This window comes from Paenibacillus sp. 2TAB26 (assembly GCF_052115145.1).
Lineage (GTDB): Bacteria > Bacillota > Bacilli > Paenibacillales > Paenibacillaceae > Pristimantibacillus.
The window spans coordinates 173015-229372 of sequence record NZ_JBFRGC010000004.1; the positions used below are offsets into that span (position 1 = coordinate 173015).

The 56358-nt window shown below is 44.3% G+C and carries 61 protein-coding genes and 1 other annotated feature (2 of these 62 only partly in view); of the genes, 46 read left to right on the forward strand and 15 right to left on the reverse strand.

From position 1 onward, the window contains the following. Together AB4Z50_RS05255 and AB4Z50_RS05260 are read right to left on the reverse strand one after the other, a co-directional pair. Positions 1–196, reverse strand: the 5' portion of a protein-coding gene (locus AB4Z50_RS05255) for a hypothetical protein (RefSeq protein ID WP_053372108.1). It extends 32 nt beyond the left edge of the window; the window shows 196 of its 228 coding nt (coding positions 1–196); it begins with the start codon at positions 194–196; its stop codon lies beyond the left edge, outside the window. A gap of 140 nt (positions 197–336) precedes the next feature. After that, positions 337–1248 (reverse strand): AraC family transcriptional regulator, encoded by a 912-nt coding sequence (locus tag AB4Z50_RS05260; protein WP_441876547.1) that lies wholly within the window; start codon positions 1246–1248, stop codon positions 337–339. 171 nt (positions 1249–1419) lie between these two features. Between AB4Z50_RS05260 and yicI the strand changes: the two genes are divergently transcribed. From yicI to AB4Z50_RS05305, 9 genes are all read left to right on the forward strand, one after another. Further along, on the forward strand, positions 1420–3741 hold the full coding sequence (gene yicI / locus AB4Z50_RS05265) for an alpha-xylosidase (RefSeq protein WP_441876550.1): 2322 nt from the start codon (positions 1420–1422) through the stop codon (positions 3739–3741). 205 nt (positions 3742–3946) lie between these two features. Further along, complete coding sequence (locus AB4Z50_RS05270; protein ID WP_339204504.1) at positions 3947–4717, forward strand: sugar phosphate isomerase/epimerase family protein; 771 nt, start codon at positions 3947–3949, stop codon at positions 4715–4717. Positions 4718–4751: 34 nt separating this feature from the next. Beyond that, positions 4752–5771: a Gfo/Idh/MocA family protein gene (locus AB4Z50_RS05275; RefSeq protein ID WP_076267483.1), complete on the forward strand. Its 1020-nt coding sequence runs from the start codon at positions 4752–4754 to the stop codon at positions 5769–5771. Between the two features lie 220 nt (positions 5772–5991). Continuing rightward, positions 5992–6312: a PadR family transcriptional regulator gene (locus tag AB4Z50_RS05280; RefSeq protein ID WP_076267484.1), complete on the forward strand. Its 321-nt coding sequence runs from the start codon at positions 5992–5994 to the stop codon at positions 6310–6312. Then, entirely contained in the window at positions 6309–6866 is a 558-nt protein-coding gene (locus AB4Z50_RS05285; protein ID WP_441876559.1) for an HAAS signaling domain-containing protein, read from the forward strand. Before AB4Z50_RS05280 ends, AB4Z50_RS05285 begins: the two co-directional genes overlap by 4 nt. Next, on the forward strand, positions 6863–7702 hold the full coding sequence (locus AB4Z50_RS05290; RefSeq protein ID WP_441876562.1) for a DUF4097 family beta strand repeat-containing protein: 840 nt from the start codon (positions 6863–6865) through the stop codon (positions 7700–7702). Before AB4Z50_RS05285 ends, AB4Z50_RS05290 begins: the two co-directional genes overlap by 4 nt. Positions 7703–7840: 138 nt before the next feature. Further along, positions 7841–8527, forward strand: coding sequence for a peptidoglycan recognition protein family protein (locus tag AB4Z50_RS05295; RefSeq protein ID WP_339204501.1), 687 nt, complete (start codon positions 7841–7843; stop codon positions 8525–8527). 230 nt (positions 8528–8757) lie between these two features. Beyond that, positions 8758–9630 carry a CAP domain-containing protein gene (locus tag AB4Z50_RS05300; RefSeq protein ID WP_441876565.1) on the forward strand — a complete coding sequence of 291 codons (873 nt, stop codon included), beginning with the start codon at positions 8758–8760 and terminating at the stop codon, positions 9628–9630. 119 nt (positions 9631–9749) lie between these two features. After that, on the forward strand, positions 9750–10388 hold the full coding sequence (locus AB4Z50_RS05305) for a 3D domain-containing protein (protein WP_441876568.1): 639 nt from the start codon (positions 9750–9752) through the stop codon (positions 10386–10388). A gap of 63 nt (positions 10389–10451) precedes the next feature. On the opposite strand, the gene AB4Z50_RS05310 is transcribed toward AB4Z50_RS05305, so the two are convergent. After that, on the reverse strand, positions 10452–11255 hold the full coding sequence (locus AB4Z50_RS05310) for a polysaccharide deacetylase family protein (RefSeq protein WP_441876571.1): 804 nt from the start codon (positions 11253–11255) through the stop codon (positions 10452–10454). A 163-nt stretch (positions 11256–11418) separates the two neighbouring features. Here AB4Z50_RS05310 and AB4Z50_RS05315 point away from each other — a divergent pair, with 163 nt between their 5' ends. Next, positions 11419–12303, forward strand: coding sequence for a fumarylacetoacetate hydrolase family protein (locus tag AB4Z50_RS05315; protein ID WP_441876574.1), 885 nt, complete (start codon positions 11419–11421; stop codon positions 12301–12303). Between the two features lie 92 nt (positions 12304–12395). Next, the gene (locus AB4Z50_RS05320; protein ID WP_441876577.1) at positions 12396–13205 is read left to right on the forward strand and encodes a (2Fe-2S)-binding protein; all 810 of its coding nucleotides are present in this window, start codon (positions 12396–12398) and stop codon (positions 13203–13205) included. Positions 13206–13287: 82 nt separating this feature from the next. Here the strand turns inward: AB4Z50_RS05320 and AB4Z50_RS05325 are convergent, their stop codons facing one another. Next, on the reverse strand, positions 13288–14550 hold the full coding sequence (locus AB4Z50_RS05325; RefSeq protein ID WP_430060426.1) for a methyl-accepting chemotaxis protein: 1263 nt from the start codon (positions 14548–14550) through the stop codon (positions 13288–13290). Between the two features lie 510 nt (positions 14551–15060). On the opposite strand from AB4Z50_RS05325, the gene AB4Z50_RS05330 reads away from it, so the two are divergent. After that, entirely contained in the window at positions 15061–15465 is a 405-nt protein-coding gene (locus AB4Z50_RS05330) for an O-methyltransferase (RefSeq protein WP_076267494.1), read from the forward strand. Between the two features lie 53 nt (positions 15466–15518). Here the strand turns inward: AB4Z50_RS05330 and AB4Z50_RS05335 are convergent, their stop codons facing one another. Together AB4Z50_RS05335 and AB4Z50_RS05340 are read right to left on the reverse strand one after the other, a co-directional pair. Continuing rightward, positions 15519–16349 carry a TIGR03943 family putative permease subunit gene (locus AB4Z50_RS05335; RefSeq protein ID WP_441876580.1) on the reverse strand — a complete coding sequence of 277 codons (831 nt, stop codon included), beginning with the start codon at positions 16347–16349 and terminating at the stop codon, positions 15519–15521. Then, positions 16346–17383: a permease gene (locus AB4Z50_RS05340; protein WP_441876583.1), complete on the reverse strand. Its 1038-nt coding sequence runs from the start codon at positions 17381–17383 to the stop codon at positions 16346–16348. The genes AB4Z50_RS05335 and AB4Z50_RS05340 overlap by 4 nt, the downstream gene beginning before the upstream one ends. Positions 17384–17503: 120 nt before the next feature. Continuing rightward, positions 17504–17766, forward strand: a binding site (T-box leader). A gap of 61 nt (positions 17767–17827) precedes the next feature. Here AB4Z50_RS05340 and trpS point away from each other — a divergent pair. After that, a complete protein-coding gene (gene trpS, locus AB4Z50_RS05345; protein ID WP_339204492.1) occupies positions 17828–18817 on the forward strand; it encodes a tryptophan--tRNA ligase in 990 nt (329 codons plus the stop codon). A 34-nt stretch (positions 18818–18851) separates the two neighbouring features. On the opposite strand, the gene AB4Z50_RS05350 is transcribed toward trpS, so the two are convergent. Then, positions 18852–19028, reverse strand: coding sequence for a DUF5325 family protein (locus AB4Z50_RS05350; protein WP_179089778.1), 177 nt, complete (start codon positions 19026–19028; stop codon positions 18852–18854). Positions 19029–19160: 132 nt separating this feature from the next. Here AB4Z50_RS05350 and AB4Z50_RS05355 point away from each other — a divergent pair, with 132 nt between their 5' ends. Beyond that, complete coding sequence (locus tag AB4Z50_RS05355; RefSeq protein ID WP_054023438.1) at positions 19161–19373, forward strand: alpha/beta-type small acid-soluble spore protein; 213 nt, start codon at positions 19161–19163, stop codon at positions 19371–19373. Between the two features lie 166 nt (positions 19374–19539). On the opposite strand, the gene AB4Z50_RS05360 is transcribed toward AB4Z50_RS05355, so the two are convergent. After that, entirely contained in the window at positions 19540–20526 is a 987-nt protein-coding gene (locus AB4Z50_RS05360; RefSeq protein WP_441876588.1) for a metal-dependent hydrolase, read from the reverse strand. Positions 20527–20613: 87 nt separating this feature from the next. Here AB4Z50_RS05360 and AB4Z50_RS05365 point away from each other — a divergent pair, with 87 nt between their 5' ends. After that, the gene (locus AB4Z50_RS05365) at positions 20614–20922 is read left to right on the forward strand and encodes a hypothetical protein (protein ID WP_441876591.1); all 309 of its coding nucleotides are present in this window, start codon (positions 20614–20616) and stop codon (positions 20920–20922) included. Here the strand turns inward: AB4Z50_RS05365 and gerQ are convergent. Together gerQ and AB4Z50_RS05375 are read right to left on the reverse strand one after the other, a co-directional pair. Beyond that, positions 20912–21475, reverse strand: coding sequence for a spore coat protein GerQ (gene gerQ / locus AB4Z50_RS05370; RefSeq protein WP_430059983.1), 564 nt, complete (start codon positions 21473–21475; stop codon positions 20912–20914). The genes AB4Z50_RS05365 and gerQ overlap by 11 nt on opposite strands. A gap of 36 nt (positions 21476–21511) precedes the next feature. After that, positions 21512–21934, reverse strand: coding sequence for a cell wall hydrolase (locus AB4Z50_RS05375; protein WP_076267501.1), 423 nt, complete (start codon positions 21932–21934; stop codon positions 21512–21514). Positions 21935–22195: 261 nt separating this feature from the next. Between AB4Z50_RS05375 and cyoE the strand changes: the two genes are divergently transcribed. Beyond that, positions 22196–23053: a heme o synthase gene (gene cyoE, locus AB4Z50_RS05380; RefSeq protein WP_339204488.1), complete on the forward strand. Its 858-nt coding sequence runs from the start codon at positions 22196–22198 to the stop codon at positions 23051–23053. A gap of 24 nt (positions 23054–23077) precedes the next feature. Next, on the forward strand, positions 23078–23683 hold the full coding sequence (locus AB4Z50_RS05385; RefSeq protein WP_441876596.1) for an SCO family protein: 606 nt from the start codon (positions 23078–23080) through the stop codon (positions 23681–23683). Here AB4Z50_RS05385 and AB4Z50_RS05390 read toward each other — a convergent pair. Further along, positions 23680–24051 carry a toprim domain-containing protein gene (locus AB4Z50_RS05390; protein ID WP_430059985.1) on the reverse strand — a complete coding sequence of 124 codons (372 nt, stop codon included), beginning with the start codon at positions 24049–24051 and terminating at the stop codon, positions 23680–23682. The genes AB4Z50_RS05385 and AB4Z50_RS05390 overlap by 4 nt on opposite strands. Positions 24052–24096: 45 nt before the next feature. Here AB4Z50_RS05390 and AB4Z50_RS05395 point away from each other — a divergent pair, with 45 nt between their 5' ends. Beyond that, positions 24097–24273 carry a hypothetical protein gene (locus AB4Z50_RS05395; RefSeq protein WP_441876599.1) on the forward strand — a complete coding sequence of 59 codons (177 nt, stop codon included), beginning with the start codon at positions 24097–24099 and terminating at the stop codon, positions 24271–24273. Positions 24274–24457: 184 nt separating this feature from the next. Here AB4Z50_RS05395 and AB4Z50_RS05400 read toward each other — a convergent pair whose 3' ends face one another. Beyond that, entirely contained in the window at positions 24458–25621 is a 1164-nt protein-coding gene (locus tag AB4Z50_RS05400; protein ID WP_441876602.1) for an MFS transporter, read from the reverse strand. Positions 25622–25783: 162 nt separating this feature from the next. On the opposite strand from AB4Z50_RS05400, the gene AB4Z50_RS05405 reads away from it, so the two are divergent. The 21 genes from AB4Z50_RS05405 (at position 25784) to AB4Z50_RS05505 (ending at position 48788) form a co-directional block, all read left to right on the forward strand. After that, on the forward strand, positions 25784–26233 hold the full coding sequence (locus AB4Z50_RS05405; protein ID WP_339204484.1) for a hypothetical protein: 450 nt from the start codon (positions 25784–25786) through the stop codon (positions 26231–26233). Next, entirely contained in the window at positions 26233–27396 is a 1164-nt protein-coding gene (locus tag AB4Z50_RS05410) for a transglutaminase domain-containing protein (RefSeq protein ID WP_441876605.1), read from the forward strand. Before AB4Z50_RS05405 ends, AB4Z50_RS05410 begins: the two co-directional genes overlap by 1 nt. Positions 27397–27428: 32 nt before the next feature. Further along, entirely contained in the window at positions 27429–29525 is a 2097-nt protein-coding gene (locus AB4Z50_RS05415; RefSeq protein ID WP_441876608.1) for a peptidoglycan D,D-transpeptidase FtsI family protein, read from the forward strand. 203 nt (positions 29526–29728) lie between these two features. Further along, the gene (locus AB4Z50_RS05420; protein WP_441876611.1) at positions 29729–30682 is read left to right on the forward strand and encodes a metal ABC transporter solute-binding protein, Zn/Mn family; all 954 of its coding nucleotides are present in this window, start codon (positions 29729–29731) and stop codon (positions 30680–30682) included. Between the two features lie 33 nt (positions 30683–30715). Beyond that, a complete protein-coding gene (locus AB4Z50_RS05425) occupies positions 30716–31522 on the forward strand; it encodes a metal ABC transporter ATP-binding protein (protein WP_339204480.1) in 807 nt (268 codons plus the stop codon). A gap of 3 nt (positions 31523–31525) precedes the next feature. Continuing rightward, complete coding sequence (locus tag AB4Z50_RS05430) at positions 31526–32467, forward strand: metal ABC transporter permease (protein ID WP_441876616.1); 942 nt, start codon at positions 31526–31528, stop codon at positions 32465–32467. Beyond that, a complete protein-coding gene (locus AB4Z50_RS05435) occupies positions 32464–33333 on the forward strand; it encodes a metal ABC transporter permease (RefSeq protein WP_441876619.1) in 870 nt (289 codons plus the stop codon). Before AB4Z50_RS05430 ends, AB4Z50_RS05435 begins: the two co-directional genes overlap by 4 nt. A 141-nt stretch (positions 33334–33474) precedes the next feature. Further along, positions 33475–34929 (forward strand): ABC transporter substrate-binding protein, encoded by a 1455-nt coding sequence (locus AB4Z50_RS05440; protein ID WP_441876622.1) that lies wholly within the window; start codon positions 33475–33477, stop codon positions 34927–34929. Between the two features lie 177 nt (positions 34930–35106). Beyond that, positions 35107–35859 (forward strand): Cof-type HAD-IIB family hydrolase, encoded by a 753-nt coding sequence (locus AB4Z50_RS05445; RefSeq protein ID WP_441876625.1) that lies wholly within the window; start codon positions 35107–35109, stop codon positions 35857–35859. A gap of 7 nt (positions 35860–35866) precedes the next feature. After that, on the forward strand, positions 35867–36349 hold the full coding sequence (locus AB4Z50_RS05450; RefSeq protein WP_441876628.1) for a DUF456 domain-containing protein: 483 nt from the start codon (positions 35867–35869) through the stop codon (positions 36347–36349). Positions 36350–36376: 27 nt separating this feature from the next. Next, the gene (locus AB4Z50_RS05455) at positions 36377–37102 is read left to right on the forward strand and encodes a ThuA domain-containing protein (protein WP_441876631.1); all 726 of its coding nucleotides are present in this window, start codon (positions 36377–36379) and stop codon (positions 37100–37102) included. 20 nt (positions 37103–37122) lie between these two features. Beyond that, positions 37123–38766 (forward strand): putative polysaccharide biosynthesis protein, encoded by a 1644-nt coding sequence (locus AB4Z50_RS05460; protein WP_441876634.1) that lies wholly within the window; start codon positions 37123–37125, stop codon positions 38764–38766. A gap of 222 nt (positions 38767–38988) precedes the next feature. Then, a complete protein-coding gene (locus AB4Z50_RS05465) occupies positions 38989–40422 on the forward strand; it encodes an ABC transporter substrate-binding protein (protein WP_441876637.1) in 1434 nt (477 codons plus the stop codon). A 156-nt stretch (positions 40423–40578) separates the two neighbouring features. Then, complete coding sequence (locus AB4Z50_RS05470; RefSeq protein ID WP_339204471.1) at positions 40579–41277, forward strand: response regulator transcription factor; 699 nt, start codon at positions 40579–40581, stop codon at positions 41275–41277. A 66-nt stretch (positions 41278–41343) separates the two neighbouring features. After that, positions 41344–42687, forward strand: coding sequence for a sensor histidine kinase (locus tag AB4Z50_RS05475; protein ID WP_441876642.1), 1344 nt, complete (start codon positions 41344–41346; stop codon positions 42685–42687). 96 nt (positions 42688–42783) lie between these two features. Continuing rightward, positions 42784–43965 (forward strand): polysaccharide deacetylase family protein, encoded by a 1182-nt coding sequence (locus AB4Z50_RS05480; RefSeq protein WP_441876645.1) that lies wholly within the window; start codon positions 42784–42786, stop codon positions 43963–43965. Positions 43966–44109: 144 nt separating this feature from the next. Beyond that, the gene (locus AB4Z50_RS05485) at positions 44110–45729 is read left to right on the forward strand and encodes a copper amine oxidase N-terminal domain-containing protein (RefSeq protein ID WP_441876648.1); all 1620 of its coding nucleotides are present in this window, start codon (positions 44110–44112) and stop codon (positions 45727–45729) included. Between the two features lie 45 nt (positions 45730–45774). Beyond that, positions 45775–46122 (forward strand): thioredoxin family protein, encoded by a 348-nt coding sequence (locus AB4Z50_RS05490; RefSeq protein ID WP_441876651.1) that lies wholly within the window; start codon positions 45775–45777, stop codon positions 46120–46122. A 156-nt stretch (positions 46123–46278) separates the two neighbouring features. Continuing rightward, entirely contained in the window at positions 46279–47208 is a 930-nt protein-coding gene (locus tag AB4Z50_RS05495; RefSeq protein ID WP_441876654.1) for a COX15/CtaA family protein, read from the forward strand. Positions 47209–47269: 61 nt separating this feature from the next. Beyond that, the gene (locus tag AB4Z50_RS05500) at positions 47270–47986 is read left to right on the forward strand and encodes a Cthe_2314 family HEPN domain-containing protein (protein ID WP_339204464.1); all 717 of its coding nucleotides are present in this window, start codon (positions 47270–47272) and stop codon (positions 47984–47986) included. Positions 47987–48005: 19 nt separating this feature from the next. Further along, positions 48006–48788: an SDR family oxidoreductase gene (locus tag AB4Z50_RS05505; protein ID WP_076267524.1), complete on the forward strand. Its 783-nt coding sequence runs from the start codon at positions 48006–48008 to the stop codon at positions 48786–48788. A 120-nt stretch (positions 48789–48908) separates the two neighbouring features. Here AB4Z50_RS05505 and AB4Z50_RS05510 read toward each other — a convergent pair whose 3' ends face one another. Continuing rightward, the gene (locus AB4Z50_RS05510) at positions 48909–49154 is read right to left on the reverse strand and encodes a NifU family protein (protein WP_054026871.1); all 246 of its coding nucleotides are present in this window, start codon (positions 49152–49154) and stop codon (positions 48909–48911) included. 86 nt (positions 49155–49240) lie between these two features. On the opposite strand from AB4Z50_RS05510, the gene AB4Z50_RS05515 reads away from it, so the two are divergent. Then, positions 49241–49513, forward strand: a complete 273-nt coding sequence (locus AB4Z50_RS05515) for a YuzB family protein (protein WP_339204462.1) — start codon at positions 49241–49243, stop codon at positions 49511–49513. Positions 49514–49522: 9 nt separating this feature from the next. On the opposite strand, the gene AB4Z50_RS05520 is transcribed toward AB4Z50_RS05515, so the two are convergent. Together AB4Z50_RS05520 and mqnE are read right to left on the reverse strand one after the other, a co-directional pair. Next, positions 49523–50590 carry an NAD(P)/FAD-dependent oxidoreductase gene (locus AB4Z50_RS05520; protein ID WP_076267526.1) on the reverse strand — a complete coding sequence of 356 codons (1068 nt, stop codon included), beginning with the start codon at positions 50588–50590 and terminating at the stop codon, positions 49523–49525. A gap of 62 nt (positions 50591–50652) precedes the next feature. After that, positions 50653–51756, reverse strand: a complete 1104-nt coding sequence (gene mqnE, locus AB4Z50_RS05525) for an aminofutalosine synthase MqnE (RefSeq protein WP_076267527.1) — start codon at positions 51754–51756, stop codon at positions 50653–50655. A gap of 250 nt (positions 51757–52006) precedes the next feature. Here mqnE and erpA point away from each other — a divergent pair, with 250 nt between their 5' ends. From erpA to AB4Z50_RS05555, 6 genes are all read left to right on the forward strand, one after another. Then, positions 52007–52369, forward strand: coding sequence for an iron-sulfur cluster insertion protein ErpA (gene erpA, locus AB4Z50_RS05530; RefSeq protein WP_339204459.1), 363 nt, complete (start codon positions 52007–52009; stop codon positions 52367–52369). 121 nt (positions 52370–52490) lie between these two features. Beyond that, entirely contained in the window at positions 52491–52883 is a 393-nt protein-coding gene (locus tag AB4Z50_RS05535; RefSeq protein ID WP_441876661.1) for a hypothetical protein, read from the forward strand. Positions 52884–53362: 479 nt separating this feature from the next. Beyond that, complete coding sequence (locus AB4Z50_RS05540) at positions 53363–53794, forward strand: GAF domain-containing protein (RefSeq protein ID WP_076267530.1); 432 nt, start codon at positions 53363–53365, stop codon at positions 53792–53794. Between the two features lie 119 nt (positions 53795–53913). Further along, positions 53914–54570, forward strand: coding sequence for a response regulator transcription factor (locus AB4Z50_RS05545; protein ID WP_076267531.1), 657 nt, complete (start codon positions 53914–53916; stop codon positions 54568–54570). A 25-nt stretch (positions 54571–54595) separates the two neighbouring features. After that, positions 54596–55702: a PAS domain-containing sensor histidine kinase gene (locus tag AB4Z50_RS05550; protein WP_441876885.1), complete on the forward strand. Its 1107-nt coding sequence runs from the start codon at positions 54596–54598 to the stop codon at positions 55700–55702. A 10-nt stretch (positions 55703–55712) separates the two neighbouring features. After that, positions 55713–56358 carry the 5' portion of a response regulator transcription factor gene (locus AB4Z50_RS05555; RefSeq protein WP_441876665.1) on the forward strand. The gene runs 95 nt beyond the window's last position, so only the first 646 of its 741 coding nucleotides appear in the window; the start codon lies at positions 55713–55715; the stop codon falls past the right edge of the window.

Sequence of the window (56358 nt, forward strand, 5' to 3'; positions counted from 1 at the left end):
CGAAATAAGAATGAAGCGTTGCCTCACTGCCTACAATTTCTACGCTAATTAGCGATTTGATACATGTTTTAAGTGCGTTTTTGCCTGTTGTCAGTTTACGATTAAGTACTGCGGTCAATTTCTCAATGGCTTGCTTATTTGTATCTGTTAAATAGACAGGTATCGTTTTATTTTGGAACATCAGCATCGTTTTCATAGTATGGACCTCCATCCCGCGAAGGATTTTTTTTTATAGTGTAACGTACAATTATTAAATAATTCTTAAAATTCGGTGAGTATTTGGTTACAAAGCTGTAACTTTTGAGTAAATGACCAAATCATACACGTTTTTTCTTATTATGGACGACGATCTGACGATTCAAGCTGTTTTTTGCGGAACTGGGAAGGCGTGCATTTCATCATTTTGCGAAAAACTTTGACGAAATAACTAATATGATCGAATCCGACATCAAGCGCTACAGCTGCTATTTTGAGCTCTGGCTTCAGAAGCAGCTCCGTTGCTTGTCTAATTCGATAAGCATTCAAATACTCAATTGGCGTTTGTCTGGTCATCGTCTTGAAGAAGCGGCAAAACTGACCTTCGCTCATCGGAATTTGATCAGCAATCTCTGCGATCCGTATAGGGCGCTGGAAATGATTTTGCATATAAACAATAGCGGTCTTTAGTCTGTCAATTTTTGTAGAGTCGGCATTGCTTGTTTCACTTCTGTTGCAAAATTTGCTTTGCGCGGCAATTTCATGAAGCATTAAATAAAAGTGACCCTTCACCGCGGTCTCATGACCAGGCTTCTGACTTTGACAAACGTTCATAATGCATTGCAAATGCTGAAGCAGCGCGAGTTCCCATTCTGTTTTTGGCTGAATATGTCTAGGAAACGTCTTTTTCTTGTCTTGAAGCGGTGAAATAAATCGTTCCTGTACGGCATCATAGCTGGCACTGGCGAGCAAATGAGTGTCGAACACGATGGCGCAAAAAGAACAGGCAGTATCACCTTGTGCATGACCAGCATGAATGTCGCCACCATCTATAAAAACAGCTTCTCCTGCTTTTACAATGAAATAATCGGTATCAACCTGGAACAGCACATCACCTTCAAGCACATAAAAAAACTCTGCTTCAGCATGCCAATGACAATCCAGAACGGGGACGCCAGCCTCTTCATGTTCAATCCAGTAGGCGGCAAGCGGGAACATATTATCGCCATGCAGCCGGTCTTCTTTTAAGGCGTGCCTAGTTGTTTGATCCATTTTGAGAGGCCTCCTGTGCTTGTTGCGAGTTAGTTGCCATTCCATAGAGGCATATCGTCAAAATAGTGCTATAGATGAGCAGTATTCTGTTAGAATTATTCGATTAATTATCAGTATAATGCAATTATATAGGATTGCAAATAAAACTAAACAGGAAGGTTGGTTCAGTCGATGAAATTTACAGACGGCAACTGGCTCATTCGTGATGAATACAAAGTATTAGGGGCTGTACAAGTCCATGATTTCGAGCAAAAGGATGGCAAGCTAACAGCTTATGCTTCACCACAACCTATCTATAATCGCTCTAATATGCTGGATACGATGTTATTAACGGTCCATTTTCATTCTCCGTTGCCAGGAATTATTGGCGTTAAGCTTGTGCATCATGCAGGTGTTCGGGAGCGTGGCCCAGTATTCGAGTTGTCCTCGCAAACTGGCGACCATGTTGTAATCGAAGAAAACGATGAGCGGGCTGTTCTAACAAGCGGCAGCCTCAGCGTTCATATCCATAAAGGAGACGTATGGGCGGTGGATTTCTATCGCGCGGGTGAGCGGATTACGGGAAGTACGCAAAAATCGATGGCCTATATTAAAGAAGACAACGGCAATACGTTTATGCGCGAAGAATTGGATGTTGGTGTTGGCGAGTGGGTATATGGCCTTGGCGAGCGCTTCACGCCTTTCGTAAGAAACGGACAAGTAGTCGATCTCTGGAACAAAGACGGGGGCACAAGCTCGGAGCAATCGTACAAAAATATTCCTTTCTACATGACCAATAAGGGATATGGTGTATTCGTCAATCATCCAGAGCTGGTATCATTCGAGATCGCTTCGGAAAAAGTGAAAAAAGTGCAATTCAGTGTGTCAGGAGAATCACTCGAATATTTCATTATCGATGGTCCGAGCATGAAGGATGTTCTTCATAAATATACAGATTTGACTGGCAAGCCAGCGCTGCCGCCGGCATGGACATTTGGATTATGGCTTACCACTTCATTTACGACTAACTATGATGAAGCAACAGTTAATTCATTCGTCGATGGCATGGCAGAACGTGGTCTTCCATTGCATGTGTTCCACTTCGACTGTTTCTGGATGCGTGAGTTTCATTGGACCGATTTCAAATGGGATGAGCGGGTATTTCCAGACCCTGTCGGCATGCTGTCGCGGCTCAAAGAAAAAGGGCTTAAAATTTGCGTGTGGATCAATCCTTACATTGCTCAGCGCTCGCGCTTGTTCGAGGAAGGCAAACAAAATGGCTATTTGGTGAAAAAGCCAAACGGCGATGTATGGCAATGGGATTTGTGGCAGCCAGGCATGGCGCTCGTTGATTTCACAAACCCAGCAGCATGCGAGTGGTACGCAAGTTATCTGCGTGATCTTGTCGATATGGGTGTGGACAGCTTTAAAACCGACTTCGGTGAGCGTATTCCGACCGATGTCGCTTATTTTGACGGCTCCGATCCGATGAAAATGCACAATTACTATACTCAGCTTTATAACAAAGTCGTATTTGAAGTGCTTGAAGAGAAGCTTGGCCGAAACGAAGCTGCTTTGTTTGCCCGTTCAGCTACGGCAGGCGGCCAGAAATTCCCCGTACATTGGGGCGGCGACTGTTATGCGGACTATGAGTCCATGGCAGAGAGCTTGCGCGGCGGCTTGTCGCTTGGGATGTCGGGCTTTGGCTTCTGGAGCCACGATATTGGCGGATTTGAGAATACTGCGCCAGAGCATGTATTCAAGCGTTGGTTAGCTTTTGGTTTACTGTCCAGCCATAGCCGCCTGCATGGAAGCAAATCGTATAGAGTGCCTTGGGCATACGATACGGAAGCGGTAGATGTTACTCGCTTCTTCACGAAGCTGAAATGCCGGATCATGCCTTACTTATTTAATACAGCTGTTCAAGCAACTGAGCAGGGCTTGCCTTCGATGCGTGCCATGGTGCTTGAGTTCCCTGAAGATCCGACCAGCGAAATGCTGGACCGCCAATACATGTTGGGCGACTCTATACTGGTAGCTCCTATTTTCAACGAGCAGGGCCATGTAACTTATTATTTGCCAGCTGGAAAATGGACGCATTTGTTATCCGGAGAAATTGTAGAAGGCGGCTCATGGCGCAAAGAGAAATATGACTTCTTTAGCCTTCCACTATTCGTTCGTCCTAATTCCATTATTGCGCTTGGAGCGAATGAGGTTAAACCAGATTATGATTATGCGGATGGCGTCCAGTTTGAGCTTCATAATCTGGAAGACGGAAAAACAGCTGCAACGGCTGTGCCCAATACCAAAGGCGATACAGAATTGACGATCTCGGCAACACGCCAAGGCGAAGCGATCACTGTTCAATTAGAGGGCAGCGGCAAAGCATTCTCGTTGGAACTGAAGGGGCTAGGTCCAATTCGTTCAGTTGAAGGGGTAAAAGCTGATGTGAAGGATACAGTTCTGCACATTGCCGCAGGCTCGAAGCAGCTGGCGTTTACGATTCATATCTAAACAAATAAGAGGCAGCTTCGTCCCAGCCGTATGCAGGCTAGGCCGAAGCTGCCCCTTTTATAGTGCCATTGTACGAGCATTGACCAAAATCGCATAAGAAAAGACTAATAATACAACTGGTTTTCGCATAGGACTGTCGATATAATAAAGATCAGAAAACAAAATCAAATACATCAAATAATAAATATAAGGGAGTGCAGCTCACATGTCACGAATGAATATTGGTTTGCAATTGTACACGTTAAGAGACGCTACCGCACAAGATTTTGAAGGCACGCTTCGCAAGGTTGCAGCAATGGGTTATGAGGGCGTAGAATTTGCAGGTTACGGTGATATCAAAGCTGAAGACATGCGCGACCTGCTTCAAGAATTGAATTTGAAAGCAATCGGCAGCCACGTCGGCTTGCATCTGCTTGAAGGCAATCTTGATGAGGAAATTGCTTATCTTCAAACCATTGGAGCTAAATATGCTATATGTCCTTGGTTGCCGGTAGATGCTCGTGATACAGAAGCATGGCGCGGACATCTCGTGAAATTTGAAGAGTATGGTAAGCGTTTCCGTGAAGCAGGCATTTCTTTTGCTTACCACAACCATGAATTTGAATTTGAAGTTGAAATCGACGGCCAAATCGTATTTGACGCTTTGTATGAGCGGATTGATCCGCAATATCTACAAGTTGAAATGGATATCGGCTGGGTACAATACTCCGGTGTAGATCCGCTTGCTTACATTGCAAAATATGCAGGACGTCTGCCACTTCTTCATTTGAAGGACTTCCGCGCTGGTGAGAAGGGTCAACAAATCGATACAGTAGAGCTTGGCCGTGGCGATTTGCCGCTTCTTCCTATTATTGATGCTGCCTCGAAAGCATCTGTAGAATGGATTATTGTTGAGCAGGACACTTGTGCGAATCCTCCGATTGAAGCTGTTGCAGAAAGCATGGAATGGTTGAAAACTAATTTTTTGAACAAATAATAATCTAATTAATAATAGATAGGGGAAAATATTCATGTCTAAAGTACGTGTAGCAGTTATAGGTTGTGGATCGATTTCGAAATACCGTCATATCCCGGAATATGCAGCTCATGAGAATGTTGAGCTTGTTGCATTCGTAGATCCAATTATCGAGCGCGCAGAACACTATGCGAATTTGCATGGCGGCAAAGCGTTTGCTGATTTCGAAACGATGCTTGCAGAAATCAAACCTGATGCAGTAAGCGTATGTACGCCAAATGCATTGCATGCTTCAATGTCAATTACTGCAGCTAATGCGGGCGCTCATGTTCTTGTTGAGAAACCAATGGCTGTAACAGATGAAGAAGCGGAAGCGATGATTGAAGCAGCTAAGAAAAACGGCGTTCACTTGATGGTTGGTCATAACCAACGCTTCATGCCGCCGCATGTTAAAGCGAAGCAAGTATTGCAGTCCGGCATTCTAGGCAAAGTACTTACATTCCGCACATCGTTTGGTCACCCTGGTCCAGATGGCTGGAGCATCGATGGCGCAGAAAGCTGGTTCTTCCGTAAGCCAGAAGCTATTATGGGCGCAATGGGCGATCTTGGCGTTCATAAATCCGATCTTATTCGCTGGATGCTTGACGACGAAGTTTCAGAAGTAGCTGGATTTGTTGGCACGCTTGATAAAGATACCGATGTTGATGATAACGCATCATGTTTGCTTCGTATGAAGAGCGGTGCAATCGGCACGCTTGTAGCAAGCTGGACTTACTATAAGGGTGAGGACAACAGCACTATTTTGTGGTGCGAGAACGGCGTTATGAAAATCGGTACGCATCCTGACGATCAAGTAATCGTGGAGCTGCGCAACGGCACAGTTGAGAAGCATAAAGTAGGCGCAATCTCGACTAACGATAAGCAAGAGACAAGCGGCGTAGTCAATGCTTTCTTGGAAAGCATTCTTACGAACACAACACCTGCTGTAAGCGGTGAAGATGGCCGTGCTTCTTTGAAAGTTATCTTGTGTGCATTTGAGTCACAAGCAACAGGCAAATTCATTAGCGTAAACTAAGTAATGTACAGGAATGCCTTCAACCGACGTGCGCAAGCCGTGAGGTTGGAGGTATTCTTTTTTGCACACTATCTTGCATTGTAGAATAGCATGTGGTAAATTATACAAAAGAAGGAATTGCTGTACAGTGCTATACTGTATTGATTAATAGTAAGTTATGCTTAGTATCTTTCCACATACAGTACCGAAGAATTAGAACTTCAATGATGGAGGACACGAAATGAACATTCAATTTAAAAAGGGCGTGCTTGAAATATGCGTTCTTGTGCTTGCGACAAGGGGAGATCGATACGGCTATGAGCTGGCTGTTAAAATTTCCGAAAAGTTTGAAGTTGCAGTCGGAAGCGTCTATCCATTACTAAGCAGATTGACACAGGACGGCTATTTCTCAACCTATTTGAAGGAATCAACTGAAGGCCCGCCTCGGAAATATTATCAATTAACAGCAGAGGGCTGGAGTCATATGCGCAAATTAATTGCAGAATGGGAAAGTTTCACGCAATCCGTAAATGAAATTGTAGAGGAAGGTTTAAGACCATGACGACAAGAGATCGATATATGTTGGAGCTTGAGAGCATGCTCAAAGTCATTCCAGAGCCGCAGCGGAAGGAATGGCTGTACGATTATTATCTTCATTTTCAGCAAGCGGTAGAGAATGGTCAAACCGAGGAGCAAGCAGCAAGCGAGCTGGGAGATCCAAGAATGATTGCGAACGAGATGCTGCTTGGATACCGAGTTAATCAGGCAGAGACGAACAAGGGCTTCGGAAAGCTCTCTAAGGCTGTATTTGCAACAGCAAGCCTTGGTTTATTCAATGTTATATTCGTTCTAGGCCCCTATCTGGCTCTGGCGTCGGTCATTGTTGCTTTATGGGCGTCAGCTTTGGGAATAGGCGTAGGCGGTATCGGAATCATGGTAGAGAGCTTATGGAACGGCACATTTACTATGCCACAGGCATTGACGATAGGCTTGATTACAAGCTCAATTACGATTTTACTCATCATCGGCTTAAAGGCACTTACAACTTCCTTCTATAAGATGACCTTAAAATATTTGAAATTCAACACAAGAATTGTAAAGGGGAATAACAAATGAAAAAACTAGCCGCATTCGCTTTAATTTTGCTTGGTATAGGAGTACTTTGCGCGTTTTTTGTATTCGATAAAGATGAACTTGTAACGAAATTTCAGGGCGAACCTTTTTTGCAGGAAAAAACGATTGATGCATCGTCCATTCGCTCGATCCATGCGGAGACGGATACGTTTAATATCACTTTCGTTCCCGGCACAGCAGATGATATTAAAGTGAGACTTGAAGGAGATGTAAGTGAAAAACTTGCTGGAGACGTCATCCTAACGGCAGCTCCTAAAGGGGATACGCTTAATATTGAGGCAAATACGAAGGATCGTTTTACATTCGGTATTTCTATCGTTAACTTGAAGCTGACGATTGAGGTGCCTGCTAAGCTATGGAGCTCAGTTGATATCGAAACCGATACAGGAAACATTGTAGTGAATCAGATGGAAGCTGACAAAATGAAATTAAAATCAGAAACCGGCAATATAAAATTAACGAATTACACGGCTCAGGAGCTTGAATTAAAAACAGATACTGGAAACATTACTATTGCGGACGGAAAAGGCATCCTAAAAGCGGAATCTGAGACGGGAAATGTACGAGTTGAAACAGATGAATTGCGCAGCGATCTTACAATTAAGACGGATACCGGGAATATCGTCGTTAATGCAGATAAACAGCCTGCTTCGGCTTCTATTCGTATCAAGAAGGATACCGGAAACAGCAAGGTGGATTGGGAWGGTTTCTCGGTTAACAAGGAAACAGAAAATAATATTGAAGGTGTAATCGGCAGCGGTGATATCAAAATAAGCATGGAGTCGGAGACGGGAAACATCAAACTCGGCACTCGATAAGCAAAAATTGATTTATAAAAACAAGAAGCAAGTCGTGGAATATATCCATGGCTTGCTTTTTTTATGTGTTTGCCGTCTCGATTCATTCATGTATCGCATAAAATATAGCAATTGTTTATCGAGAGGATGCGTTGCGAAATGGTCGTAGAGCGCAAATATTTTCAAAGGTTTACTTTTGCGGAGTATGTTGAGTATTTGAAACCATTCGTATCAAAAGTGAAGTTTTCGCAGATTCATGTGCATGGAACATGGAAGCCGACTATTGTGGATTATCGCAGAGCTGCGGATAAAATGAAAATCATTCAAGGGATGTGGCGGTTTCATGCGATTACACAAAATTGGGGTGATATCGCCCAGCACGCAACGATCGACCCTGACGGCTATATATGGGAGGGGCGTTCTCTTCTGGAGGCGCCGGCCTCTGCTGTTGGCTACAACGACCCTGATCCAGACCGCATACATCCGTTTATGTTCGAGATGATCGGTAATTTTGATGTTGGAGCGGAGAAGCTGGAAGGTGCTCAGCTTGCTTCAGCCGTTAAGCTGACAAGTCAAATTGCTGCCATGTGGAAGCTGCCAGACAGTCAAATTTTATTTCATCGCGAAATGAATCCAGCGAAAACATGTCCAGGAAGTTCAGTTAACAAAGCGGCTTTCTTAGAGCTTGTTCGCGACTGGAGGGATGTTGATATGAACGCAGCAGATGCTAACAAAATTATTTCGACTTGGCTCTCTCCAGCATGGTTTGCAGCAACCACAAAAGCGGAGAAGGATGAAATTCATCGGCTCGCAAATGAGCTTCGAAAAGCTAGCGGACAGCTCTAAAAGCAGCAAAAAACGGTGATGAGCATATTCTCATAAAGCAGTAATGGTGCTGTTTTGCTAGCTATTTTCACGTGATTACCAGTTTTTGTGTCATGAAACACCAAAAACCCCATGGTAAGATAAGTGGCGTCAGGAAGAACGATGCGCAAACAAAACGAATGCGCAGCTGAAAAAGCTTCAGTCGTCAGACGCTTTTTTACAAAAACTTATCTTATTAGGAGGATTCATTCATGAAGATGCAACCAATACGTGTAGGTGTCGCTGGCATAATCGCAGCAACGGTGATCGGCGCAGGTTTTACGGCTCCAACGGCAGGTGCAGCACCGGCTGTGAAAACTTTCTCCACGATTCAACAACCATGCCTCATTAGCCAAGATACGATCAAACAGATCGGTGATAAATATGGAATAGATATTAGCAAGCTCTTGAATGGCAGCTTCATTCAATGGCCTACGACAGGCGGTAACACAGGAACAGTAACAAAACCAGGAACAGGTACTGGAACAGTAACTAATCCGGGAACAGGTACTGGAACAGTAACTAAGCCAGGAACAGGCACTGGAACAGTAACTAAGCCAGGAACAGGTACTGGAACAGTAACTAAGCCGGGAACAGGCACAGGAACAGTAACAAAACCGGGAACAGGCACTGGAACTGGCACTGGAACTGGCACTGGAACTGGTACAGGAACTGAAACAAAACCTGGAACAGGTACCGACACAGGGGCTTCCAATTTGAGTGCTTATCAATCACAAGTTGTCGACTTAGTTAACAAGGAACGTGCTAAAGTTGGCTTGTCCGCTTTGAAGAGCGATACGCTTCTTACGAAAGTAGCGTCAGAGAAAGCAAGAGATATGGACGTTAACAACTACTTCAGCCACACATCGCCGACATACGGATCTCCATTTGATATGATGCGCTCTTTCGGAGTGACTTATTCTTATGCTGGTGAGAACATTGCTTCTGGTCAAAAAACACCACAAGATGTTATGACTGCTTGGATGAACAGCCCAGGTCACAAAGCAAACATTCTTAGCGGCAACTTTACAAAAATCGGCGTTGGTTATGTAAACGGCGAATGGGTTCAAATGTTTATCGGCTAGTCTTTCCATAAACCTTAGATAACAGCAATACGTTAAGGGCGGACAACCGCCCTTAACAAGATTTATAATCACGTGATCGAAGTTGTGAAACTTCGGGAACGCACAGGAGGATTTACCCCATGTTTAAAAAACGTACATTAGCAGCAGCAGTAGTAGGATTATCGGTTATGATGGCAGCAGGAACAGTAAGTGCAGCTTCGAAAACACATACAGCGAATGACAATGATACATTCTGGAAGCTATCCAAGCAGTACAGTGTACCTTTGGATACACTAATGGAGGCTAATCCAAAAATCGAACCGCTTAACCTATATAAAGGTTTAAAGCTTACTATACCTTCCACAGAAGCTTCTGTAGAGAAGAAACCGGCAACGATGAATTCAGCAGCTGACGACTCCTCAAAAACAGTTAAAGCCATGAATGGTAAAGAATACGCTTACTCGAAAGCGCTTCTCGTACAAGCTACGGCTTATACAGCAGCAGCATCTGAGAATGGCAAGTGGGGAGCAGTCGACTACTTTGGAGACAAGCTCCAGGTTGGTACGATTGCCGTAGATCCGAAAATGATACCTCTTGGCACAAAGCTTTATGTGACAGGGTATTCCTATAATGGTTTGCCGCAAGGCGGAATGATTGCAACAGCAACAGATATTGGCGGTTCGATTAAAGGCAATCGCGTTGATATTTTTGTACCAGGCTCAACAAGCCAAGCCATGTCTTTTGGTATCCAAAACGTGAAAGTATTCGTTCTTGAATAAAAATATAGATGTAAAAGGCAATCCACTCTTCATGAGGGATTGCCTTTTTTTTGTACAGAAAACTCAACGGGCTGCGGATTGTCCGACGAGTTCAGGCAATGTAACGAGCTCATACCCTTTGCTTTCCAGCAATTGGATGAGTTTCGGAAGTGCAGCAACCGTGCCGGATAAATTTTGTCCGACTCCTCCGCCTGCGTGCTGTAAAATAATCGATCCAGGTTGAAGTGTTCTTTTTATATTTTGCAGCACCAATGCGCTGCTAGGATTGTTTTTCCAATCTATGGAATCCACATCCCAGTTGACGATAGCAAAACCAGCCTGCTTGCTCCATCTTACTTGCTGAGGCAGCAGTTCACCGTATGGCGGTCGTATAAAATGAGGGGAATATCCAACTATATTTTTAATTATGGTGTCCGTTCTCCAAATTTGCTTCTGATACTTCGTTAAAGTAAGCTTTGAAAAAATGGCATGGTCATAAGAGTGATTTCCAATGACATGCCCTTCGTTATGTATCCGCTTTACTAATGCAGGGTATTTGGCAGCACGGTTCCCTACAATAAAAAAAGTAGCGCAAACATCATGCTCCGCTAATATATCCAAAATAGCTGGTGTATATCTGGAATCGGGAACATCATCAAACGTTAGCGCGACTCTTTTCTTATTACGAGGCCCATTAAGGAGAAAGGCATTGGGAAATTGCCTATGAAGCTTATCCCAAGACACGACAGCCGTTTTTCGTTTTTTTGATTCTTTTGCAGGTTTGAACTGAGCTATTTGCTGCTTATCGGCAGCTAAAGCATAGGAATCGGTTGATAGGTTAAGCAGCATACAACCAATTAAAGCAATGCCCGCCACAGTCTTCCCCATTTTATGTGGTGTTTTCCACATTTGCATCAGTCCCTATGATTGATTGTAAACAAGCCGTGCCGCTATTTTACCCATGCTGCATACTTTCATGCGCTTTACTTTAAAAAAAGAGAGGCTTAAACTAAACATAGTTCACCAATTCATGGCAGGGAGGTTATCTTTTATGAAGTTATTGCAGTTTAAGCAATCCGATCAACTAAGACTCGGCGTACAGGTTGACTTAGGAATTATTGATATTAAAATGGCCTCTCAAGCTCTGGATATTCCAGCTCCGCTTTCTATAGAAGAAGTTATAAGAGGCGGTAAAACAGCATTAGCGGAACTTCAAGCGGTTATTGAGGCTGTCGTTGCAACTAACAACCACATGTATGTGCTTGAGGACACAAATTTCGCTTACGCACCGGTCGTTTCGAACCCGCAAAAAATGATTTGCGTCGGTTTAAATTACCGCAAGCATGCAGAGGAGACGAAAGCTGAAATTCCGACCTCCCCTATTTTGTTTAATAAATTTGCCAATGCCCTGAGTGCACATGGTGATGAGGTGGAGCTGCCGCTTACGAGCAACGAAGTGGATTATGAAGCTGAGCTTGCGATCATTATAGGAAAAACGGCAAAAAACATCGAAGAAGCGGATGCGCTTGATTATGTTTTTGGCTATAGCTGCGCTAACGATTTGTCAGCGAGGAACCTGCAGCGGCGTACATCCCAGTGGATGCTTGGCAAAAGCTGCGACGGATTTGCACCAATTGGTCCTTATATCGTAACGGCAGATGTAGTAAATGATCCGGATAAGCTCACTATTTCTTGCCGCGTAAACGGTGTTCAAAAGCAGCATTCGAATACGGAAGATATGATTTTTTCTTGCCGATCTATCATTAGTTATATTTCTAAGCATATGACACTCGTACCTGGCGATATCATATTAACAGGGACTCCGGAAGGGGTAGTAATCGGATACCCGAGAGATCAAAGGGTTTATTTAAAATCAGGTGATGTGGTAACCGTGGAAATCGAGCAGCTTGGTGAGTTAACTGTCACAATGAGATAACGAAATGCAATTGATAATCATTTTCGTCCGTTGTATAATAAATCGTATCGTTTATTATTGTACATTCATGTTATGGAAGGACGAGAACATCAATGAATGAAGCGTTGTTTGCGATGTTGGAGGACAGCTATGATTTAACGGTAAATAAACGAGAAAATCTTCTGTTTACCTGCCCTGCAATAGATCTGTTGGATGAGAACAAATTGAAGCAATTATTAGCTTTCTATACACCGCTAGTAAAAGGCATGGATCCTTCCGTAGGGGAAGTGTACATGGCAGGTTGGTTTCGCGGGCCTATGCTGGGCTTGCTTTATACGTTGTCTGTTTTGAAACAAGCGCCGGATTTATCACTTAACAATTTAACGGTTCAAATATACAAGGCTGAATATAACAATCATGAATATATTGCTGTCAGCTTTTACTTACATAACTCTGAATTTGTAGCGGCTCCACTACCTTTAGATGAACAAGACATGTGGATTAAGGATAAAATCAGCTCTTTTTTTAAGCATACGATACGTCCTGTATTTGACATGATTGCAAAGGTAGGAACGTTGAAAGTAGGCATGCTTTGGAGCCAGCTTCCTACCTCGCTTGAATATGGGTATGACAGAATGCTGAGTGCCGAAGTAGATGAACAGGCAAAGCAAAGCATTGTGACCTATTCCAATATGGTCAAATCGCTTGATGGCGATGTTTTCGGCAGAAGCAAAAATCCGCTTGATGTGAAATTCCGTATGACAGAGTCATTGGGAGACAAAGATAAGCAGGTTCGGCTGAAAGCAGCATGCTGCTTGTATTACTTAGTTGATGGCGGCTATTATTGTTATACTTGCCCAAGGGTAAAAGAAAGTGTTCGTGCAGAACAGCGTGAAGAATATCGCTGCAAGCAGCAGGCGTAAAATAAGAAAGACCATAATCATCCATTTTGAATGGAAAGATTATGGTCTTTTTTTGTTGCGCGATAAGCAATCAAAAACTTGATTATTTCATTTTGAAAACATTAATGGTTCTGAGCAGCTGAGCCGCCATTGTACGCATACGTTCCGTTTCTTCTACCACCGCTTGTACAGATGCGATCTGCTCATTCATCGAAGCGGATACTTGCTCCGTGCCAGCAGCCGATTGCTGCGTAATCGCGGATATATTTTGGATGGCTCCGGAAATTTTGCGGGCACTCTCAAGCATAGCGTCGCTTTCTTGGGAGAAAACATAAATTTTATCCGTAATAAATTGAACACTTTGAACAATTTCTGAAAATACGACTTCGGATTCCTTAATATGCTCCGTTTGCAGCTTAACGACTTCTTCGTTTGTTTTCATATTGCTGATCGTTTGCTTGATACCCTCGTCAATACTTTTCACTAGGTTGAATACTTGTTTAGTTGAAGCGCTGGATTCCTCAGCAAGCTTGCGGACTTCCTGTGCAACTACGGCAAAGCCTCGTCCGTGCTCGCCTGCTCTTGCGGCCTCGATAGAGGCATTCAATGAAAGCAGGTTAGTTTGCTCAGCCAAATCGGAAATAGTCGTCGTAATTGCACTAATGCCTCTTGCTTTGCGGGCTAGATCTTCAATTGTAGCAGACACCTTCTCGGTTGCCTCAACGTTGCGGCGCATGCCGTCGGCTTGAATATCAAGAGCCTTCATGCCTTTATCTACGAGCTGAAGCGTTTGCTCAGAGCGTGTGTTCATTTCCTTAGTTGAGGTAGCGTAATCGGAAACTTTCTCTTCGATCTCAGTAATGGATTCGCTCATCTCGGAAACGTCCTCGGAAATTTCGTTTGCGCCAGTAGCAAGCTCGTTTGCGGAAGCAGCAACCTGCTGCATCGCGATTTGAATATTATTATTTTTGTCAAAAATGCTGTGGCTTGTATCGGACACATGACGGATGATGTTCGTCGTTTCCGTTAGAATGTCGCGAAGTTTATCAATCATACTGTTAAACGAATGTCCAAGCTCGCCTAAAGCTGATGAAGACGTTGTGTCGATTTTTTGAGTGAAATCACCTTTGGAAATACGAAGCGCAGTTCCTTTAATTTCATCAAATGAATTATTGATGGATCTCTCGATGAAGGAAACGAGTGGAAGCGTAGCGATTGCCATAATGATTGTGAAAATAATTCCAGCGATAAGCGAGCCGCCTGATACTGATAATATGACAAGCATAATGAGGGCAAACACTGCTAAATTTAGGTAAGAAGTAATCAGCAGCTTATTGCGCACGGAAAGCGAATAGTACCATTGGATCATTATGTAAGCGCTCCTTTTAATAGAATATCCATATTATAGCACCAGCTGCGAAATTGGTCTATAATTGTCGATTCATAAAAAATAGATAAATAATGACCGCATGCGGCGCTTCGGAAAATACTAAATACGTTTTCGGTGTAACAATAAATAGAAAATGATACCATTATCGGTAATTAGAAATCATTTTTATTATTAATTGATGGTTTAGATTGCATGGTACATAACTCCTAAGTAAGAAAGAAAAGCATCTTGAAATTAGAATTGAAAAATTAAATAAAAAATATTATTTTAGTTCGCAAGGTTCATTTTATTTAGATGTAATGAAATGATCTTTCTTTAATTATGTAAAAATAAGTTATATAATCATTAAATGAGAGTCGAATAATATCAAATAAACAAAAATAATGTTGTTTAGTATATTGATAATGATAGAAATGGACTATATAATATGCGTTGAGACCTAAGTGGAAACTCGTGCCTAATAAATCATAAAGGAGGATAATAAGTATGCAAACGGAATCTGCAGCTCTCGCTCGTCAAGTTGAATTTGTGTTTCGTCAGCTTGAAAGTGAACTGACAAACGCTACGGCTGGTACAGTATTAATACATATTCGAAACAATGCGGTGGGTAAATTTGGGGTTAGGCACCATCCAATCGAATGCAAAAATGGAAAGTTCGAGAGTGTTGATAAAGGACTGACAGCTGTTCAGGTACAGGCATTTAAACAAATGGCCATTGAATCGCTTAAGTTTAGGAAAGACTGGTCGCATGGCGAAATTTTATATGATTTTTCCGTTCGTTCAAGCGCTAATTCTTGGTCGGCAAGCATACTTTTTGAATCTAATTACAATATGGCCAATTGGAATTCTCGCTATTATCCGAAAAGAAATGATTTATGGGATTCACAATAAACAAAATTACGTAAAGAAAAAAAAGAGCTGACGGCATCCGTCAGCTCCTCATTTTATTGTCCGAAATCAAGATCAGGATACACATAAGGCGATTCCGGCACCTTGATTCGTTCAAGCCGCTGGGCTTCTAAAGTCATGACAACATGATTCATATAAGTTGATGTCGTTAACCTTCCTGTCACCGTCACCCATCCATCGTCGGCGTAATCCATCGCTTTTGGCCAAGATACCATAAGCCCATAAGGCATAGCGTCGGCTGAACAACAATTCATTGCAAATCTACTGACCGCAAATCGCTCCTTGCCCATCTCGTCCTCGTGGTAAATAAACCCCGAAATTTCAACTTCTTTACCGATTAGTTTCTCTCGAAAGAGATCAAATGTCRTCAACGTCTCAATAAATTGAGTATCAGGTACACGGATAAGTGGTTGGCTGTACAGTTTCTTCGCGTATGCTGTATGTGCTTCCATATAGCCATCGAAAGGATAAAAGGCATCGACTCCGGCACCATTCTCTTCAGCTGTTGAAATTCCAGATAAGCTGATCCCTTTTTTTGAAGCAATATCGCTCCCAAGCGTCCCGGCAGGGACGAGAAAACCGAGCAGCAGCGGAAAAATAAACAACCCATAAATGATGATGTTTTTGAACACGGATGGAGATGGCTCGTGCTCGCAATCACAGCTTGGCGTTTGATTTCCGATACGTTTCTGTAAAGCGGCATAGACTTGATAAATAGCTGCTGCATAGAGGCCTAACGCTGACAGTTTTACGTATACCTCCATTTTTGGAGCGATATAAAGGGCCAGTTCACCCGTTCGATCCAAGTAGAGAATAAACAGAGCAAAACCTGTAAGAATTGCGGCACGCAAAAGATGATGAATCATAGCAGCGCCTCCATTATCCAAGCGCCGATGAAGGTTAGCGCCGCGGTTAGTACAATGAGAATAAATACGAATTTAATACGGAATGTCGTTAGCAGCATTAACGTATTTTTAAGATCGATCATTGGGCCGAATACAAGAAAAGCAAGCAGCGGTCCAAAATCAAACATGCCGCTGAACGATGAAGCAATGAAAGCATCTGAAGTGGAGCAGATTGATAAAATAAAAGCAAAGCCCATCATGAAAAGGTATGAAAATAAAGGCTGATCAGCAAATGCCTCAAAGGTGCTGCGATCAATAACCGTTTGAATAATGGCGGTCAACATTGCTCCAAAAATAAAATATTTGCCCATTTCAAAAAACTCGTTTGAAGCATGCGATAGGGTTGAGGCGGCTCTTCCACGGAATCCAGTACCGCTTGTCCCATGCTCATGATTATGAGTGTGATTGTGGCTGTGTGTATGACCCTGCTTGATTAAATGAAACGGTTGAGCTAATTTGAGCGGACTGCTTCGCATAAATTTATAAAGGAGCAGGCCGATAATAACGGCTATGACAAAGGCCAATATCATTCGTGCATAAGCCATTTCTGGCGTCGTTCGAAAAGCAGCAAAGGTTGATGTAAAAACGATTGGATTAACGATGGGGCCTGCCAATAAATAAACGATTCCGATATAAGCAGGCATGCCTTTACGAATAAGCCGCCTGACAACCGGTATCATTCCGCATTCACATAATGGGAATAAAATGCCCAGCAGCGCCCCAAAAAGAACGCCTAATACCGGGTTTTTGGGCATGAATTTTTGAATGAGCTCGTCCGAAACGAAGACTTGCAGAAGTGCAGAAAAGATCACCCCGAGCAAGATAAATGGAAATGCTTCTAAAATAATGCTTATAAATAATATTTTGAAGGATTGCAAATTAGTGATACTAAAAAGATGTGTGGGAAGCTCTCGATTGGTTACGATAAGGGCGAGCATGATCAAGCAGCCTACTCCGAGCAATGGGGTGCAGATGCGGTAAAGAAATTTTGCCATAGTACAATATCCTTTCTTTATGTAAGGATTACGATTATGACTATAGCTTATGCGGTATCAATGCGGGATAGGACAACTTTCGTATCGCTTGACATTAACGATTACAGATGTATAATCGTTTTAAATGCAATGATGGGAATAAGTAAGCTCGATTGGATTGCGTACAGAGAGCCGGTGGTTGCTGCGAACCGGTGCAAACAACGATGCTGAATGGGCCCCGGAGCCTATGAACGGAAACTGGCTGCACGAGCAGCCGAAGATGTTTGTACGGACGCTCACCGTTACGGAGCAACAAGGCTTATGGGATTTTTAATACGCTTCGATTGTATGACAAAGCGTACCATAAGCGAATTAGGGTGGCACCACGGTCCCTCGTCCCTTGCGGCGGGGGATTTTTTGCGTTTTTTTTTAGACTAAAATTGACAAGAAAGAGGTCGAAGCATTATGAAAAAAGTACTCTCGGGTATTCAGCCAAGCGGTCAGCTTACACTTGGAAACTACATTGGCGCCATGCAAAACTTCGTAAAGCTGCAGCATACAGAAGAATGCTTTTTTATGATTGTTGATTTGCATGCGATTTCGGTTCCACAGGAGCCGGCTGCCTTAAGAGAACAAACGGAAGCGGTAGCCGCATTATTTATTGCTGCAGGCATAGATCCGCTCAAAGCGAATGTATTTGTACAATCGCATGTTCGCGCGCATGCTGAGCTTGGATGGTTGTTTACAACGCTTGCTAATATGGGCGAGCTGGAAAGAATGACGCAGTTCAAAGATAAATCTGCAGGCAAAGATTCTGTTGGGGCGGGGCTATTCGTCTATCCGACGCTGATGGCTGCCGATATATTGGTTTATAATGCGGATCTTGTTCCTGTTGGCGACGATCAGAAGCAGCATTTGGAGCTTACTCGTGATTTGGCGCATCGCTTCAATACAAGGTTTGGCAAATACTTTACGATACCGGAGCCTTATATTCCGAAAGTAGGCGCACGGGTAATGTCGCTTGATGATGCCAGCAAAAAAATGAGCAAAAGCAATCCAAACGTAGGAAGCTTCATTGCGCTGCTTGATTCTCCAGATGTGATTCGCAAAAAAATTAGCAGAGCGACAACAGATTCAGGCCGCGAAGTGAAATACGATCCAGCAAATAAACCTGAGATTAGCAATCTAATGAGTATTTATGCTCATTGTGCAAATATGAGCATTGAAGATATCGAGGCACGTTATGAGGGTCAAGGTTATGGACCTTTCAAGAAGGATCTTGCGGAGCAGGTGGTTGCGGTTATAGAACCGCTGCAAGCTAGATATAATGAAATTCGCAGTTCAGGCGAGATTCATCAAATCTTGAAGCAAGGCGCAGAAAAGGCTTCCTTGGTCGCAGATCGTACACTTGCAGACGTGAAAGAGCTTATGGGTTTTCTGCCGCCTCGCGGCTAATCTTTTAGGTACTTACAAGGCTGACGCCATAGCGTCAGCCTTGTTTTTTTCTGCGCAAGCGAGCTTTTGTAATAAAGCCGGCTCCTATAGTGAAAAGGCTCAACAAACCAAACAATAATACAAACCAGCCATTATAGCTGATGGAGATAGCCATAGCGCTCATAAATACGATAGCTAGTACGGAAAAGAACAAAGAAAGCGGTTTGGACATCTTGTTTTCTCTCCTTAATAAATCGTCAATATATTTTAATGGTTTAAGAATAGATTCTTTGATGGTGCGCATAATAAGCTTGCAAGCTTGCAACACACATCAAAGTGCAGAGGACGAAAGGAGAAATACATTATGGCAGGAAGCAGAAATCAACTTGTTGTTCCACAAGCAACTGCAGCATTACAACAAATGAAACTTGAGGCAGCGCAAGAACTGGGCGTACAAATTCCTCAAGATGGCTACTACGGTAATGTTTCAACTCGTGATGCAGGCTCCCTAGGTGGTTATATTACGAAAAAGCTTGTTCAAATTGCTGAACAACAATTGTCAGGCGGCTCCCGTTAATCGCTTCTAATACACAGTGATGAAATGAAGCCCAAGGGTAATCCTTGGGCTTTTTATTATGGTAACCATCATTTTAGCACAGGGCTGATCGACTTTCTTCTATAATATAAAACAAAAAAAAGAAAGCCCCCTTTATTTTGAAGCAAAGGGCTTTCGAACGTCAATACTAAAAAGTATCCATGCGCAATCTTTTCAATAAACGTTCATCGCTAAGCCAGCCGACATAAGAGCCAATGGTCTCATCCTTTTTATTCATAAGCAGAACGCCAACGAATGGGTATTGCTTGCGATGGCGATAACGTACGTCGGACCATCTGACCTCATAGCCCCATGTATGCTCTCGCACGTCTGCGCAGGCAAAGCTGGTGAAATATAAAAAGGATCGAATGGCGGGATCGTTTTTGGATTTGGCGACTGCCGGGTGATCAGAGCATTCCACATAATCAATCCATACTAAATTGTTATTGCGTAAATTTCCAATCGCGAATCCGCCATTTTTAACTTGCTTGACTACATTCCATATCGTTAAAGAAATCGTTGGAATGACGATATAAGCATCGCCTTCATGATATTCTGTGTCCAGCGTCTTCATCCGTTGCAGCGTGCTTCTCGAGGTAACTGTTCGCCATACAAAATAAATGGCAAGAAACAAGTACATAAGCGGGAATATTGAAGCTGGATTTACGAATCCGCCAGCCCAAAGTAAAATAGCTATGACATGCGTTGTGAAAATGATGGGATCAAATATGTGTATAATGTTCCAAGAGATCCATTTGTCCGTGAAGGGCCGCATCGCTTGAGTGCCGTAAGTATTAAATAAATCGGTGAATACATGTACGCACACGGCGAGCAGCACCCAGCCCCCAATATGCAGCCAAGGCAGCGAGCCGCGGTAAAACAATTGGAGGAGGCCGGTAATTAGCGCAGTCCAAATGGCGATAGCGGGCAAGGAGTGAGAAATGCCGCGATGATTGCGAATATAAATCGCATTGCCTTTTAAACGAAGTAGGCCATCTAAATCGGGCGCTTGCGATCCGATAACTGTGCCAAGCAATACTGCGGTGTGAATGGCTGGGTTTGCTGCTACCACGGGATCAATTGCGGCAAGTCCCCCTAAACCGATGCCCATGATAAGATGTGTGCCTGTGTCCATGACAAGTCCTCCCCAATCGATAATTAGATGTAGTATCGGCGGAAGGGAGCAACTTTATCAATATAATCTAAAGGAGACTGAAGGCAAATGTACATTTGTTTTGCAGAATATCGAGTTTCACCAGAATTTCGGGCACAATATCTTGACTACACAGCTTCGCTGCTACAGGAAGGACACGATGTGCAATTATATGAAGGAACAGATCAGCCGGGTTTATTTGTAGAGGTATGGAACGCAGCTACCTGCGAGCAAGCAGAGCAAATCAAAAAAGAACGCTGCAGTGAGCGTTCCTCTTGGATGCATATTTCGAGCTTTATTGTTGGGGGAGCTGCGAAAATGCACATTTGGACGTTTAAGCCAGCACATCTAAAGGGCGAAGCAGCGATTAACGGCTAGAATTTGCTGTGCCGAGAGTAGCCATGCCAAGTGGAGTGGAAGAGCTTACTACTCCGCCTTGGAATGGATATTCATAAGCAATCGGCTCATCGAATGTTACATAATCAAGATTAAGCGTCAAAAGTAAGTAGCGCATACCAGTCGTTGGATCGCTAATAACGATGTGATCACGTCCAGCAGCTTCGATGATTCCTTTAAAAATTTTGGCGTTCCACTCGCGATTGTTTTCGTAAGTCATATAAAAAGTTGCCATTTTGCCGCGGTTCAGACGCAAAATGTTTTCTACATAGGATTCTTCAACGGAAGGCATCGAAACGATGGTGCCGCCTTGTGGCGTAATAAACGATCCGCTTGGCACGTTTGGCGGAATGACTTGTGCTTGTTGGGTTTGAAAGTTAGCTGGAAGCGTGGTTGGCTGCTGCATGCCCATTGGCTGCTGCATCCCCATGCCCATTGGATATTGATATTGACCATATCCGCCGTAGCCGAATCCTTGAACAGGACCTGTATTTGCGGGGCTTACTTGATTTTTGTAACCATAACCATTAGACATTTAGAATTTCCTCACTTTCATACTTTAGAAATAGTTTTAATAAACGGCCGGACAATCCTCTGGCGTTGGAACGAAGAAGCAATGTTTCTTATACCTTCCGCTGTTGGCCTGATCCCACCACGTATCAGGGCAGCTGCCTGCTGGGCGGAAAAACCATAATGCATTAGAAGCCGGGTGCTGACGCTCGCCGTTAATGACCCGCTTTGCTAATCGAATATCTTTATCACGAGCGCTTTGATAAAAGTAGCTTTTGGTGATTGCTTCGAAACCGCCAGGACTTTGATAGACCATGTCTGGGATAGACCGAAGATTTCTAAAGTCGATACAATTTCCTAGTACACGGTTTACGCCAACGTTGCCTACCATAAGCATGCCGAGCTCGCCCTCGCCCTCTGCTTCCGCTCGCATGAGCCTAGCGAGCATCTTCGTATCTTCGGAATTGGTTTTGATGACAGCCATGGAATTGACAGATCACTTCCTTTCGTAGACTTTAGGACGGTTTGATGTGCTGTTCGGCATAGGCATCAAACTACATAGTTATTGTATTGTGCACCCGCCCATTTGGTTACTAAATGATTTGTCACAATTTACGTGGCAAAATGATGAACAAAACCGTCGAACGTTGTCATCGTGTTCTTTTTTCGGTATGATTAAAAACGATTCATCAATGGATGATAGACGCCATCAGCGTCTTGTCGCATAACTTGGGAGGCTAGCTTCGTGCTTAAAGACTGGATTGCATTGACAAAACCGCGGCTACTTCGACTTAATGTATTTGCTGCGATAGGTGGTTTCATGGTTGCTTCCAAATGGGACATTAACGTTCTATTGCTTATATGGGCGATTATCGGCTCAACGTTGACGATAGCGTCAGCAACCGTGATTAATAATTATTGGGATCGGGAACTTGATTTGAAAATGGAACGTACGAAGGATCGCGCGCTTCCTACCGGTCGTATGACGCCAGGCTCTGTTCTGGCTTATGGTATTATTTTGGGGGTTGTTGGACTAGCTGTTCTCTTCCTGCTCGTTAATCCTTTATCAGGCTGGCTTGGACTGCTAGGCTGGGGTGTTTACATTGTGGTTTACACGATGTGGCTCAAGCGTACATCAACTTGGAGTACATCGGTTGGAGGCATCTCTGGCGCGATGCCGCCGGTTATCGGTTATTGCGCGGTAACAGGTGAAATCGATGCGGGTGCTTGGATATTGTTTGCTCTGATGTTCCTATGGCAGCCGGCTCATTTCTGGTCGCTTGCCATTAGAAGGGTAGAAGAATATCGCGCGGCAGGTTTTCCATTGCTGCCTGTCGTGAAAGGAATCAAACGTACGAAGTTTCAAATGATTCCTTACATCGTATTGCTTTTGCCAACGGGCATATTGTTTTATTCCTACGGTTACGTTGGTATTTTCTTCTTGGTCATATCCGTTGCAGGCGGCTTAATCTGGCTGATCCATACGTTGCGCGGGCCAAAAGCCAAGGATACTGACAAATGGGCAAAAACCAATTTTCTTATCTCGGTCAATTATTTAATGGTTATATTTATCGTTATGATTCTTAATACGACGGGATCATAATTATCGTCTTAAGGAGTGACTGGCGTGGATTTTTTCAAAAAGCATAGCTTCAAAATTGCAGTACTTGCGCTTTGCGCAGCAATGGGAATTTATTTATTTATTACGTACGGCATGCCGGAGAAGCAGACTCTTCCAATCGAGAAGGCTGCGCCAGCGTTTGAACTGACGGATCTGGATGATCAGAAGGTAACACTCGCTTCAACAAATGGTAAGGCGCGAATTGTATATTTCTATTTCGCTAATTGTCCAGATGTTTGTCCGCCTACTACCTTCTTGCTGTCGCAAGTACAGGAGCAGCTTAAAGAGGAAGGCAAGCTCGGCACTAAAGCAGAGCTCATCTCGATTACGTTTGATCCAGTACGGGATACACCTGAAGTCATTCGTGATTTTGCAAAGCGGAATTTTGCTGATCTTAATGGCTGGCGYTTCCTGCGGGGCGATGAGTCAAACACGATGCAAATTGCTAGAGATTTTGGCATTGGCGTCATTAAAAATGAGGATGGCTCCTTCTCTCACTCCAATGTCATTACGATTGTGGATAAGGACGGTCAAATTCGCAAATGGATTGATGGCAGCAAAGAAGATTTGACGGCTGAGGAAATCGTAAATCAATTAAACAAGGTTCTTTAAAATTCATCTTTGCTCCAAATAGAAGCGGGACTCTGCGCAGGGTACAGGATATGCGCATCGAGGCCCGCTTTTTCTAATTGCTCAATTAAATATTCCTCTGGCGTATGCTCTACGCCTGAATAACCTCTGCGGGTATAAATATGCTCTGCATCTGGAAATACGTCGCGCAATAAGAAGCGAATCCGTTTTCCAGAGGAATCATTGTCGGTGAAAATATAAGCTTGGCTTTTGCCAATTTGTTTTCTAAGCTTGTCCAATTGCTCAGAACCGGGCGTGCCGAAGGTGCAGAAAATCGGTACATCTTGATGAAGGACGCGCTTTAGTCTTGCCTTGTCATTTTTTCCTTCTACGATAATGGCTATATCCATGGAACTCACCTCGCGTAGTGAATGTAGAGCAGGGTCATGAAGCATATGTATAGTTTACCACCAAAAATCGATTTTACCGAGATCGGGAATGATTGGTTCTTTCGTTTGAAAATGAATAAACGGTCTGCAGTTTGCAGACCGTTTATTATTTTACTAGTAGAGGCAAGTGCATGCTATGATTACGAGCAGGATAAACAGTACAAGGATAATGCCAAGGTTTGAGAAACCGCCGTGGCCATAACCACGATTTTCTGAACTTACATTTGCAGACATATATGGGGTCACCTCGTTTCCGTAGTGTTAGAAGGATGAATGCAAACAGCTGAGCTTAGCTGTTCTAACTAGTCACCTGTCATAATACAGCATATGACATGATGGGGAATTAGCCCTGTGCATTTACCTATGCCTACGAAAAATGGGTGCGGGAAGAAAGTGAACGGGAAATTCGCAGCGGAAGCAGAGCAACTGCTATCATCAATGCAATAAACGCTATGTAGTAAGGCGATATATAGTTGCGAAGCTGTCCTGCCGCCATCGGTCCGATAAACGCACCGATGGAGAAGGCGATGGATAATACGGAAAAAGTACGGCCGTAACGTGCTCCGCCGCTAAGCTCAATTAATAAGGTGGACAGCGCGGGCAAAATGACTCCTTTCGCCATACCGACAAAGAGCAGCATCAATGTTAGAGGTGCCGGTATATCGGATGCAATGCCAAAGTAAATAATGGCAAGAATGAGCGAGCCCCACAACGTTCGCAGATACGCGGATACGCGGTTCAGAAACAGCATGCTTAATGTGACGATTGCGCCGATACTGATAACGGAAAATAAAAGGCCGGTCGTCATCATCGCTTCCTGCGTTTTGGCAAGCAGCGGCAGCTCGAACGATAGGATACCCTGCGCGCAGCTTATTGCAACAGGCAGCAGGTAGACGAGCCAAGGAATAGGCACTGCAGGTTCAAGCGGCAGCTTCGTTTTCTTTTTGCCGTCGTTGCCCTCAGCTGGCGTTTGCTCTACCTTCTGGCGAACTTCTTTAATAAAGAACAGAGCGCAGACAGATGTTACGATCAGAACCCATCCAAGCAGCGTAAAAGCGGTTGAAAATCCAATTTTTGCAACGAGATACGCTCCTGCTGCTGGAGATACGACTGATGCTAGTGTATGAACTAGTCCATTGCCAGCCATAAGTTTTCCTTGCTCCGTTCGATCGCTCGTTATTCTTGCAAGCAGGGACAAGCAAGCCGGAGACAGAAATGCAAGCACAAAACCGCTGATGGAGCGGAGCGTGAGGAGCTGCCAAGGATTAGTTACATGCGATTGAAACAGGAGAACAATGCCGGCTGCCATAAGACTGAACACGATAAACAATCTGCTGCCATAACGGTCAACGCCAAAGCCTGCAATGAGATTTCCAGGCAAATGCGTAATGGAGTACATGCCCATCATGAGTCCGATGAAGGAAGGCGCTGCACCTAAAGAGATGGCAAAAGGTGTTAAAATGGGGTATTGCGCATGCAAATCAAAAAAGGCGATAAACAAAAATAAGTACAGCCAAACCGCGGTTTTCACAGAGCTGACCCTCCTTGCCAATTACATTCTTATATACTTGTACGTCTAATTGGGACAGGATATGTCTGCATAAAAAGGAAACGAGCGTTTACGCCCTATATTCCGTAGGTTATAATATTTTGTAATGGGATTTTGTACGAGGTATAATGGAGGGGATCGCAATTGGATTTTTTGAATTTTTCGACCTATGATTGGGACACTTGGACAGCTTTTTTTAAAGAACATTGGCTTGTGCTTGTTATTGCGCTTATCTTACTATTAATTATTATCCGCATCGTGAAAACTGTAGTTAAATGGGCACTCGTGGTGGCAATCGTGCTTGGTATTGTCGTATATAGCGGCTACACTATGGATGATTTGAAAGAGATTGGCACTAAGGTTGCAGATACAGTGAAACAGGAAGCCGTTAATGCAATGGTAGGCGAAGCAAAGGATGCTACTTTCGTGAACAACGGGGATGGAACCTTTACAGTGAAAACTAAAAATGTAGAGCTTACCGGAGAGCCGGGTGCGAATGAGGTTGCCATTTCATTCCGCGGAACGGCGCTTGGCAAGTGGGAGCTCGATAATACGATACAAACCTTCATCGACCAAGCGAAGCAGAACGGGTAATGCCGATGACAAGCTGGGATCAATTATTTAGAGAGCCGGAGCCAATTGCTATCATTGTGCTTCTATTGCTAATTGGCTCTCTTATACAGGGGATGAGGAGAGGCGCATCGGGATCTGCGAGGCGTCTTTTCTTTTTTGTTTGGGAAGGTTTAGCAGTTATCGTATGTTTGGTACTGGCAGCACAGCTTACGAATACATTGTCACCAGCTGTAGCGAAGTGGTTAACTAGCAAGGTGAAGGTTCCTCTTCATGACCTCAGCGGGGTGGAGCAAGCATGGTACACGCTGCTTACGAGTTTGAGGGATTTTGCATTGCTGCGCTATGGCGTCTTGTTCCTGCTCAGTTATTTACTGCTGCGGGCATTGGCAGCTTCTATTGAGCCATTGCTGGAAAGAGCAGTAGAAGGCGTTCTGAGGAGCGGCAAGGAAGAGCCTATGGCTCACTTGCAAGGCAGGCGAAGTGCTAGCCGTGCCATAGGGGCTTTAATTGGTGCTGCTCACGGAGCGGGTCGTTCATTTGTATTCGTCGTTCTTTTATTCGTTTATGTGTCCCTTGTGCCAAATGGCTGGTATGTCGACAAAATTTCCGAATCGACGGTTTATACCAAAGCGGCTTCGTGGCTGAGTCCAGTTGCCGGAGACGTTCTAGCAGGGCAAGGACCCGTGCTCGCCCAAGCGGTTGAAGCGCAGTTCAAACAAATTTTACAACGAAAATATGAGATTATTGATTACGCCATCCCAGCTGAGATTGAGAAAGCTGCTCTTTATGTGACCAAGGATGCGCAAACGAATGAGGATAAGGCGAGAAAGCTATATGACTTTCTTGGAACAAGAATTGCTTACGATTGGGACAAAGCTCGGAATTATGAAGAGCAGGGAATTTGGAAGGAACAGACACCTCCCGAAACATTTGATACGCGCAAAGGCGTATGTATAGATATAGCTCGTTTATATGCTGTAATGGCTAGGTCAGTTGGTCTAGAGGTACGGGTTGTAACTGGAATGGGAGCTAACGGTAAGGGAGGCTTCGGTCCACATGCTTGGAATGAGGTGCGAATCARTGAAGGGGATAATGGCTGGATTCCACTGGATGCTACTTGGGCAAATACCGGGAATTGGTTTAATCCGCCGGCATTTGACGATACTCACATACGTGATGCATAGCTTAAAATGAGAAGGTTATGAGGTGATTAGACATGCAAGATGATCCGCAGAAACGGGAAATTATAAATCGACGTCATTTTTCGTTTCGATTGAACTTATTTTTCTTTATTACGTTCGCATTATTTAGTGTTTTGATTGTAAGGCTAGCCATTTTACAGTTTGTTGAAGGGCCGACTCTAAGTGCTGAAGGGATCGGCAAAAGTACACGCAGCGTGAAGATTCCGCCGATAAGGGGCAATATTTACGACGCTACGGGTCATGCAATTGCGTATTCGACTTCGACCCAGTCTATTTATTTCACGATTCAGCCTGAGCTTAAGCTGGAGAAAGCGACTGCAAGTGCAAAAGAGATGGCGCAGAAGCTTTATGACATATTTACAGAGCTTGGCGATCCTGCCAAGGCGATGACGGTTGACGATATTATTCGCCAGATGGATCTTGATTTTAAACGGAATAATATCTCGACTCCGCGGCGGATTAAATCCGGCCTCACGAATAAAGAAGTGGCTTATTTCATGGAAAATCGCACGTCGTTCAAAGGTGTAGATATCATGGAGGAAAGCGTTCGGAACTATGATAAAGATTCGATTTCGGTGCAGCTTGTCGGGTATTTGAAGAAGTTTAATACCGTTCGCGAAAACGTAGACTTCTACAAGGAAAAGACGACAGAGGAAGATCCTACGCTGAGATATTTGGATGAAGAGGACGTTGGCTTCGACGGTCTTGAGCGGATGTATCAGGACGTGCTGCGCGGCAAAAATGGTTTGAAAACCTATCCCGTTAACAATGCGGAGCGTATTATCGGGCCTATGGAAATAACGAACCCTACGAAGGGGTCGGATCTTTATTTAACCATTAACAAAAACGTGCAGTTAACGACGGAAACAGCAATTATGGATCAGCTCAAAAAAATATCAACGTCTACAAACAAATATGAGCGTGCCAAATATGCACAAACCGGATTTGCAGTAGCGATGGAAGTTGATACAGGTAAAATCGTGGCGATGGCGAGTATGCCGGATTATGATCCAAATATTTGGTCAGGCGGCCGTATTAGCAAAGAGGATTACGAGAACTTCCAGAATATCTTATCGAACGGTACGATTCGAACAGTCTATGGCAAGTATTCCGAAGAAGAGCGCAATCAACATCCATCTTCCATCCTGCCGCTCGGCTCGACAATGAAGCCGTTATCCGTATTAGTCGGTCTGAATGAGAAATTGTTTAAGACGACAGATACCTACCCGGACACTGGGAGGTTCTCATATGGTAGAAAAGGATATGAGACTTATATCGGCAACTCCCAAGGCAAAAAGTTCGGCTACATTGATGGCGCCCAAGCCATTCAACATTCTTCCAATACGTTTATGGGAGCTATGATTGGGGATAGGCTTTATAGAAGAGACCTGAAAAATGGTAAGAGCGGCGTGGAAATTTGGGACGAATACATGAAGCAATTTGGTCTTGGCGTCCTGACGGAAAGCGGCTTGCCTAACGAAACGAAGGGCGTTATAGAGTACTTTAACGAGGCGAAAAATGCCAGTTCGCAATCAGCGCTTGTTCAAGCCTCCTTCGGTCAGCAAGGGCGTTATACAACCTTGCAGCTCGCGCAATATACTGCAATGCTTGCCAATCGCGGCAAACGAATGAAGCCGCAATTTGTAAACGAAATTAAGGATGCAGACGGAAATATTATTCAAGGCTATACGCCTGTTATTTTGAATGAAGTAAATTATCCGATTGAATATTGGAAAGAAATTGAGCTAGGTATGTCGAAGGTTAGCTCACAAGGCTTTGAAGGTGTGGATTACACCTATAACCGTAAGACAGGTACGTCAGAGCAACAAGTAAAAGGCCGGACTGCAGAAAATGCGGTATTTATCGCCTATGCGCCTGCTGATAAGCCGAAGCTTGCTGTAGCCGTTGTAGTACCTGATGGCGGATTCGGGGGTTACGGCGCCTCTCCAATCGCTCGTAAGATTTTTGATGCTTATGACGAGGAAATTGGTTTGTACGGTGTGCCGAAAAAGAAGGCGCCAGCTACAAATGATGCTGCTGGCAACACGGCTAATCATACAGCGGATGATGCTAATGCAGGAACTGATACAGGAACAGGAACAAACGAATAGTGGTCTAAAAACATCAAAAAGGCAGGTCGGAGCATCAACTCCGATCTGCCTTTTTTGCTGTGCAAATCGCCCATTTCAAAATAAATGTTGCACGAGTGAAACATTTTTGTGTATTATTAAAAAAAAGGCATTAGGTAAACTAAGATTCATAAGGGCAAACTTTAGAGCATATAAAAAATGACAGGGATGGAGGAGGTAGCACAATGCGTAAAACGTACAAAACAAATTCTGCTCTTCGGAGATTTATTATGGTTATCGCTTTTTTGGCGATGACGGCAATGGTAACCTCAGCTTGCGGGCAGCAAGGAACGAGCGATGGGAAATTGAAAATTACGACAACAACAGGAATGATCACGGACGTAGTGCAGCAGGTAGGCGGCGAGTATGTCGATGTTAGCGGATTGATGGGGGCAGGGATTGACCCCCATCTATACAAGGCATCTCAAGGAGACGTGCGGAAGCTGGATAATGCGGACATTATTTTTTATAACGGCTTGCACTTAGAGGGCAAGATGGCCGAGATGTTCGAGAAATTGGAGAAGCGCAAGCCGACGGTAGCCGTCTCCAAATATTTGACGGAAGATCAGCTGCACTCTGCCCCAGGGCAAGGGGCTGGCATGCATGATCCGCATATTTGGTTCAATGTGAAGCTTTGGATTTCAACAACGGAGGTGATCCGCGACACGCTGATGGAGAAGGATGCGGTCCATGCGGAGTACTACAAAGAGCATGCAGCAGCCTACATCAAGCAGCTGGAGGAGCTGGACAATTATGCGAGAGAGCAAATTGCACTTATTCCAGAGGCAGATCGCATTTTAGTAACAGCACACGATGCATTTGGATATTTTGGGGAAGCGTATGGTCTAACTGTCACGGGTTTGCAAGGGATGAATACGATGTCGGAGTACGGCTCAAAGGATGTTAGCAAGCTGCGCGACTACTTAGTTGAGAAAAAAATAAAAGCTGTTTTTATCGAATCCAGCGTTCCGAAAAAATCAATTGAATCGGTCATAGAAGGGGCAAGAAGCTTAGGCCATGAGGTGAAAATTGGCGGCGAGCTTTACTCCGACGCAATGGGAGATGCCGGTACGTTTGAAGGCACTTATATCGGAATGGTGAAGCATAACGTGGATACGATTGTAGCCGCTTTGAAATAGCACATAAAAAGGCAAGGAAAGTGAGTGATAAAAATGAACCAATCTACAACAGCAGCCAAACAAAATACGAAACAAATTGCACCGCTTACGATTAAGGGACTAAGCGTTGCTTATCAGAAGAAGCCAGTGCTTCGGAACGTATCGTTTGAAGTAAGCGAGGGTGAGCTCGTCGGGGTAATCGGACCCAATGGTGCAGGTAAGTCGACGCTGATGAAAGCGGCTCTTGGCCTCATACCGAGTATTGGCGGAGAAGTGTTAGTATACGGCAAATCTTATAAGCAGCAGCGGAAAATGATCGGTTATGTCCCGCAGCGAGAATCGGTGGATTGGGATTTTCCAACGAATGCGCTTGATGTTGTACTTATGGGCCGTTATGGTCATTTAGGCTGGTTCCGCCGCCCAAGCGCGAAGGATAAGGCGATTGCGCTGGAGTGCCTGAACAAGGTTGGCATGGCCGATTATGCGGGCAGGCAAATCAGTCAGCTCTCTGGCGGACAGCAGCAGCGCGTGTTTCTAGCGCGTGCACTGGCGCAGGACGCGAAGCTGTACTTTATGGATGAACCATTTGCAGGCGTGGATGCGGCGACAGAGAAAGCCATTATCACATTGCTGCAGGAGCTGAAGCTGCAAGGGAAAACGGTCATCGTTGTCCATCATGATCTAGCGACTGTGCAAGATTATTTTGACTCGGTACTGCTTCTGAATGTAGAGCTTCAAGCATTCGGCAAAACAGAGCAAACCTTTACGCAGGAGAAATTACAGCGTACTTACGGCGGCAGACTGGCGTTTCTTGATCGCAGCATGCAGTCTCCGTCACGTTTTGACGGAAAGGGTGAGTAATTCATGGATAGAATATGGTTGATGCTGACCGATCCGAATATGCAATGGATTTTTCTAGGCTGTACACTGCTTGGTTTAAGCAGTGGAGTGATCGGCTGCTTCTCGTATCTTCGGAAACAAAGCTTAATGGGCGATACGTTAGCCCATGCGGCATTGCCAGGCATATGCATTGCATTCATGCTCACTGGCGTTAAATCGATTGGACTGTTTCTCATAGGAGCAGGCATATCTGGTCTTATCGCAACATTCGGTATTGGATATATTACTCGAAACTCTAAGCTTAAACAGGATGCAGCGATGGGGATCGTCTTGTCAGGATTTTTTGGCCTAGGTATCGTATTGCTTACACTTATCCAGCATGGCAGCTATGGCAATCAAGCCGGATTGGATAAATTCTTGTTTGGGCAGGCGGCTTCCATGATTGCATCTGACGTTATTACGATGACAGTCGTGTGTGTGTCTCTTATTACGGTTTGCACGCTGCTCTTTAAACAGTTTAAAATTATTTCTTTTGACCCCGGGTTTGCTAGAGGTATCGGTTATCCCGTAGCCTTTCTTGAGCAGCTGCTCATGCTTCTAATCGTCGTTGCTGTAGTAGCGGGCATTCAAGCGGTAGGTGTCGTACTCGTAGCTGCGCTGCTTATTACACCGGCCGTATCGGCTAGATACTGGACGGATCGCCTTGGGCTCATGGTTGTATTGTCAGGCATATTCGGTGCAGTTAGCGGTGCGGCAGGCACTTGGATTAGCGCATCGGTGTCTAACTTGCCAACGGGACCTGTTACGGTGCTGGCAGCAACATTGCTCTTCTGCATTTCCATTCTATTTGGTCCACAGCGCGGATTGCTTGCCAAAAGACTGGTGCGCCAAAGAGTGAAGCAAAGCTATAATCGTGACACCGATATGCTGCTTGAGGGCAAAGTGAAGAAGGAGGCGGCATTATGAGCGACTTCTGGATCTTGCTTACAGGTGCTCTAGTAGCAAGCTGCTGCGGTATTCTAGGTGTATTTCTTGTTTTGCGCAAAATGGCGATGATCGGCGATGCCATTAGCCACTCCGTCATGCCCGGTATCGTTATCGCGTTTCTGCTCAGCGGCTCGCGCGATTCGCTGCTAATGATGTTCGCAGCACTATTATGCGGATTGCTGACGACCTTTCTTATTCAAATGTTTCAGCAAAGCGGCATTCAATCCGATGCTTCGATCGGCGTTGTCTTTACAGCATTATTCGCCATTGGTGTCGTTCTCGTAAGCTTGTACGCTCGTCAGGTGCATTTGGACCAGGATGCGATTTTGTACGGTGAGATTGCGTATGTGCACTGGAATATTTGGGAGCTTGGCGGCGTGAATATGGGCCCGAAAGCCGTTTGGCTGCTCGGCACAACGCTGCTGATTATAACGTCAGTTATCGTTTTGTTCTATAAACAATTCAAGTTATGCGCGTTTGATCCTGCCCTTGCGGCTGCAATCGGCATACCTGTAGCTATCTTTCATTATTTATTAATGGGTCTCGTCTCGATGGCTACTGTAAGCTCCTTTGAAAGTGTAGGAGCGATACTCGTTGTAGGACTGCTGATTATCCCGGCATCTACCGCTTATTTACTGACAGATCGGCTCGGCCTGATGATCGTTTTGAGTGTAGCAGCCGGCGTAGCTAGTACATTCATCGGCTATGGTGCAGCTGTTTTATTGGATGCTTCAATTGCTGGCTGTATGGTGTGCGCAGCTGCAATATTGTTCGTTATCGCATTTTTGTTCTCGCCCTCGCATGGCATTGTAATCAAGAAACTGCGTCTAAGAAAGTTAGCATAATAATTGCGAAAAGCATCCTAAATGGATGCTTTTTTCATATTTATTTCAAAAAAAGGTGTATAACTGCAACTTTTATCCAAAAAGAAACGTAATGTAATTGGTACATATTAGGAGGAAACTGAAGAGGAGAGAAAATTGAACATGAAAGTGTTGTCAAAATTCGTCATACCGCTAGTTGTTTTTACATTATTGGTAACCGGTTGCAGCTTTGGGGGCAAAAACGAACAAAAAGAAAATGAACAGTCAACGCTGAAAATTATGTATTACGATGAAGGTTCTTTCTTTCAGGAGTATGGCATGGTGTTCTCGGCATTATATCCAAATATCGAAATTCAAGTCGTAGAAAATAGGAAAATGTATCAAAGCGAAAACAAGGATATGGATGCTGCACTCGACAAGTTTATTACGGAGGAGCAGCCAGATATATTGATGCTTGATACCGATCAATACAAAAAGATGGCACTTGACGGCAAGCTTTATGATCTTGATCCGGTTATGGAGAAGGAAAAGTATAATACAGAGGGCTTGATTCCCGGCATGCTTGATTATTTGAGAGAAAATGGCGGCGGACAGGTTTTTGGCATGACGCCAAGCTTTTATAGTCAAGTTATGTTCTACAACAAGGATTTGTTTGAGAAATACCAAATCGAGCCGCCGACCAATCGCATGAGCTGGGACCAGACGATACAATTGGCACGCCGCTTCCCTACGGATGGTGACAAAAAGGAACGCGTATACGGGCTGAAAATGGGCTACAGCGAAGATTTATTTGAAATGGCAAGCATTCTTGCTAATTCAGAGAACGTTAATTATGTGAATGCTTCGCAAAAACAAATGACGATAAACACAGATTCATGGAAAAATGCATTTAAGCAAGCGATTGACGCATTGGATTCGAACGCGCTTTATTTTGATAGCATGCGTAATCAAGGTGGCGACGAACCGATGTCGCAAACCTATGAGGACTATTTGTTAAGCGATCCCTTCATAGCGGGCCGATTGGCGATGACGATGGGCGATATTAATTTCATCAATCAAATCAAGCAAGCGGCTGAGAATGAGAAAGTAAAAGATAAGATCGTGAAAAACTGGGATATTGTAACGGTTCCGGTTGGACAACAAAATCCGGATCAATCAAGCATGATGTCTTTCAACAACATTTTCTCCATTCGCTCGGAATCACCAAGTAAGGACGCTGCGTGGAAATTCCTTAGCTATGTAACGAGTGAGGACTTTGCAAGAGTCAAGTCGAAGTCGAACAATTATAATGGCTTGCCCGTCCGCACTAAATATATTACGGATACAGAAGGGCATAATTTTGCGGCATTTTATGATTTGAAGCCAAGTACATTTAATAGCTATAAGGATTTTGACAAGCTGCCACAAAGCTTCTGGGGAGAATTTAGAGGGGCAGCCAGCCAAGAGCTTGAAAAAGTGAAGAAAAAGGAACAGGAACTCGATGCGGCGCTTGATATTTTGCAGGTGAAAGGCCAAGAAATGCTGTTGAAGGAAGATCCTGTACCTACTGAAGGTGCTGAAGGAGCTGGAACTACGGAAAGCAGTGGATCTGTTACTACCATTGAAACAACGGAGTAAGTTAAAAGATGGGGAGCATGCTTACGCAAATTAGCGGAGGCTGCTCCTTTTTTCTGAGCAAGTATGATGAATTCGTGTTTTTTAGAGTGACTTTCATTTGGAATCTGTCGTAAATGTGCTAAAATAATTTACTAGTTAGGTACAACAACGATACGGCATTTACGAGGAGGCACAATATTGGGAGATTATAAATTGCTTGCGCTTGATATGGACGGAACATTGCTAAATGAACAGAGTGAAATTAGTACAGAAAATGCAGAATGGATTCAAAAAGCACTTGATGCTGGAGTTATTGTCAGCTTCTCAACGGGCAGAGGTTTTCGCAGTGCATTGCCTTACGCTGAGCAATTAAAGCTGGAAACACCTATGATCACAGTAAACGGCAGTGAGATTTGGCATCGTCCGCATGTGCTTCATAAACGTACTCATCTAAGTCACGTTTACGTGCAAAGGCTGCATGAGCTTGCTCTCGCACATGGCGAGCCGTGGTTCTGGGCGTATACAGCTGATGAAATTTACAATAAAGAGAAATGGATTACGCCTGCTGATGATTATGCATCACATCACTGGTTGAAATTCGGCTATTACACAGAGGATGACAACACTCGAGAGAAGCTGCTGGCTGAAGTACAAAGCTGGGGAGCGCTTGAGATTACGAATTCATCTCCATTTAATTTGGAGCTTAATCCGCTCGGCGTTTCAAAGGCAAGCGCACTTCAAGAGCTTTGCGGCTTGCTTAACATCGAGATGTCGCAAGTCATTGCTGTTGGCGATAGCTTGAACGATATTGCGGCGATTCGCGAAGCCGGCTTAGGCGTAGCGATGGGCAATGCGCAGGAATCGGTCAAGGAAGCTGCAGACTTCATTACTTTTACGAATACTGAGCATGGAGTTGCAGAAGTGATTAGACGTTACCTTCTGAAGGGATGAGAAACGTATGGATATTTTAGGCTGGACATTAGTTATTCTATTATTTGTAGTAGGGATGGCAGGAGCTATTTATCCGATTCTTCCGGGAGCTCTTGCCATTTATGGCGCATTTTTTGTTTATGGCTTATTTTTCTCGTTTAGTGAATTTGGTTTTTGGTTCTGGTTCATTCAGACGGTAACTTTAATCGTGCTGTTTGTCGCCGATTATGCGGTTAGCGCCTGGGGCGTCAAACGATTTGGAGGCTCGCGAGCCTCAGTGATCGGCAGTACAATTGGTCTTATCTTTGGTCCTTTCGTTATCCCAGCACTTGGCCTTATTATCGGTCCTTTTGTGGGTGCCGTCATTGGTGAGATGATTATCGGAACACGTTTTGACAAATCGCTCAAGGTTGGTTTAGGTTCAGTTGTAGGATTGTTTTCAAGCGTAGTCGTGAAGGTAATTTTGCAGCTGGCGATGATCTTGGTGTTTGTCCTATGGCTCGTCTTTTAATGAAATGAATAAAAGGTGGATAGCTCAATGATTAAAGTAACCGTATGGAATGAGTTTTTGCATGAGAAGATTCATGAGGAAGTCAAAAAAATATATCCAGATGGCATTCATCAAGCTTTAGCCAAAGGGATCGCAAGTGGAGATATCGAAGTAGCGACATCAACGCTTGAGGAGCCGGAGCATGGCCTTACAGAAGAGCGTCTAGCCAATACGGATGTTCTAGTATGGTGGGGACATATGGGGCATGACCAGGTGGATGACGCCATTGTAGATCGTGTTCAACAGCGCGTACTCGCAGGTATGGGCTTAATCGTGCTGCACTCGGGTCACTTCTCAAAAATTTTCAAAAAGCTGATGGGCACAGGCTGTGATCTCAAATGGCGTGAAGTGGGCGAGAAGGAAAGAATTTGGGTCGTAAATCCAGCGCATCCGATAGCAGCCGGCTTGCCGGAATACATTACGCTGGAGCATGAGGAAATGTATGGTGAGCATTTTGATATCCCAGCGCCGGATGAGCTTGTTTTTGTGAGCTGGTTTGAAGGCGGCGAGGTGTTCCGCAGCGGCTGTACCTTTAACCGCGGCCAAGGTAAAATCTTTTACTTCCGTCCGGGGCATGAGACTTATCCAACTTACTATAACCCGCAAGTGCTGCAAGTGATTCAAAATGGTGTGCGTTGGGCTTCTCCATCTCATGCAGCAGTGCCCGTACGCGGCAATCATCAGCCGCTGGAGCCCATTGGAAATAAAGGATAGGGAGACTTTGACAGACCATTATGCTAAAAAAAGACTCATTAATTAAAGGCACAATTATACTGGCAGCCGCAGCGCTGGTCGTCCGGTTTCTCGGCTTGTTCCAGCGGATTCCGCTCGAATATATGCTGGGAGCTGCCGGACAGGCGGCATTCAACTCAGCGAATACGATTTACTTATTACTGCTAACGATTGCGACGGGCGGCATACCGCTATCGATTAGTAAAATGATTTCTCAGCGCTATGCGCTTGGCCGCCCCGATGAAGCCAAGCGAATTTATCGAGCGGCATTAATGTTTGGAGCAGTGACAGGGATATTGCTTGCCACTGCGATGTTTGTTTTTGCACCAGCTTATGAACGGTTCTCGAAGGTGCCGGATGCAGCTTTATCGCTGCAAGCTATAGCGCCTGCGCTGCTGCTATTTCCTATTATTGCGATGATGCGAGGTTACTTCCAAGGACGGCAGATCATGTCCGCAGGCGGTATTTCTCAAATCATGGAACAAATTTTGCGGCTCATCGGTGGAATTGGACTAGCCCTGATCGTACTCGGCTGGGGCTGGGGAGATAAGTACGGCGCTGCAGCTATTGCGTTTGGTTCTGTACTCGGAAGTATTGGTGCATTTTCGGTTATGATGTGGTTTTGGCGGAAGCTGAAAAAACAAGATCAATCGGAGCATGCCAAATCCGCTATAAGTGTGAAGGATAAGTCGGTAAAGACAAGCTCCAACCTGCCTTATCGGACTATTTATAAAGAAATATTCGGCACTTCCATTCCTGCTGTCGTAACGGCTATGACGGTACAGCTATTGTACTTTTTTGATATAACGATATTTATGCGATTGACGGAATCCTTTTATAATGAAAATTCTGCAACAAAAGCGTTGGCGGATTACTCCACGAAGGCGATGGGGATAGCGGGCATACCTCCGATTCTTGCGATTGCGCTTGGCGCTTCGATTATTCCAATCATTTCCTCGGCATTTGCCTTGAATAATATGAAGGAAGTGCAGCGTCAATCCTCGCTCGTCATGCGGATTGTGTTGTTTACAGGCGTACCGGTTGCGCTGCTGCTGGCAGTAGCCTCTTATTCCGTAACTGGACTGTTATTTACGACTCCAAGCGGAAGCGGGACGGTAGCGATGCTTACAGCCGGAGCGATCTTCCAAATTACAATGATGATTTCTAATTCGATCCTATACGGACTCAACAAGCCTAAGCTGCCGATGAACCATACGTTTATTGGTTTGGCGCTTAAAGTGGTGTTCAGTCTGGCGCTTGCTCCTTTGCTTGGCGTATACGGATTTATTATTGGATCTACGATTTGTTTCGTTGTCATTACGTATTTGAATTTAAGAAGCATTAACAAGGACGTTAACTTGAACGTGCTAGGCGGCAAATGGATTGCCTATTTGATCGCAATTGCTGTACCTGCCCTCGCAGGCTGGGGAGCTGAGTACGGGGTGCTGGCTATTACGGGAGCATGGGCAGATAAGCTTTCCTATTTCTTGGCAGCAGCTGTTGCATCTATTGTTGTAGGCTCACTTTATCTCATATTGCTCGCTGCGCTTCGCGTTATTACACCAGAGGATGTGCGCTCGTTCCCAGGGCCGCTCCGCAAAATACTCGGGATTGTTTTAAAGCCATTTTACAAAAAAGCGGTATAATCATAAGTTATCATGGAAGAAAGGACACAGCCCTTATAGGGGGATGTGTCCTTTTTTTCGTTAGAGCTCCCGCACTGCTTCGAAAACTTTGAAAAACTTAAGCATTCATTAAGCTAATGTTAAGAAATAGCAGAGAGAATTAGTAAGTTTTTTCCTCTAGACTATATATCAGTAGGATATGGATACATATTAGGGATATGTGGAGAGGGAGAGAAACGAGAGATGAAAGTAAGGTCAAGGTTTGTTTTATCAGTCGTTGTTTTGGCATTAGTGGCAACTGGCTGCAGCTTTGGAGGGGACAATAAGGATAGTAATAAAATGAAGCAGTCGTCACTGAAGGTCATGTATTACGATGAAGGCATGTTCTTTCAAGATTATGGTATGGTGTTCTCGGCATTATATCCGAATGTTGAAATTGAAGTCGTCAGCAATCAGTCGATGTATAGTGAAGAAAATACAGACTACGATACTGCGTTTAACAAATTTATAGAAGAAAAACAGCCTGATATTTTAATGCTGGATGCAGAGAGGTACCAAAAGCTGTCACAAGAAGGCAAGCTTTATGATCTCGATGCTGTTATGGAAAAGGAAAAGTACGAAACCGAGGGATTGATTCCCGGTATGCTTGACTATTTAAAAGAGCAGGGCGGCGGAAAAGTATACGGTTTAGCGCCTAGCTTCTACAGCCAGGTTATTTACTACAACAAGGATTTATTTGAAAAATACAAAATTGAGCTTCCGCGAAGTCGAATGAGCTGGAATGAAACGATACAATTGGCGAGGCGTTTCCCTACGGGCGGTGATAGGAAGGAGCGGGTATACGGTTTGAAGATGGGATATCGCGAGGAGCTGTTTGATTTGGCCATTATGCTGGCAGAGTCTGAAAAAGTTAGCTATGTGAATGCTGGGCAAAAGCAAATGACCATACATACGGATTCGTGGAAAAATGCATTTCAGCAGGCGCTGGATGCAATAGAATCAAACGCGCTTTATTTTGAAAGTATGAGCAGCCAAGCGGGAGCGATGTCACAGTCCTATGAGGATTACCTGTTATCAGATCCTTTCCTGTCCGGCCGTTTGGCGATGACGATTCAAGACGTTGGTTACACGAACCAAATCAAGCAGGCAAGCGACTATCCAAGCCTAAAAGATAAGATCGTAAAAAACTGGGACATTGTGACAGCACCAATCGGACAGCAAAGTCCAGATGAATCAAATCTGATGTCATTTAATAATCTGTTTGCAATTCGAGCAGACTCTCCAAACAAGGACGTCGCATGGGATTTTCTCAAGTATGTGACAAGCGATGATTATGCAAGAGTAAAATCAAAGTCGAACAATTACAATGGTTTGCCGGTTCGCACGAAATATATTACGGATGTTGAAGGGCATAATTATGGTGCATTCTATGAGTTAAAGCCAAGTGCTTTTAATGGCTACAAAAATTTTGACAAGCTGCCTGACAACTTCTATGGGGAATTCACAACGGCGGTTAAGGAAGAGATGAAAAAGGTGAAGGAAGACACACAGGATTTAAACTCTGCACTTAGTATATTGCAGGTTAAAGGCCAAGAAATGCTTGCTAAAGAAGATGCTGCACGGCCGGATGACGCAGCTGCTGGTGAAAACAGCGAAGCATCGTCCAAAACGGAGTAAGAAATCAATCATAAAGGGGAGCTTGCTTACGCCTTCAAGCGAAGTCTGCTCCTTTTTTTATTTGCGGCGCCACACTGTAACATACATAAATGAACCAATGGATACAGATCATGTTATATTTAATGAGAAGCACACCGCAGGAGGGAGTACAGAGATATGAATAGAGAAACGATACTTATGGTAGATGATGAGAAGGAAATATTAAGCCTAATGGAGATTTATTTTAAAAATGAAGGATTTACGATGCTGAAGGCATCCAATGGGCTTGAAGCGCTGGAGAAGCTTAATACGCATAAGGTGGATCTTATTATACTTGATGTGATGATGCCTGTTATGGACGGGCTTGAAGCATGCATGAAAATTCGCGAGCAAAACCATATTCCGATTATTATGCTGTCCGCCAAATCTCAGGATATTGATAAAATATCGGGACTTAGCCTTGGTGCGGACGAATATGTCACGAAGCCATTTAGCCCGCTGGTACTGCTCGCCAGCGTCAAATCGCATATCCGCAGAGCGAAGCAATTTCATTCGAAAGCGAGTCATAATGACAATGAGATCATCATTGATGATCTCATTATAAATACAGCTACGCATACGGTAACCGTTGATCGGCAGGAAATTAAACTAACGCCTCGTGAATTTTCTATTCTTACCCTGCTGGCAGTCAATCGTGGTATCGTCCTCAGTATGGACAAAATATATGAGAGCGCTTGGAACGAGCCTTTTATGGAATCCAAAAACACCGTTATGGTTCACATCCGTAAAATTAGAGAGAAAATTGAGAAGGACGCCCAAAATCCGAGATTTATCAAAACCGTTTGGGGAATAGGCTATAAAATGGATGCGCTATAGGCATCGTGTGAACCTCGTCTTCCACCTGCCTATTTAGATGCAAACCTCGCAAATGAAGGTGCTGAAATGATGAAGAAAAAGAACAAATTCAACTTAAAGGCAGCTGCAGCAAGTTTAGGAGCAGCGGTGCTGTTTGCTGTGATTGGCTGGATGTTGCTGTGGTTTATGTTAGATATAAAGCCATACGACAAGACAATTATATGGGCAATTGAGAACATCGGATCAACGCCAATCGCAGCTGCTGCGGGTTTATTGATTTTTGTAATATGCTACAGGAAGCTTGACCAGCGTGGAGCGAGTGATAATCAGAAGGGCTATAAGTTTTTCCGTACCATTCGCTTATCCTTTATCATTGCTTTCTTACAAAGCTTAGGTCTTATGTTATGCTGCGTCATTGCAGGACATTTGCTTGCCTATTTTCTTATACAATACACATCGTATAATCGTACATTAATTTGGATCGTAAACAATATTGGTTCTGCCCCTGTCATTGCTATTTTTGGATGTCTGCTTTTTCTAGCGTTATTTTTCTGGACAAGCAGGAACATGATTAACTATTTGAAGGAAATCCGATTTGGCCTGCAGCAGCTGGGTGCTGGGGAGCTTGATTATGTTATTCCTGTCAAAGCGTCGGATGAGCTTGGAGAAATAGCAAGCAGCATAAATGGATTAGGCCAGCAATTCAATCAGCTGCTGCAGGATGAGCGAAATGCCGAGAAATCAAAAAATGATTTAATTACCGGTGTATCTCATGATCTGCGTACACCGCTTACGTCCATTTTAGGTTTCCTTGAACTGATCGATCAGGATCGGTATCAGGATGAGGTAGAGCTCCGATATTTCGTTAACATCGCCTATGAGAAATCGAAGCATCTGAAACGATTAATCGATGATCTGTTTGAATACACAAAGCTAAACAACGGCATGCCGCTGGAGCTTGATGAACTAGACATTGTCGGCTTCGCACTTCAGCTTACGGAGGAGTTCGTTCCAAGCCTAGAGAAGGCCAAGATGACCTGCAATATTCAAACAAAGGAAAACACATTGTTCATTATGGCGGACGGGAATATGCTGGCGCGCGCCTTCGATAATTTAATGACGAACGCCATTCAATATGGCAGCTCAGGCAAAATTATCGATTTGCAGATCGAGAATATAGAAGATCGAGCTGTCATTCGAGTTATTAATTACGGCGAGCAAATTCCGGCACAAGATGTTCCTTTTATTTTTGACCGCTTCTACCGTGTTGACCGATCACGATCTTCTGAATCGGGGTCTGGAGGAACGGGGCTTGGACTCGCGATTACCAAAAGTATTATCGAAGCGCAAAATGGACGAATATCGGTTAGCAGTTCCACTAAGGAAACGATATTCGAGATGAGCTTCCCGTTGGCGCATCTTGAAACTTAAGATTTCTTTAAGCATATGTTAAGCGGCTATAAACGCAGTCGATAAGATTTCTCCTCTACACTATCCATTAGTTGGGTAGTTGAGGGGGAAATCATAATGGATCAAAAGAAAAAAGCAGCGCTAGCAATCGTCATTGCTGTCGCTATGATGGTTGGATGGCTGCTGACAGGATGTTCAAATGAGAACAAGGTAAACAGCGTTCAATTGATAGTAAATGGTACAAAGCTAGAGGGCCAAGCACCTGCTATGATTCAAAACGACCGCTTGATGGTGTCGGCGCAATATTTGGAGCAAGCGTTTGACAAGCAGTTTGATTTATTCAGTATGTCTTCTAGTAAAAAGAGTGTTTATTATTCAGAGCAGGTCGCCGTTCTTATGTATCATGATATCGCAATAAAACCTCAGTCTGATGGCATTATTGCTGTGGAGCGATTTAAAAAACAAATGCAGCTTGTGAAGCAAAACGGCTTTCAAGTTATTACTATTGAACAATATATTAACTTCATGCAAGGAAAAGGCCATGTGCCGGACAATGCGCTGTTGATTACATTTGATGACGGCTATGAAAGCTTTTATAAGCTTGCTTATCCGATTCTGAAGGAATACGGTTATCCTGCTGTCAACTTTGTAATCGTCTCGACGATCGATGACCGTACGAAGCCGGGAACACCAAAGCTGACTTGGGATCAGATGAGGGAAATGCAGCAAGTGGGAATGAGCTTTATGAGCCACACCTTTGATATGCATCGTTATGGAGCAGTGAACGAACACGGTAATGAAGCGCCTGTCATGTCCAAGCTTAATTATGATAAACAAAAGAAAAAGTTGGAAACAAAGGCGGAGTACGTTGAACGGTTGAAAAAAGATTTGCTTAGGGCTGAGGAGCGGCTGAAGAGTGAACTCGGCAATAAGGTGAGTGCACTTGCGTTTCCATATGGTGCTCATAATGAAGCTGTTTTGGAGCTGACAAAAGCGGTAGGTATACCTATTACGTTTACGACGAAAGAAGGCATTAACTCTAAGTTGCATCACAATAGTTTCCGAATCAATGGGGCAAGAGCAGGTGAAACCGAAGAAGAGCTTTTCCGTAAGTTGAAGGGCGATCATTCTGCTAAGCTGTTTATTGATGAGAAAGAGGTTCCTGGCATCCATTTCTCCGAGAAATCCGGTACTGAGGTGCATATGATTGCGTTGCGAGACATTGCAAATTATTATGATTGGAAAATCAATTGGCGTCGTGAAACAAAGCAAGTGGAAATTCAAACAAAACAGTCGTAATGTCTGCTTGTAAAAGGCTTGAAAATTCGACAAAACTAGTGCTTTCCATACATTTACAACAAATAGAGTCTCCTGTACAATGAGTAGAGTTTGTGAATAACAATAACCTGCTTATTGATGTTCGATAACAAAGGAGACGAGTGGATGAAATCATTTTTTGCAAGACCAAGCAAGTTATTAATTCTTTTATTAGCTTTAACACTTATTTTCGTTGCCGGTTGTCAAGCGGTTTCCAATCTTGATTTTAATACGGCGCTCAAAAACTCGCTTAAAGTTACTTCAAGTGAAAGCAAGCAGTCGCTAGAATTTAAGCTCTTGCTAGATGAGGAAGCCTATGAAGGTGCTCCTGAAGAGGAACTTGCCATTATGAAGCTGGTTTCCAATATGAAGCTTCAACTGGATCATGTTAAAGCGCAGGACAGCTCAAATATCTCCATGGATGGAAGTCTCGTTTTTGGAGAAACGGCAAGCATTAAATTTTCATTGAAAATGTCTGACAAACTTGCTGTGATGGAGCTTGAGGGAGCAAAGCATCCTTTTGTGCTTGATCTGACGAGCGAGGGTTTGCTTGGTTTGACAGGGGTATCAGATTTGACGGGCTTGCCAGCGGGAGCAGCATCTGCTGAAGCACCGGCAGTTGATGAAGCGGCGCTAACTGCGCTTGGCCACCAGATGCTGGATACCATTGGCTCGTATGTTATACATAACCTGCCAAATCCAGAACGAATTGAAGTGAAGCCAGTAAATGAATCCATTAATGGTTCACCGACTTCATTGATGAAAGTGCATGTTGACCTCGATGGTCCTGAAATTTGGGCATGGGTGAAAAAATATGTTGATGCCCTTGTTGCTGATCGTGCTGGTTTAGACAAGATGATAACAGGCGTGTTTGAGATTCTTCAGAGCAATCCAAATGTATGGGCAGCTGCAGGTACGATTAACCCATTTGAAGGCAGCGAATTAGATACTCAGGATCCTAAGGAAGCGATCAAGGAAGCAACGGACGCTATCGCTCTTCTCTTAACGGAGCTGCAGGGCGAGCTGAAGCTGCTTGAGGAAGAGCCGGATGAAACATTAGATGAAATTTTCAGCAAGGACCTAACCATCAAAGCAGATGTTTATTTCGATAATAAGCTAGATATGCGGAAGCAAGCCTATGAGCTTTCTTATGTTCCAACAGTGGACCTAGAATACGGTATTTTGCCGGTTAAAGGGCTGACAATCAAGGTTGAAAGCGAAACTTGGAATGTAAACGGCGATGTAAAGGCAGATGCGCCTGTAGCATCCAAGACGGATATTTCTGTAGATAAGCTTTTTGGCATGCAAGGTTATCAAGTATTGAAGCAATTTGATGAAAAATCATTTGCTTATGATTTATTGAAAAATAAATTGCATATCGGCAAGCAGAACATCACATGGTATCCTTCTGATTATTATAATCCTGTCATTTTGACTGCCGACAATATTACAATTATTCCTCTCCGCGATACGGTTGAGCAGTTGGGTGCTACCCTGACGTATGACGCAAAAACAAAAAGCTTAAAAGTTAATGACGGAGCTACAAATACGACCATTGTTCTAAAAAATGGCAGCGATACAGCCGTCGTTAACGGTAAAAATGTAAAATGGGCGTTCCCGGTAACCGTTATTAATGGTACGACATATGTTCCAGCGCGTAATTTGGCTGCAGCATTAAAAGCAAAGATTGGCTGGGTCGACATGGGCGAAGACATGAGAATATTTACGCTGGATCGGGAAGTCTAAGCAACATAAGATCATGTTAAATACAACGATGTGCAGAGGTGTGAGATGAAAAAGTTAACGACAGATGAGTCTTTCCGCGAAGCAGTGGCAAGCGAAGGGCTCACGATTGCAGTATTTAAGACGACTTGGTGCAAGGATTGCCATTTTATCGATCCGTTTATGCCGGATTTAGAACGTCATTATGAGGGCAAGGTTACTTTCATCGAGCTGGATCGCGACGATCTACCTGATCTTTGCTCCGAGCTGAACATACTGGGCATACCTAGCTTTATCGCTTTCCGTGAAAGCAAGGAGCTAGTTAGATTCGTTAGCAAGCTGCGCAAATCACGCGAGGAAATCGAGGAATTCGTCGATCGTGCCATCCAAGTCAGCGATGCGCTGGCTCATAAGTAATCGTTAGTCCGCGCCTTAGAGAATTCATTCTCTCAGCGCGGGCTTTCCTTTTTTTCAGTGCTTCTACTTGAAGTGTCACATTTTCAACATGGCTTTTGCCTTTTTTTATGGCTATAATTGAACTGTTATTAAAACATGAAATAAGGTGATTTTATTATGGTAACCGGGCGTTTTCGCGCGTTAGCTCTCGCTGCGTGCATCGGAATGCTTCTTGTACTGCTCGGCGGAGCATTAGTGACGAATACGGATTCTGGACGAGGCTGCGGTGATGACTGGCCTTTGTGTCATGGCAAATTTATTCCTGCTTATACAATTGAATCCATGATTGAATATTCACATCGGCTTGTGACAGGTTTTGAAGGTCTTCTTGTTCTCGCTACTGCCGTTGCAATGTTCCGTAAATTTAGGCAAAACCGAAAAAGCTACAAAGAGCCACTTTTTTATGCTGGCGGTGCATTGTTATTCACAATCATCCAAGCGTTAATGGGGGCGGCCGCCGTCATGTGGCCTCAATCGCCACCTATTATGGCCATACATTTTGGTATTTCATTAATCGCTTTTGCAGCAACACTGCTGTTAGTCATTTGGACGTTTAGAGCGAAAGACGGACCGCCAGTAGAGTTTAAAGTACCGCGCTCAATTTTCCCTCGCGTCCTGCTTACCGCTATCTTTTGTTACGTTGTTGTGTATTTGGGAGCATTCATTCGGCATACGGAGTCTGGCGGCGGATGTCTAGGCTGGCCGCTTTGTAACGGTGAAGTAATTCCAGAGATTAGCGGAGCAACAGGAGCGGTATTTATCCACCGTGTGGCTGCTTTGCTGCTAGGTATCAGCCTTGCAGGATTGTATCTCCATATTCGTAAGGTCAGCCATGGCGGAGCGGGATTAACGAAGCCTGCTGCGTGGACGCTCGGACTTGTCATTACTCAAATTTTCAGCGGCGCACTTTTGACAGTTACGATTACAAACTCAGAGTGGTTTCTGTTCACCAATTTATTGCACAATCTGATTGTAACCGGATTGTTTGGATTATTAATGGACATATTAATTCGTTCATGGCGCCTCAGAGAAGGGCGCAAAGGATAGTAAAAGCATTTGAAATGATCAAAGTCAGCTGTAAGCATGTAAATGTAGAAGGGACTGTTCGATGATGCTGCGTTTCCTGTTTGATGAACCCTTAAGAAAAGCGGAAGGAACCCTTGCAGAAACGTATCGTTTCATGGATCAGTTCATCTCCATTTTGTCCAAAAAAATGGCTGAGAACGGAGCTGACGTTCAAAAGCTGCGCAAATATGAGATTTGGACGCTTGGACTTCGTTCTTCATTGGACGAGCTAGAGCAAAGCCATTATGTCGCCCTTCATTTTCAACATAAAATTACTTCCTCATCTCTCAAACAAATGACAGATGAGGAACGTATCCATTATAATCGTTATATCTACTTTGATAAAAACGCTTTTATCCGTGTATTTTCTTTGCTGGATAAGCTTGGTACGTTCCTTAATGAGCTGCTCGATATGAGAACGGAGCGGATCAAGCCGCATTTTTCTTATTTCACCGTTTTGCGCAACATGCGCGAAAAGAAAGCTCATCCAGGGCTTACTTGGAAGCTGAATGATGTGAAGGAGAAATACAAGGAATCCACAACAAGAATGCGCAAGCGCAGAAATACCGAGATTCATTTTATGAACTCGGAGATGCAGGATGATCTTATTCAAAGCAGCCGTATGTACGGTGAAGAGATCAAGCTGGAAAATGTAGCAGAGCAATCCGCTGATTTGACGCAGGGTCTATATTTAGCGATGGAATCGCTGCTGCTCACGTATCAATACGCATGCGGATTGATGCGAAACAAGCAACCATAATCCCGAGGGGGGAAAACTCGTGGGACTCAAAGGGAAAACAGCATTAGTAACAGGCAGCGCTAAGGGACTCGGCAAACGAACGGCGCTCCAGCTTGCTGAGCAAGGCTGCAATGTTGTCATTAACTACTACGAGAGCGAGCTTGAAGCACAGCAGGTAAAGGCACAGATCGAGCAGCTTGGTGTAAAGGCAATTACCGTGCAAGCTGATATTGCTACGACTGAGGGCGTTGAGCGGCTTGCTGACGAGGCTGAGCGCTCGTTTGGCGGCGTAGATATACTGGTCAACAACGCAGGCCCATTTGTCCGCAAGCGGCGTCTATTCAGCGAATATGATGAAGAGACTATTATTAGACTGCTCCATGGCAATTTGTTAGGCGTTATGCTGCTGGATCATCGCCTGCTGCCTGGCATGCGTGAGCGCAAATGGGGACGTATCGTTCACTTTGGCTTCGGACATGCAGGAGAAGCGCGGGCTTGGCCGCATCGAGCGGTATATGCCGCAGCGAAGACAGGACTTGTCTCGTTTACGAAGTCGTTAGCAGTCGAAGAAGCACCGCATGGCATTACCGTTAATTTAATTGGGCCTGGAGATATTCGGGGCGTCAACAAGGAACGATCTATTGCTGAGGTTGAGGAAGACTACGATAAAGAATCGCCGATCGGTCGTCCAGGCACGGGCGAGGATGTAGCGCGCGTGGTGCTGTTTCTATGTGACCGGCAATCGAATTTCTTAACAGGCAATGTAATTGATGTCACGGGAGGCTTTGATCCAATCGTCGCCAATATTAAAGGGATGTTCTGATCTTATAGGATTTTAAAAAAAAGAGTCTTATCGTTAAGCTTCGGAGCTAGCTCCTATGCTGTCGATAAGACTCTTCATCATTTGTCATGCCTAGAGCAATCATGATTCGTTCTTATATTTTTAGAATACTTGAACGACTTCGATTACACCTTCAACTTCTTCGAGAAGTGCGCGTTCGATACCCGCTTTAAGCGTGATCGTCGAGCTTGGGCAGCTTCCGCATGCACCCATTAGGCGAAGCTTGATGATGCCGCCTTCAACATCGACTAGTTCAACATCGCCGCCGTCGCGCTGCAAAAACGGACGAAGCTTATCGAGTACGTCCAATACTTCATCGTACATCGTGTCTTGTACTTGTTCACTCATTGCAATCATCTCCTTTCTCCCCTATTATAGTACAAAGTGAAGCAATTGAAAATGGATAGTAACTTAGTAAAGTTAGGTGAGGCCTCATGTTTAAAACAATGATTGAGTTTTGTGCCAGTAATATGCACCATGGCACTGATCGTATAATGCAATTATTTGAGCAAAATGATGAATACGAAGTAACCGAATATGGCTGCTTAGGCAACTGCGGCGAATGTTATTTAAACCCATTTGCGTTAGTTGAGGGTGCAATCGTATCCGCAGACTCGGTAGACGAGCTGTACGACAATATTTTGAAAGCCATTGAGCAGCAAAAGGCAGATCAAGATGCGCTGGATAAGCTGCTCGATGATTTGTAATACCATGTACTAGCCAAGGTGACGTTTAGATCTCCAAAGCACTCCACTCTTAACAAGGCGTGGCACACGGCCCATAATCGCGGTTCCGCCCATCAAGCCGAAGCCGCTTTTTTTGCCAAGTGAACCAAGAACGCCTTTTAGCTTGATTTTGCCAAGACGAGGTGTCTTATCATGCCAGATAGCCTGCAGGACCTCGGCAATTTGCTTGCCTTGGGCACCTGCGGCTTGACCGCTTGGCGACAGCGGCAGTGCTGCGCAGTCACCAACGATAAATACATCGGTATGATCCGGCAATTGATGATACTCATTAATGATAAGTCTGCCTTGATTATCCTTCGGCAATTCCATTCGCTGCACAAGCGGTACAGGCTGGATGCCTGCTGTCCATACCGTTACGTCTGTATAAATAGGCGTTGAAGAATTACCATCATGCAAAATGCCGCCTTCGACTTTTGTAAGTCCGACATGGCCGCGCATTTCAACATGATGCTCTCCGAACCATTCCGCTACAAAGGATTGCAGCTTGCTTGGGAAAGCCGAGAGCACTTTAGGTCCGCGATCCAAAATGCGAATGTTAAGATCCGGACGACTCTCGCGCAGTTCCGCTGCAACCTCAACACCGCTTAGTCCGCCGCCTACAATGGACACTTGGCCATAAGGTTTAACGTCATTGAGCTGAGCGTAGGTTTGTCTAGCGGCTGAGAAGGTCTGAATGCTCGTAGAATACTGCTCAGCGCCTTCAATCCCATGATATTTATCCGTACATCCAAGGCCGATCACAAGCCATTCATATTCCATTGATTCTTGACCTTCGATATGAACAAGCTTCAGCTCCATATCCACATCGGTGACCTCGCCGTAAGCGAGTGAAATTCTTGGATCAACCGGAAACTTTACGCGAAGCTCCAGGTCTGAAACAGTTCCTGCAGCAAGCGCGTAATATTCCGTTTTTAAGCCTTGAAAAGGCATTCGGTCAATCAGTACGATGGAAACATCGATCGGCAACTGTTTTTCTAAGAGCTCGTTAGCTATGGCAAGACCGCCATAACCTCCGCCCAAAATAATAAGTTTTCTCATATGATTTCCAACTCCACGTTTCTAGATGATGGTCTATTTTGTGCGTTCGTGTTGTAGATTACTCACTCGTAAACTTTAATTTCATTGTAAAAAGTATCACGTTCTACCGGAATTCGTCCTGCGCCTTTAATGAGCCAAATGAGATCTTCGCGCGTTATGCCTTCAGGAGTTAGGGCACCTGCAGCATGGCTGATTTTTTCCTTCACAATCGTGCCATGCGCATCCGATGCTCCCATCGTTAATGCGACTTGTGTAAGCTGTACACCAATGTTAATAAAGTAAGCTTTAATATGCTGGAAGTTGTCGAGCATCAACCGGCTGATTGCAATCGTCTTAAGATCCTCGAAAGCTGAATTACGTCTGCGAATGCCGGCTCTTGGATTAATCGGCTGCATGGAAAGCGGAATAAATACTTGGAAGCCGTTTGTTTCGTCTTGAAGATCACGAATATGCATCATGTGGCGAATGCGGTCTTCTTTCGTTTCAATTGAACCATATAGCATGGTTGTGTGCGTGCGCAGGCCTAGTTCATGGGCAGTCCGGTGAACCTGCAAATATTGGGTAACATCGGCTTTGTCTACACGCATTTTTTTGCGGTAATGATCTGATAATATTTCTGCGCCTCCGCCTGTTAGCGACTTCAGGCCGGCTTTCATGAGCTCCTCAAGCACCTCGCGGTAAGTCAAGCCGCTGATTCGGGAGAAAAAGTCGATCTCCGCTGCAGTATAAGCCTTAAGAGTTACGTCGGGATAACGCTCATTTAATGCTTTCAAAGAATCTACATAATATTGGAAAGGAACATTCGGATTATGACCGCCTACGATATGAAATTCCCGAACGCCAGGGTGGAAATGCTGTTCTACATATTCAATCATTTGCTCGCCGCTAAGCGTGTAGGAGCCTTCCTCGCCTTCATCCTTGCGGAAGTTGCAAAATGCACAATGAGCTTCACATACGTTCGTAAAGTAAAGACTCATGTTCTCAATAAAATAAACCTTCTTGCCATTTTTGCGCAGGGCAACTTCATTTGCGAGCTGTCCAATTGTAAGCAGATCGTCTGATTGATATAAGAAAACACCATCTTCAAGCGTTAAACGCTGCCCATGACGCACTTTTTCAATAATGTGCTGCATCTTTGTATCCTCTGTCGGTATTATAACGTTCATGGCTAAGCCTCCTGATTTAAGTAGTTTGTGAAAAAAATAACTTTCTTTTCCGATTAAAGAAGCTGTAACTATTATAAACCTCATACGTAGCAGGGGCAATAAGAAAAGTATTGGCATTTACACAAATTGTAAATTTCATTTGTGGGCATGCTTCTATTGAGCAACTGAACAAACTGGAGTATACTACAAATAAGTAAGTGAAAAGTAATCAGCAATTAAAACGAATGATGGATAAACGGAGGGATGTAGCATGATCACAATCAGTGATACAGCATCTGACAAAATAAAAGAAATGCTTGCTGAAGAGGGCGGCCCTGAAATGTTTTTGCGCATTGGCGTAAAAGAAGGCGGCTGCAGTGGTTTCTCTTACGGCATGGGCTTTGACGATGAAGAGCATGAAGGCGATAAGGCTTTAGATATGGAAGGCCTTAAAGTGGTTGTAGATGGAGAAAGCGTCAAATACTTAACCGGTCTTGTTATCGATTTTAAGGAATCGGCAATGGGCGGCGGTTTTACGATCGAGAACCCGAATGCAAGTGCAACTTGCGGCTGCGGTTCATCGTTCCGCACAGCGAAGGATGCAGGAAAACCAGCTGCAGCAGGCGAGTGCTAATAACGAGCGGTGAATGTTATCTTCCGAAATGCGTATGAAATTCATATGCATTCCGGAAGTTTTTTTTGTTGTCGGTTTGGCTTTAAGTCTATAAATCGATCATCTTGGGGGATAACAGCGCATGAAATTTATTCGTGATTATAGACAGTTTATTGAGGTAGGTTGTACATCATGCAATAGAAAGCATACAGTTCAAACAGACAACTATACGATTTCCTCAGAAGGCTATGCGTTTCATTCACCGATCCAATGTGCTTGCGGCCACATGGCGAGTACGGCAATAAAGGACAAGAGAACATGGACAACTATGAAAACCGAAAAAAATGACATGATGAAAAGAAATAAAGCGACGACGATTAAGCTAATGTTAGTCATTGGTTTTACGATCGTATTTTTTGCAGGCGAAATGTTCTATTTGCTGAACAAAAATGAAGCGGAGCAGAAGAGCGCTCAACACGATGCAGAGAAAGAGTCATCCAGCCTTATTGTTGTTCAAACGCAGGAGAACTTCTAATCATTATGGGATGAATGCAGGCATCAAAAAAATTTTCAAAACAGGTATAAGGAAGCAAAATGATGTGCATATTAGATTTGACGGTGTGAAGAGAGGTGTGGTTCCGTTGGACCTTTTGGTGCTAGGGCTACAGGAGGAACTTATTTAATCACTAAGCTTTTATGAAAGCGAGGGGTTGTGTCGCAGAGCATCTCTGAACACACACGCTAAGCGCAATCCATTAAAACGGAATGTGTACAAGCGGTGCCCAAGTAATCTTAACAATGTGAAGTGTTAGATGTGAAGACTCGTACGATCAAACACCGTCGAAGAAGGAGCCTGTAAAAGGGCTCCTTTTTTCTATGCCGAAATCTCGGTGCATACTAAGGCAATGGTGGTTTGGATGGCATTAATTCAGGGAATTCCCTGACATACAAAGCATTTGCTTAGCTTTATAATAAGGTTAGAGAATGCTTGTATTTCCTGAAGGAGGAATGAGGATGAAGACGATAGAAGCGGAAATCGCTGCATACATCGAGCGATTGAAGAGGGAGACAGGCAGCGATTTCGCTATACTCGGCTTGATCGATACGGGCAAACGTAAGCTGCGCTGGTCCAAGGCGTCAGGCAGCATAAGTGAGCGCACACCGCTTGTTGAGCAGAAGTCGTCTGCGGGTTTGTCCGGTACTGCGATACGCTCCGGCAGAACCGCAAGCACAAGCTCGGCAATGACTGATACGGTGCGGTTCAAGTTAGGAGAGCCGATTCTGCTGACAGAGCAGCTGCGCATTGCTGCAAGCGTACCCATTCAAACGCCTAAAGGCATCTGCGGCGTTCTGCTTATCGGTAGACGCTCGGAGAAGACCTATGTCGCCGAAGAGCTGGAGAAGGCTTCACATATTACAGTAGAGCTCTCATCAATGCTCGTTTGATGATGGCTTTTTTTGACTGTAAATACAATTCACTGCCTAATGTAAGCTATACTAGTATAGATAATAAAAATGATAGACTCATATCGACAGAGGTATCATTCCAGTGAGGGGAGAACAAGATGATTAAGCTGCTTATTTGTGATGATCATGCCATGGTCAGATCGGGTCTAGCAATGCTGCTGCACGGCAAGCATGATATCGAGGTAGTAGGGGAAGCCTCGGAAGGGGACGAAGCCATTCAGATGGCACAGCAATTAGTGCCGGATGTTGTATTGATGGATCTTAGTATGCCGCATGGCAAAGACGGGATGACAGCAACGACGGAGCTGAAGAAGCTGCTGCCTGAGACGGCGGTTCTTATTTTGACGATGCATGACGATGACGAATATTTGTTCCGTGCGATTCATATCGGAGCTTCAGGCTATATTTTGAAAAATGCGCCTCATGATGAGCTCATATCAGCGATCCAGTCGGTTGCGCAAGGAAATGCATATCTTTATCCTACGGCTACCAAGCGGTTGATGAGCGAATATCTCGTCAAGCTGAAGCAAGGCGGGGAGGACAACAGCCCTTACAACACGTTATCTGAGCGTGAAAAGGAGATTTTGGGCTGGATCGCCAAAGGGTATTCAAATAAGGAAATCGCGGAAAGTTTAATTATTAGCGTAAAGACAGTCGAGACTCACAAAAGCCATGTGATGGATAAGCTCGGTCTTAGAACAAGGCCGGAGCTCATTAAGTTTGCGCTAGAGAAGGGGCTGCTGCATTTTGATTAAGCATGGCGGAAACAACTTTCGGCGAATGATTGGGTCAGACGTCGATTATCTTCTATCCGTTCTGGAGGATGAGATTGACGATAAGTCGATGCTTACGCAAGTTAATCAATCGCTTAAGCAGCTTGCAGATGTGAAGTTTGCGCTGGATGAATCGTCAATCGTTGCGGTAACGGATCATAAAGGCCGCATTGAATATGTAAACGATAAGTTTTGTGAAATTTCTAAGTACAGCCGTGAAGAGTTAATAGGCAAGGATCATCGGATTATTAACTCTGGATTTCATGGGCGCGATTTCTTCCGCAAGCTGTGGGAGGTTATTTCAAGCGGCGAAGTATGGCGAGGCGAAATTAAAAATCGTGCCAAGGACGGCAGCTACTACTGGGTCAACACGACGATTGTTCCCTTCGTTGATGAAGCGGGCAACCCTTATCAATATTTAGCTATTCGCAGTGAAGTGACGCAGCGGAAGCGGGCTGAGCAAGAGCTGAAGGAAATGATGGTTAAGGTGATTGAAATCCAAGAGGAAGAGCGAAAACGAATTTCGAGAGAGCTGCATGACGGGATTGGTCAAAGTCTCTTTTCGCTGCTTATTCGGCTTGACCGCATCATCGGCGATCACGATGACATTCCTGAGCTGGGCGCGCTTCGCAGCGATGTATCTGGCGTGATGGAGGATATTCGTGGTTTGGCTTGGGAGCTGAGGCCATCGGTTCTCGATGATTTAGGTGTCGTTCCGGCAATAAGAACTTATGTGGACAATTATTCACAGCATTTTGGCATTCGATTGACGCTCACATGCAATTTAAAGAGCAGGCTGGGCATTATGAAGGAAACAGCTATTTATCGTGTCATTCAAGAAGCATTAACGAATATCGCGAAGTATGCCGATGTAGGCGAGGCTGAAGTGGTGGTTGAGGAGCTGGAGGAAGAGGTTGTCGTCAGCGTAACAGATCAAGGGCTCGGTTTCAGTCCTGATCGCATCGGCCACGGTGTAGGCTTGTTCAGCATGGAGGAGAGAGCTCGCAGCATCGGCGGTTATTTGGATATTGTTTCGGAGCCTGGCAAAGGAGCAAAGGTGAAGCTTATTGTTCCTAAAGATAAGAATTCGGAAGGAAAAGGTGTAAACCTATAGGAGGAATTTCATGTATCGAGTTTTCATCATAGAGGACGACGATAAGATTGCTTCAATTCTCAAAAAAAATATGGATAAATACGGATTTGAGGCAGCCATTGTTACACAGTTTCGAGAAATTATGCCGGAGCTGGAGGCTTTTGATCCGCATGTCATTTTGCTCGATATTAATTTGCCTTACTATGATGGTTATTATTGGTGCAGACAAATTCGAACACGTTCAAGCCTCCCTATTATTTTTATTTCTGCCCGTGCTGGCGAGATGGATCAAGTTATGGCTATAGAGAACGGCGGCGATGACTATATTACAAAGCCTATTCATTTGGATTTATTAATGGCAAAGGTGAAGAGTGTGCTAAGGCGAGCTTACGGGGAATATGCGGCATCCGGGTCTGCAGCAACAGAAACGGGCGTTGCCTCGCAAGCAGGGGAGCTGTCAGCTGGCGACCTCTGTCTTTACTTGAACCGTAATGAGCTTGAATGGAGAGACTGCCGCATTGAGCTGACAAAAAACGAGCAGCTGCTGGCTGAATGCTTGATGAAGCGGCATGGCATGGTTGTTTCGCGCGAGCAGCTGCTTGAGGCGCTTTGGGATGATGTGCAATTCGTCGATGATAATACGCTTACGGTCAATGTGACCAGACTTAGGAAAAAGC

What these genes read in the sequence shown, in the direction of transcription:
- AB4Z50_RS05450 (WP_441876628.1), top strand. Translation starts at nt 35,867, where the DNA reads ATGGATATTTTAGGCTGGACATTAGTTATTCTATTATTTGTAGTAGGG.
- AB4Z50_RS05360 (WP_441876588.1), bottom strand. Translation starts at nt 20,526, where the DNA reads ATGGACACAGGCACACATCTTATCATGGGCATCGGTTTAGGGGGACTT.
- AB4Z50_RS05440 (WP_441876622.1), top strand. Translation starts at nt 33,475, where the DNA reads ATGAAAGTGTTGTCAAAATTCGTCATACCGCTAGTTGTTTTTACATTA.
- AB4Z50_RS05470 (WP_339204471.1), top strand. Translation starts at nt 40,579, where the DNA reads ATGAATAGAGAAACGATACTTATGGTAGATGATGAGAAGGAAATATTA.
- AB4Z50_RS05275 (WP_076267483.1), top strand. Translation starts at nt 4,752, where the DNA reads ATGTCTAAAGTACGTGTAGCAGTTATAGGTTGTGGATCGATTTCGAAA.
- AB4Z50_RS05475 (WP_441876642.1), top strand. Translation starts at nt 41,344, where the DNA reads ATGATGAAGAAAAAGAACAAATTCAACTTAAAGGCAGCTGCAGCAAGT.
- AB4Z50_RS05260 (WP_441876547.1), bottom strand. Translation starts at nt 1,248, where the DNA reads ATGGATCAAACAACTAGGCACGCCTTAAAAGAAGACCGGCTGCATGGC.
- AB4Z50_RS05395 (WP_441876599.1), top strand. Translation starts at nt 24,097, where the DNA reads ATGTATAGTTTACCACCAAAAATCGATTTTACCGAGATCGGGAATGAT.
- AB4Z50_RS05365 (WP_441876591.1), top strand. Translation starts at nt 20,614, where the DNA reads ATGTACATTTGTTTTGCAGAATATCGAGTTTCACCAGAATTTCGGGCA.
- AB4Z50_RS05495 (WP_441876654.1), top strand. Translation starts at nt 46,279, where the DNA reads ATGGTAACCGGGCGTTTTCGCGCGTTAGCTCTCGCTGCGTGCATCGGA.
- AB4Z50_RS05430 (WP_441876616.1), top strand. Translation starts at nt 31,526, where the DNA reads ATGGATAGAATATGGTTGATGCTGACCGATCCGAATATGCAATGGATT.
- AB4Z50_RS05315 (WP_441876574.1), top strand. Translation starts at nt 11,419, where the DNA reads ATGAAGTTATTGCAGTTTAAGCAATCCGATCAACTAAGACTCGGCGTA.
- AB4Z50_RS05320 (WP_441876577.1), top strand. Translation starts at nt 12,396, where the DNA reads ATGAATGAAGCGTTGTTTGCGATGTTGGAGGACAGCTATGATTTAACG.
- AB4Z50_RS05425 (WP_339204480.1), top strand. Translation starts at nt 30,716, where the DNA reads ATGAACCAATCTACAACAGCAGCCAAACAAAATACGAAACAAATTGCA.
- AB4Z50_RS05515 (WP_339204462.1), top strand. Translation starts at nt 49,241, where the DNA reads ATGTTTAAAACAATGATTGAGTTTTGTGCCAGTAATATGCACCATGGC.
- AB4Z50_RS05520 (WP_076267526.1), bottom strand. Translation starts at nt 50,590, where the DNA reads ATGAGAAAACTTATTATTTTGGGCGGAGGTTATGGCGGTCTTGCCATA.
- AB4Z50_RS05330 (WP_076267494.1), top strand. Translation starts at nt 15,061, where the DNA reads ATGCAAACGGAATCTGCAGCTCTCGCTCGTCAAGTTGAATTTGTGTTT.
- AB4Z50_RS05535 (WP_441876661.1), top strand. Translation starts at nt 52,491, where the DNA reads ATGAAATTTATTCGTGATTATAGACAGTTTATTGAGGTAGGTTGTACA.
- AB4Z50_RS05415 (WP_441876608.1), top strand. Translation starts at nt 27,429, where the DNA reads ATGCAAGATGATCCGCAGAAACGGGAAATTATAAATCGACGTCATTTT.
- mqnE (WP_076267527.1), bottom strand. Translation starts at nt 51,756, where the DNA reads ATGAACGTTATAATACCGACAGAGGATACAAAGATGCAGCACATTATT.
- AB4Z50_RS05490 (WP_441876651.1), top strand. Translation starts at nt 45,775, where the DNA reads ATGAAAAAGTTAACGACAGATGAGTCTTTCCGCGAAGCAGTGGCAAGC.
- AB4Z50_RS05420 (WP_441876611.1), top strand. Translation starts at nt 29,729, where the DNA reads ATGCGTAAAACGTACAAAACAAATTCTGCTCTTCGGAGATTTATTATG.
- gerQ (WP_430059983.1), bottom strand. Translation starts at nt 21,475, where the DNA reads ATGTCTAATGGTTATGGTTACAAAAATCAAGTAAGCCCCGCAAATACA.
- AB4Z50_RS05465 (WP_441876637.1), top strand. Translation starts at nt 38,989, where the DNA reads ATGAAAGTAAGGTCAAGGTTTGTTTTATCAGTCGTTGTTTTGGCATTA.
- AB4Z50_RS05500 (WP_339204464.1), top strand. Translation starts at nt 47,270, where the DNA reads ATGATGCTGCGTTTCCTGTTTGATGAACCCTTAAGAAAAGCGGAAGGA.
- trpS (WP_339204492.1), top strand. Translation starts at nt 17,828, where the DNA reads ATGAAAAAAGTACTCTCGGGTATTCAGCCAAGCGGTCAGCTTACACTT.
- AB4Z50_RS05550 (WP_441876885.1), top strand. Translation starts at nt 54,596, where the DNA reads ATGATTGGGTCAGACGTCGATTATCTTCTATCCGTTCTGGAGGATGAG.
- AB4Z50_RS05540 (WP_076267530.1), top strand. Translation starts at nt 53,363, where the DNA reads ATGAAGACGATAGAAGCGGAAATCGCTGCATACATCGAGCGATTGAAG.
- AB4Z50_RS05350 (WP_179089778.1), bottom strand. Translation starts at nt 19,028, where the DNA reads ATGTCCAAACCGCTTTCTTTGTTCTTTTCCGTACTAGCTATCGTATTT.
- AB4Z50_RS05270 (WP_339204504.1), top strand. Translation starts at nt 3,947, where the DNA reads ATGTCACGAATGAATATTGGTTTGCAATTGTACACGTTAAGAGACGCT.
- AB4Z50_RS05390 (WP_430059985.1), bottom strand. Translation starts at nt 24,051, where the DNA reads ATGGATATAGCCATTATCGTAGAAGGAAAAAATGACAAGGCAAGACTA.
- AB4Z50_RS05305 (WP_441876568.1), top strand. Translation starts at nt 9,750, where the DNA reads ATGTTTAAAAAACGTACATTAGCAGCAGCAGTAGTAGGATTATCGGTT.
- AB4Z50_RS05340 (WP_441876583.1), bottom strand. Translation starts at nt 17,383, where the DNA reads ATGGCAAAATTTCTTTACCGCATCTGCACCCCATTGCTCGGAGTAGGC.
- AB4Z50_RS05355 (WP_054023438.1), top strand. Translation starts at nt 19,161, where the DNA reads ATGGCAGGAAGCAGAAATCAACTTGTTGTTCCACAAGCAACTGCAGCA.
- AB4Z50_RS05460 (WP_441876634.1), top strand. Translation starts at nt 37,123, where the DNA reads ATGCTAAAAAAAGACTCATTAATTAAAGGCACAATTATACTGGCAGCC.
- AB4Z50_RS05435 (WP_441876619.1), top strand. Translation starts at nt 32,464, where the DNA reads ATGAGCGACTTCTGGATCTTGCTTACAGGTGCTCTAGTAGCAAGCTGC.
- AB4Z50_RS05280 (WP_076267484.1), top strand. Translation starts at nt 5,992, where the DNA reads ATGAACATTCAATTTAAAAAGGGCGTGCTTGAAATATGCGTTCTTGTG.
- yicI (WP_441876550.1), top strand. Translation starts at nt 1,420, where the DNA reads ATGAAATTTACAGACGGCAACTGGCTCATTCGTGATGAATACAAAGTA.
- AB4Z50_RS05375 (WP_076267501.1), bottom strand. Translation starts at nt 21,934, where the DNA reads ATGGCTGTCATCAAAACCAATTCCGAAGATACGAAGATGCTCGCTAGG.
- AB4Z50_RS05310 (WP_441876571.1), bottom strand. Translation starts at nt 11,255, where the DNA reads ATGGGGAAGACTGTGGCGGGCATTGCTTTAATTGGTTGTATGCTGCTT.
- AB4Z50_RS05480 (WP_441876645.1), top strand. Translation starts at nt 42,784, where the DNA reads ATGGATCAAAAGAAAAAAGCAGCGCTAGCAATCGTCATTGCTGTCGCT.
- AB4Z50_RS05285 (WP_441876559.1), top strand. Translation starts at nt 6,309, where the DNA reads ATGACGACAAGAGATCGATATATGTTGGAGCTTGAGAGCATGCTCAAA.
- AB4Z50_RS05510 (WP_054026871.1), bottom strand. Translation starts at nt 49,154, where the DNA reads ATGAGTGAACAAGTACAAGACACGATGTACGATGAAGTATTGGACGTA.
- AB4Z50_RS05300 (WP_441876565.1), top strand. Translation starts at nt 8,758, where the DNA reads ATGAAGATGCAACCAATACGTGTAGGTGTCGCTGGCATAATCGCAGCA.
- AB4Z50_RS05295 (WP_339204501.1), top strand. Translation starts at nt 7,841, where the DNA reads ATGGTCGTAGAGCGCAAATATTTTCAAAGGTTTACTTTTGCGGAGTAT.
- erpA (WP_339204459.1), top strand. Translation starts at nt 52,007, where the DNA reads ATGATCACAATCAGTGATACAGCATCTGACAAAATAAAAGAAATGCTT.
- AB4Z50_RS05455 (WP_441876631.1), top strand. Translation starts at nt 36,377, where the DNA reads ATGATTAAAGTAACCGTATGGAATGAGTTTTTGCATGAGAAGATTCAT.
- AB4Z50_RS05485 (WP_441876648.1), top strand. Translation starts at nt 44,110, where the DNA reads ATGAAATCATTTTTTGCAAGACCAAGCAAGTTATTAATTCTTTTATTA.
- AB4Z50_RS05545 (WP_076267531.1), top strand. Translation starts at nt 53,914, where the DNA reads ATGATTAAGCTGCTTATTTGTGATGATCATGCCATGGTCAGATCGGGT.